Below are 56,503 nucleotides of genomic sequence, written 5' to 3' on the forward strand. Positions count from 1 at the left end.
TCGGCTCCAATCTGGACAGTGCCCGCTACCGGCTCACCCTGGCCCGCCTGCTGGACGTGCCGCTGGGCGCGGTGAACGGCCACGTGATCGGCGAGCACGGGGACGCCGCCGTGGTGTGCGCCTCCGCCACCACGGTCTACGGCAAAGTCATCCCCGTCCCCCTCCAACAGGTCCGCGATGAACTGGCCGCCCGCCCCCGCCGGATCAACGCCGGGATAGGCCGCACACGCTCCGGTCCGGCCGGGGCGGTCGTCACCACACTGCGCCTGGTGCTCGGCGTGGACGACGGACTGGTGGAGCTGGCCGTGCCCTACCAGGACGGCTGGCTGGGCGTTCCGTTGAGCTTCATCGCCGGGCGCCCGATCCCGTGCCTGCCTGCCCTGGACGACACCGAGGCCCGCCAGTTCGACGCTGCCCGTACCAAACTCCGCGCCGCCTACCAGGTGTTGCGCGGCGAACTACCCCACCCGCTCCCGACAGTGAGGACCCTGTGACCATGTACGCCACCCGACTGCACGCCGCCCACGCGACCGTGACAGTCACCTCCGCCACGCGCGCCGTGACCGACTGGTGCAGCCGCTACGTCCGGCCGTGGTGGGACGCCGTCGAGATCCCGGCCGAGCAGATCTGCGCCGGGCCGCTGATCTGCGCCGACGTGGACCCGGACCAGTACGCGGAGGTGGCCGCGAGCGTGACCGACGCCCCGAACTCCAGCGTCATGTACGCGCGGGCACACACACTGGTGGCCCGTGACGAGGCCGAGAACGTCATCACCGCTGTGTCCCCGGACGAGGCCCTGGCCTACCGCTCCGAGCCCCCCGCCGGCCGTCTGACGATCTACGGATGTGACACCGAGCGCGTGGCCACCGCCACCGCCCGCCTGGCGCGCGAAGCCATGCGCGGCGTGCTGCTGCGAGCCGGGTGGACGGTTCTGCACGCCTCCGCCGCCGCCCAGAACGAGCGGGTGGTCCTCACGTTTGGCTCCAAGGGCGCCGGGAAGACCACCACCGCCGTGTCCCTGGCCGCCTGCCACGGATGGGAGCTGCTGGCCAACGACCGGGTATTCGTCCGCTCGGACCACACCGGCGGCGTGCGGGTGCTGCCGTGGCCTTCGGCCGCCGCCCTCGGGCTGGGGCTGCTCGACGGGCTCGGCTGGTACGACGTGGCCAGGGAGCGACTGGAGGCCGGGGAAACGTTGCACCCCACCCAGGACCAGCAGGTCACGGACGCGCTCCTGGCCGGGAGCCGCACGCCGCTGTGGGACGGTAACCGGGAGCTGAAGGTACAGGTCTTCCCCGACCAGTTCCCCGCCTGGTTCGGACTGCGCATGGCGACCGGCGGCCGGGCCGTCGCGCTGCTGTTCCCCCGTATGGAGCCGGACGCTTCTCCTGCCCTGGCAGAGGGTGGCCGGGGCCTGAGTGCACACGACTTCATGAGCGGGAAGACCGAGGACCGGTACCCCGACGTGTTCGGGCTGGCCCGCGTCGATGGCGGTGGTACGGCCGAGGCCCGCCGGGCGGTCACCGAGCGACTGGCCGCGCTCCCGCACCATTCGGTGGTGTTGGGCCACGACGTGACCGCGAACGCCGACTTCCTGGCCAAGCTCGCCGAGGGCGCTTGACCGGGAGAGGACAACCCCGGCGGTTCCTGCCCTGGCCGGGGATCCCACGAGCCCCGGGCGAAGGTCTCACGCCCCGGCCAGCGCGCCCAGGGGTAGCGGGGCTGCATCTGATGTGCGGCTGCCGCCGCGCGGGCGCGACAGGCCCCCACCCGCCGGGTGGTCCGGAGTGCACCGGATGGCCCCGCCGGGGCGGAAATCCCGGGGGTCCCGGGGAGGTGATGCTTTATTGACACCGGGGCGCGATCCCCCATCGCCCCCCGGTCAGGCACAATCGGGCGTTATGACGAGTCAGCACACCCCCACCCCGCCCCCCGGGGAGCCGACGTACGCCGATCGGGCCTATCGGTCGATGGCCGGGCTGGTGTCCGGGGTGGCGCTGATCGTGGTTGCCGGGTGGCTCGGCGGGGACGCCATCGTGCGCGGGGACGGGCACACGCCCTGGATCGGGATCGCCGCGCTGCTGATCGCGCTGCCGCTGATCGTGGGGTTCACGCTGCGGCCCGCCGTCTTCGCCAATCCGCGGCAGATCCGGGTGCGGAACCCGTTCCGGACGATCGAGGTGCCGTGGGAGGGCGTGGACGCGATCCGCTCCTCGTACTCCACCGAGATGCTGGCCGGCGGCAGGAAGTTCCAGATCTGGGCGATCCCGGTGTCGCTGCGGGCCCGCAAGCGGGCCGCCCGGCAGACCGCGCGGGCCAAGGCGCGCGGCGCGGAGGACCCGTTCGGCGGCTCGTCCCGGCGGATCCCCGGCACCCGCACCTCGGCGGCGACGGCCGCCGCGACCGCCGCCGTTGACGCCCCCGTCCACTCGTGGTCGGACCAGGCCGTATCCGAGCTGCGCGAGCTGAGCGAGGCCCGCGAGCACCCGGCGGCCGCCGCCGACCAGCCGCAGCCGGACGTCCGCTGGTCGTACGAGATCATCGCGCCGGCCGTCGCCGGCGTGGTCGCCCTGGTCGTCCTGCTGGCCGTCGGCGGCTGACGGGCCCCGCGGGCGTCCCACCGGCCGGCGTCCCGGTGGCCATGACAACGTAAGCCCTGGTCGTAGCGTGCCGTACCGGCGCATACCGGACTCCCGCCGCCGCGCCCCCCGCTGTGCGCGCTCCCACGCCCCCCACCTGCGCGCCTCACCCACTCCACGCGCCCCACCCGCCTCTCCTCGGTACCTGCGGCACACATTCACCGTCACCCCTAGCGACCAATGATTAACAAGGGGCAACTTCGCGGTGAAGGATCCCGTGAGCATCCTGTGAGGCAACCCTCAATTATCTGGCGCCACATACATTGCCCGTGCCGCACGATCTACCGCGCGTGCGGCCTTCCTCGACGTGATCGACAAAGAGGGCTTCAGGGGTGGGGTTGCGGCAGATGGCAGGAGAGATCGGTGGGGCGAGTGTTCTGGGGACGCGCTGTCAGATCGACATCGACGCGGACGGGTGGCACTCGTGGCGGCTGACCGCGAACAACGGCCGGGTGATCGCGCTCGGGGCGAACACGTATCCCGACGACGCCGCCTGCAGGGCGGCATTCGAGGCGTTGTGCGAGAACGCGGAGGGACTGGCGGGTGGAGTACAGCACGCGGCGGAGTCGAATGGCTGGATCTGGCGGTTAAGAGACAGTGACGGTGGTGTGCAAGCTGTGTCCGCCCGGGCCTACGAACGGCACTCGACCTGCCAGGCCGCGTACGACCGGTTCCGGCTGACACTGCTGGGGCTGGGCGCGGCGGAGTGCGTCCCCTGGGACGACGCGAACTGAGCCGCGGGCCCCGGAACGGGCCGGAACCGCCGGCCGAACTGAGCGAAACAGCGCGAAAACCGGGCAGGTCCCGGCCGGACACCGGGCAGGTCCCGGCGGCAGGCCGAGCAGCAGCCGACACCGGACGGCCACGTTCCCCTCCCGCGGTGACCCCGCGGCGGAACGTGGCCGTCCGCTTTTCGGAGATGGCGGCTCCGTTTTCCGGTACGCCACCCAAGGTTCCCCGCCGTCGCCGAAGTTGCCCCTACGGGTGCTGTTGTTCACATCGGCTTGCGGATGCGGCCATCGCGGGCCATGAGCGTCAATCCGTGACGATGCGAACACTGGCGAGAACCGGCGAGCCCGACAAGGGCGACGGGCCCCCAGCCGACAGCCCGCGGCGGCTGCATGCCGACTCCGGGCTGCCCGACCGGCTCTTCCGCGGCGTGGCGCGGGCCGGCGGCGGCGTGGTGCTCGCCATCATGCTGCTGGTCGGCGGGTTCCTGCTCTACCGGGCCGGAAAAGCGCTGCACAAGTCGGGCTGGAGCTTCATCACCACGGCCGAATGGGACCCGGACGCCGGGCACTTCGGCATCGCGGCGGTCATGATCGGCACGCTGCTGATCGCGATGGTCGCCATCCTGATCGCGATACCGATGGCGATCGGCACCGCCCTCTACATCTCGGAGTACGCGCCGGCCCGGCTGCGCCGCACCCTGGTCAGCGTCGTGGACCTGATGGCCGCCGTGCCGTCGGTGGTCTACGGCCTGTGGGGGCTGTTCTTCTTCCAGGGGAAGGTGATCGGCCTGGCCCGCTGGCTGTCCACCTACTTCGACTGGATCCCGCTGTTCAAGGTGAACGGCGCCGATCCGCACGACCCGCTGGCCACCGCGACCGTCTACACCGCGTCCTCGTTCATCGCCGGGATCGTGGTGTCCCTGATGGTCACCCCGATCATCTGCTCGATCATCCGCGAGGTGTTCTCGCAGGCCCCGGTGGGGGAGCGGGAGGGCGCGTACGCGCTGGGCGCCACCCGCTGGGGCATGATCCGCACGGTCGTGCTGCCCTACGGCAAGGGCGGCATGATCGGCGGCACCATGCTGGGCCTGGGACGGGCCCTCGGCGAGACCATCGCCGTCTACATGATCATCTCCCCGGTGTTCGCCATCCAGCCGCACATCCTGCAGGCCGGCAGCAGCTCGGTCTCCTCGCTGATCGCGCTGCGGTACGGCGAGGCCAGCCCGCTGGGCACGTCCGCGCTGATGGCCGCGGGCCTGGCCCTCTTCCTGGTGACGCTGGTGGTCAACTTCGCCGCTTCGTCCATCGTCGCCCGCAGCCGTTCCGGTGCCACCGCCGAATAGCCGAGCAGCCGAGCAGCCGAGCAATCGGCGGAGCAAGGAGAGCACTTCCGCATGACCACGGACGCGAACGCCTTCGGCGCGATACCGGGCCCGGGCCCCAGCAGGGGCCCCGGTGAACCCGCGGCCCCCGACCCGGCCCCCTCGGCCACCGCCCTGCCGGCCACCGTCACGCCCGTCAAGGACGCCGCCGCCGGGTCGGAACGGCGCCGGTCCACCTCGACGATCCGGCAGACCGACGTGCTCGGCCTGCTCGGCGCGGCGGTCGCCTCGCTCTCCCTGACCTGGCTGCTCTTCGCCAGGCTCTCGCCGTTCAGCGGCGGACTCGGCTTCGTCGTCTGCTGGTACGTGCTCTTCCTCGCGCTGTACGCGCTGCTGGCCTCCTTCGACGAGGACGGTCCCGCGGTGCGCGACAAGATCGCCTCCACGGTGGTGCAGAGCATCGCGGCGCTGCTGCTGGTCGCGCTGGTCTTCGTCGTGGTCTACACGCTGTGGTCAGGCCGCAAGGCGCTGCCGCACCTCAACTTCTTCACCCAGGACATGTCGACCACCGGGCCGCTCCAACCGCTGTCCGACGGCGGCATCAGGCACGCGGTGGTCGGCACGCTGATCGAGATCGCCATCGCCCTGGTCCTCACCGTCCCGATCGGCCTGCTCTGCGCGGTGTTCCTCAACGAGGTGCCCGGACGCTACGCGCGTTTCGTCCGTACCGTCGTCGAGGCGATGACCGCGCTGCCGTCGATCGTCGCGGGCCTGTTCATCTACGCCACCATCATCCTCTCGGCGGGCATCCCCAAGTCGGGCTTCGCGGCGGCGCTGGCCATCTCGGTGATGATGCTGCCGATCATCATCCGCGCCTCGGACGTGGTGATCCGGCTCGTGCCCGGCACTTTGCGCGAGGCGTCGTACGCCCTGGGGTCGTCGCGCTGGCGGACCGTGTGGCATGTGGTGCTGCCCACCGCGCGGTCCGGTCTGACCACCGCGGTCATCCTCGGCACCGCCCGCGGCATCGGCGAGACCTCCCCGGTGCTGCTGACGGCCGGTTACGCCATCGGCACCAACTACGACCCCTCGAAGAACCCGATGGTCTCGCTGCCGCTGGCCACCTTCGAGCTCGTCAAATCCCCCCAACCCGCCATGATCTCCCGCGGCTTCGGTGCCGCCTCGGTACTCCTGGTGCTGGTACTGGTGCTCTTCGCGGTCGCCCGCATCATCGGCGGACGCGACGCGGGCCAGCTGAGCAGGCGCGGCACCCACCGCAGGGTCGTCGCCTCCCGCCGGGACGCACGCCGGTTCACCGAACGGGCCGCGGCGCGCGACGGCTACCCGCCACCCGCTGCCGCCTTTCGCACCACATCAATCCAACCTGCTCAGGGAGTTGACGGAACGTGAAGAGGATAAGGGCGGCAGCAGCGGCCATGGCCGCACTGCTGATCTCGCTGCTGTTCCTCGGTCAGGCACCGCCGGCCAAGGCCGACTCGTACGCGAGGATCAGCGGCGCCGGCTCGACCTGGAGCCAGAACGCCATCACCCAGTGGCAGGCGAGCGTCAAGAAGTACGGCATGACCGTCGACTACGCGGGCACCGGCTCGTCCGACGGCCGGACCCAGTTCGCCAACCACACCGTCGACTTCGCGGTGTCCGAAATCCCCTACGGCACCACGGACTTCGGGGTGCGCGAACCTCCGCCCAGCCGCGGCTACGCCTATATGCCGATCGCCGCCGGCGGCACGTCCTTCATGTACAACCTGAAGATCGGCGGCCACCGGGTCACCAACCTGCGCCTGAGCGGCAGCACTCTCGCCAAGATCTTCACGGGCAAGATCACCAACTGGTCGGACAAGCAGATCGGTGCCGACAACCCCGGCCTCACCCTCCCGGCCCGCAAGATCATCCCGGTCGTGCGCTCCGACGGTTCCGGCACCACCGCCCAGTTCACGCTGTGGATGTCCAAGCAGCAGAGCGGCCTGTGGAACGACTACTGCAAGCGGGTCGGCAAGCCCGTCCCGTGCGGGCTGACGTCGAGCTACCCGACGGTCCCCGGATCGGGCTTCATCGCCCAGAGCGGATCGCTCGGCGTGTCCGCCTACACACGGCAGAACTACGCCGAGGGCGCCATCACCTACGTCGAGTACTCGTACGCCGTCACCACCGGCTTCCCGGTCGCCAAGGTGCTCAACGCCGACGGCTACTACACCGAGCCCACCGCGTCCAACGTCGCCGTGGCACTGACGCAGGCGCAGATCAACCAGAACAAGAACTCGGTCCAGTACCTGACGCAGATCCTCGACAACGTCTACAAGTACCGGGACGCCCGGACCTACCCGCTCTCCAGCTACAGCTACATGATCCTGCCGACCAAGCTGGAGTCACCGCTGACCACCGACAAGGGCAGAACACTCGGTGCGTTCGGGTACTACTTCCTGTGCCAAGGGCAGGCCCAGGCCCAGCCGCTGGGCTTCTCGCCGCTGCCGAAGAACCTGGTGGAAGCCGGCTTCGACCAGCTGAAACGCATCCCAGGAGTGCAGGCCCAGAACATCAACCTGGCCGGCTGCCACAACCCCACGTTCTCCACCAACGGCAGCAGCACCACCAACACCCTGGCGAAGAACGCGCCGTACCCCCAGGCATGTGACAAGCAGGGTCCGACGCAGTGCGCCAGCGGCACCGGTGGCGCGATCCATCAGCCCACCCCGGTCAAGCCGCAGGCAAACGGCTCGTCCGGCGGCGGCAGCTCCAGCAGCGGTGGCAACGCCACCGGCACAGGGGGAAGTTCCAACGGAGCCGGCAGCACCGGCGGCACGGGTGGCAACGGAACCGGCGGCACGGGTGGCAACGGCACGGGAGGCACGACCGGCGCCACCACGGGTGGCACAACAAGCGGAACCACCGCCGGCACGACCGGCGCCACGACCACCGGCGGTACGTCCACAACCGGCGGCGCCGGCCAGACCGTCGACCCCGACACGGGACTGCCCGCGGGTGACGTGGGCGGCACCGGCGCCAACCAGGACATCGTCGCCTCCACCGTCGGGGTCGGCAACGAGACCTTCTGGGGCATGCGGACCTGGCTGATGGGCCTCTCCGCCCTGGCGCTGCTCCTGGTCGTCCTCGCCCCACCCACCATCGCCAGGCGGCTGACCAGGAACGGGAGGCGTGATGGCCGCGCGTAGCAACCCCGGACCCGCCCGGAGGCGCGTCCTGATGGTCCGCCTCGGCGGACTCCTCACGGCGGTGACCGCCGCCGTCGGCCTGGTCCTGCTGCCGCCGTCGGCGGGCGGCGGCCAGGCCCACGCGGCCGACGCCGGCTCGGCGGTCACCAAGTCCGGCACCAAGGGGACGTACGACGACTTCTCCCACCTGAAGGTGACGGTCGAGCAGACCAAGAACCTGCGTACCCAGGGGCTGAAGGTGACCTGGACGGGCGGGGCGCAGTCCGCGGTCGCGAGTGGTGCCTTTCTCGGCAACTACCTCCAGATCATGCAGTGCTGGGGCAATGCGGCAAACGGGCCGACCCCTGAGCAGTGCGAATTCGGAAACCCGTCGCCGAACTCGGGCGTGCAGAACGCAAGCCGGGACGTGGTCTCGTCGGATCCCGGGGAGCCGACAACCCACGAGATTCCCTTCACCACCGTGAAGGGTGACAGTTCGACGGACGTCAACCAGTTCTTCACCCCGTTCGCGACCAACGAGCAGGACCTGGCCACAACCGACGACAAGGGCGACGGCGAGACCATCTTCCAGGCTGAGGCTGCGAACGATTCAGGGATCCTGGGATGTGGCTCGGTGACGAAGACAGGTCAGGCGCTCGAGCCGTGCTGGCTCGTCGTCGTGCCCCGCGGTCTCCACGAGCCTGACGGTTCGGACCCGGGAACCCTCGGCCTCAATTCCTCTCCTCTGTCTGCCGGAAACTGGAATCAGCGCATCGTCTTCCGCCTCGACTTCGATCCGACCGAGTCCGTCTGTCCGATCGGCCAGGACGAGCAGCCCACCATCGGCTCCGCGCTGGTGGGCGAGGCGATGTATGCCTGGACGCCGACGCTGTGTACCACCGGCCAAAAGATCAACTTTGGTTACCTTCCGCAGTCAGAAGACGTCTCCCGTGGTGAAATTACCGGTCCGAATACGGGTACGGCCGGGATCGCCTTCGTCGAGAATCCGATCCAGCCGCAGCCGGATGTGGCACCAGTCGTCCATGCACCGATGGCGGTCTCCGGGCTCGTCATCGGCTACAACGTCCAAGTGGAAGGATCATCACGACAAATACCGCAAATACGTCTGAACGCACGTCTTGTCGCGAAAATGCTGACCGAGTCTTACAAATGCGAAATTCCGCATGTGCCCAACACGGTTAACTACGGCAACCTCTCGGCGAAAAATGCGGAAAGCCTGCAGCGTGACCCCGAGTTCAAGAAGCTGAATCCGGACGTTCCGTATTACCTGGGCGGTTCCTGTGGGGACGAATTTGGTCTTGTTGTCCCGCAGGATGGGAGCGATTCGGCCTCACAGTTGTGGCAATGGCTGCGCTCCGACCCCGACGCGAAGAACTTTCTTGCGGGAAAGCCCGACCCCTGGGGTGCGGTGATAAATCGCTATTTCCTGGATCTGGACCCGGCCCACACCACTCCTCCTGCTTTCCCGAAGCCCGATCCGACGGTCTGGACGCCCGATCCGCAGGCGCCCGACCTGCAGATCACTGCCCCGGCTATCAATCCCCTCGGCAACACCCTGAGCGACAACGCCAGGACAGTTCGTAAGGCGAACAACGGGGGGGTAGTCAGTGTCGACGCCACCTTGAGCCCACCGGCGTTCGTGAAGGCTTCGCCCCAGAGGACGGGCCAGCATTTCATCATGGGGCTGACCGACGCCGCGAGCGCCGCGCGTTACCGACTCGGCACCGCCGAACTCCTCAATGCAGACGGACAGTTCGTCGCCCCGACGGTGGACGCGCTGACCAAGGCGGTGAACGGGATGAAGCCCAGCAAGGTCCCGGGCGTCCTGGACGCGAACCCGGCCCTCAAGACCCCGGGTGCTTACCCCCTGACCACCGTCAGCTACGCCGCCGCCTCCACCACCCTGAGCGCCACGCAGCGCAAGACCTACGCCACGCTGATCCGTTACGCGGCAGGCGCCGGCCAGAAGCAGGGCATCGGCTTCGGCCTGCTGCCGCCCGGATACGCACCGCTGACACCCAGTCAGCGTGTCCAGGCGCTCGACGCCGCGTCGGCGCTGATCGCCGGGCAGGTGCCCACCACGCCGCCCGACGACTCCGCCGGTGGCGGTTCGAACTCCGGTGGCACCGGTTCTGCCGGCGGAGGCCCAGGCGCCGGCGGGACCGGCGGGACCGGCATCGACGGCAGTGGCGGCGCCAGCGGCGGCGGCAGCGGTACGGCGACCGGGGGTTCCAGCACCGGCGGCTCGCCGTCCGCGTCCCCGTCGTCGTCGGCCGCCGCGGCCGGCGGCACGAGCAAGGGCTCCAGCGGGGGCCCCGGTGCCGCACCCCCCGTCAGCAACGTCGCCCAGACCGGCGGCAAGACGCCGGGCGCGATCCTCGGCGCCGTCCGCTGGGTGCTGCTGATCGTGCTGATCGCCGGCATCTTCGGTTCGCTCGCCGGCCCGCTGCTGATGCGCGTGGGCACCATCCGGGGCACCGGGCGCGCTCTGATCCCCTTCCGAGGAAATAAGCCTGCCTGACCGGGACTTGGACGCCCCTTGGAAGGAAATTAAAGGCGAATTCGGAATACCTGGTGTTCACTTTTCCGGGGCGGTCAATTTGGTTGCCACTTCTTGACCGGTTCGACAGGATACTCGTGGCTCGGTTGATGGACCGGGCCTCGACAGGGGAAACGAATTCTCCTTGTTTATCACGCGTCTGGAAATTCCATCCGCGTCAATTCGGAGGAAATACAGTGAACGTGAAATTCGCCAAGCGGGCGGCGATCGTTGTCGGTGCCGCGACCCTCGGTGTCGCTGTCGTGACCGGTGCTGCTCAGGCCGACCCGGCCACGACGGTCCACCGCACCCTCGTCGGTGTGGGTTCTGACACCACGCAGGACGTGGTGAACGGTCTGGCCAACGGCACGGGCACCGGCCAGATCCTCGACGCCACCCCGCCGTCCGGCTCGGACGGCAAGCTGATCGCGTCCTACGACGCCACGCCGCAGCCGTCCACCATCACGACCCGCGCCACCGGCACCACCTGCACGGGCATCAACCGTCCTGACGGTTCCGGCGCCGGTGTCAACGCGCTGCGTGCGGACATCGCTGCCGCCTCGCACTGCCTGGACTTCGCTCGCTCCTCCTCCGCCCCGAACGCCACCGGCCAGTTCACCTTCATCCCGTTCGCGATCGACGCGGTGACCGGTGCGGTGAAGACCGGCAGCACGCTGCCCGCCAACCTCACCTTCTCGGCGACGGCGAACACCAACGCCCTCAAGGCCGGCTTCGACCTGAACCGCGTCTACAACTGCCTGGACACCAGCGGCAACCCGCTGCCGGCCGGCACCTTCCCGACTATCAACGGCATCACCGTGCACCCGCTGGTGCCGCAGGCCGGCTCCGGCACCCGCAAGTTCTGGGCGTCGACGCTGGGCTTCAGCGCCACCTCCCTGCCGTCCTGCGTGAGCGATGTCGCCAAGAACGGCGCCGCGGTCCAGGAGCACAACGGCAACGCGTTGCAGCGCACGGTCGCGGCGGACGGTTCCGAGGACGTCATGCCGTTCTCGATCGCGCAGCACATCGCGCAGGGCCGCTCCCTCCCGGGCGTGACCGACCGTCGCAACGGCGCCGTGCTGGAGACCGTCAACAGCGTCCAGCCCCTCTCGAGCGGGAACCTGAACGCCTCGTTCCCGATTCACCGTGAGGTCTTCAACGTCATCCAGACCAGCCGTCTGACCGAGACCAAGATCAAGACCGCCTTCGTCGGCAGCACCTCGAAGGTGTGCACCTCGAAGTACGACGCCACCACCACGTACATCAACGAGTACGGCTTCGGCACGGACACCGCCAACTGCGGTAGCACCACGCTGTTCGCCGGTCGCGACCTCGTCTGACCTGATCACCCGGCCGGGCGCCCCCGGGGGCGCCCGGCCGCACCCCGCACCACGACGCAGCGGCATCACTCGCAACGACTCCTCAGGGGGAGCAGATGAACAGACGGAGAATGCACGGCGTGCTCGTCAGCGCGCTCGGGCTGGCCATGGGTGCCGGCGCGGTGCTCGCCGGCACCGGCACCGCAAGTGCCGCCACCGCGACGACGGCGGCGACCTCGGGGAAGGTCACCCTCACCGCTCGCGGTACCAGCATCGACGACGCCTCGCCGTTCACACGGGTGTCCGTCAGCAAGGCCTGCCCGACGGACTACCGGGACGCCCTCAACGTGTCCCTCGTCATGTCGGACGGCGAGGAGTCCACCCTGGTGGGCAACCTGACCAGCGGCGCGCCCTACTCCCACGCCCCGGTCACCGCACAGGTACCGGCCGCCGAGGGCGACGGCGTCATCGTCCGGTCGATCGCCACCGCCTTCGACGTCATCGGGTTCCCGGTCGTGGACGGCACCTACCCGGTGCACGTGACCTGTGCGAACGCCGACCCGGACGCCTTCCCCGAGCACCCCGCGTCCACCGGCTTCATCACGGTGACCGGTGACACCTGGAAGGTCTCCAGCCAGGCCACGCCGATCGCGACGAGTCTCAAGCTCACCGCGAGCCCGGCCAAGCACGTCCAGGTCGGCCAGCCCTTCACCCTCACGGCGAAGGTGCCCGCGGGCGTGCCCGGCGTCGTGCAGTTCGCCGCGGACAGCGGCGTGACCGTGGTGGGCGACCCGGTTCCGGTCGTGAACGGCGTCGCGAGCATCCAGCCGCCGTCCAACACCGCGCCGAACGTCCGGACCTACAGCGCCACCTTCGTCCCGGCCGACCAGCTCGCCTACGCGCAGGCGTACAGCACGCTCACCTACACGTTCGTCAACGCACCGTCGATCACGGTGACCGACGCGAACGGCACCGTCCTGGGAGCCACCCCGCAGTTGGCCCCCGGACAGCAGATCACGGTCTCCGCGAAGGGCTTCCAGCCCGGCAGCGGCGAGTCGGTGGGCGTCTCCGTCACGAAGGCCCTCTTCGGGGCCTTCCCCGTCGACCTCGCGCCGGCCACCTCCGACGCGGCCGGCTCGGTGACCGGCTACACGCTGACCATCCCGGCCTGCCTCTCCCACGGGAGCCACAAGCTCGTCCTCACCGGCGACCAGAGCAACGTGAAGATCACCTTCGCGTTCACCACGAACTAGCCGTGCGGGCTCGGCGGTCAACCCGCTGACCAGCACGGACAGCCAGTGCCCTGCCACCCCCCAGGTGGCAGGGCCGCACGCGTACCACGCACCACCCGTACGACCGACCGTATCCCCGAGGGGACGAGGAGACATGAAACGAAGAATGCACGCCGCACTGCTGAGCGTGCTGGCACTGATCCTGGGCGGCGGGGCCCTGGTCCTCACCACCGCCGGGACCGCGTCGGCGGATCTGACCGGGACGGTGACCCTGACGCCGGCCGGCGGAACCGTCGATGACGCTCCGGTGTTCACGCAGGTATCGGTCGACCAGGCATGCCCGGTGAACTACCAGACCGCCCTGGACATCAACATCTTCCTGCCGTCCGGGGACTGGTCGAACCTGTCGACCAACGTGACCAGCGGTGCTCCGTTCGACACCGCTCCGATCACCGCGGAGCCCCCCACCACGGAGGACTTCAGCAACGGCACCTACGTCCGGTCGATCGCCACCGCGTTCGACCTTCTTGGACAGACCGTTTCCGACGGCACATATCCGATTCAGGTCGTGTGCAGGCCCAGCGACCCGGTCGCGTTCCCCGATACGCCGGCGTTCACCGCCTTCATCGACATCACCGGCTCCAACTGGGCGGTGAAGCAGGTCGCGCCGCCCACGGTGACCTCCTTGGCGCTCACCGAGGACCCGGCCGGACGCCAGTCCGTGAGTCATGAGGCCACGCTGACCGCCACCGTCACTCCCAGCTCGGCCGTCGGCACGGTGACCTTCGCGGCCAAGGGCGTGCCGGTACCCGACGGAACCAACGTCCCGGTGGCCAACGGCGTGGCGACGGCGAAACTTCCCGCCGTGGCCAGTGCCGACATGTATCCGCTCACCGCGACGTTCACACCGACCGACAATCTCGCGTTCACCTCCAGTCAGGACGCGCAGACCTACTTCGTCGTCGACGAGCCGCTTCTCACCGTGCTCGATGAGGACCAGAACACCCTGGATGACACCCCGACCCTCCAAAAGGGGCAGAAGATCCTGGTCACCGCCGCAGGATTCCTGCCCGGCACGAGCGCTGGGAACGGCGAGGTCGTCAGCCTGAAGATCGATGACGCGACCGCTGCCCCTGACGTGACCTCCAACGCCGGGGGCGGAATCGCCAACTACGCCGTGACCCTGCCCGCCGACATCGCCGACGGCAGCCACTCCCTGGTACTGACCGGCGCGACCAGCGGCATCAAGCAGACCTTCGCCTTCAAGACCGGCGCGGGCGGCACGCCGACAGACGATCCGACGGACACGCCCACCGACGATCCGACGGACACGCCGACCGACAGCCCCACCGACACCCCCACGGACACGCCGACCGACTCGCCCACCGACAGCAGCGGCGGTGTGTCCGGCGGCGACTCGTCCGGCGGTGGTTCGTCCGACGGTGGTCTGACCGGGGGTGACTCCGGCGGTACGTCGGGCGGTTCGTCCGGCAGCACGTCCGGCGGTTCCAACGGGCCGCTCGCGGCCACCGGTGCCACCGGCGTCATCCCGCTGAGCGTGCTCGCCTTCCTGCTCGTCTCCGGTGGCGGCTACGCCGCCTACCGGGTGCGCAGGGACGGCAAGTTGCTCAGCTTCGGTCCCGACCCGCGCGACTGACCCCGCGCGTTCCGCCGGGCGGCGGGCGGTCCGCCGACCGCCGCCCGGCGACTCCCAGCACCCCGCAGTGATCCGCAGCACCCCGCACCACCTCCCAGCTCGCGAACGCATCCGAAGGAGCCCCAGCCGTGGCCGTACTGTCACCGTCCCGCGAGGCCGCCGGGCCGCCGCCGGAGCCGGCCGAGCCGAAGGGGAAGCCGGCCGAGCACAGGCCCGCCGCGTGGTTCGTCGTCCCGGGCGCGGCGCTGACCCTGCTGGCCGCGCTGCTGCTCGGGTTCGTCGTCAACATCACCGTGCTCGGCCACGTCGAGCACGCCCGCGCCCAGCAGACGGGCTACGACAAGCTGCGCTCCGAACTCGCCCTGGGCACCGCCCCGGTGGGCCGGCTGAACGACAAGGGCAAGCAGGTGGCGATGGGCGCGCCGGTGGCCGTCCTGCACATCAAGACGATCGGTCTGAAGGAGGTCGTCTTCCAGGGCACCACCTCCGGGGTGCTCAGGTCGGGGCCCGGCCACCGCAGGGACACGCCGCTGCCCGGGCAGCCGGGGACCAGCATCATCATGGGCCGGCAGTGGGGGTACGGCAGTCCGTTCCACCACATCGACGAGCTGAAGGCCGGCGACAGCATCACCGTCACCACCGGCCAGGGCGAGCAGCAGTACAAGGTGACGGGGCTGCGCCGCGCGGGCGACCCGACGCCGGGTGTGCCCGGCGCGGGACAGGGCCGGCTGACCCTGATGACCGCGACCGGCGGGCTCTACACGCCGCACGGGCTGCTGCGGGTCGACGCGGAGCTCGTCAGCACCGTCCAGCCGGGTCCGGCGGCCGGCGGCGGACTCACCTCGGCCGAGCAGCCGCTGGCCGGCGACCCGGCCGCGTGGCTGCCGATCATGCTGTGGACGCAGGGGCTGCTGCTCGCCGCCGTCGCCATCACCTGGACCTTCCGCCGCTGGGGGCGCTGGCAGACCTGGATCTGCGCGGTCCCGGTGCTCGCCGCGATCGTGGTCGCCCTGTCGGGCGAGGCCACCCGGCTGCTGCCCAACCTGCTCTGAACCGCGCGTCCTTGAACCGCCCGGCATCCCACGCGTATGACCCGCCCGACTCGCCCGCCCCGCCCGACCGAACCGCCCGATCACCTAAGGAATACGATGTCAGCGACTGATGAGACCGTCGTACTGCCGCCCGTCCCCGGCGACCGGCCGGGCACCGGCACCTCCCGCTCGGCCACCCTGGACGCCCGTGACGTGTCGGCCTGGTTCGGTGACCACAAGGTGCTCGACCGGGTGTCGCTCACCATGCCCGCGCAGCACGTCACCGCGCTGATCGGCCCCTCCGGCTGCGGCAAGTCCACCTTCCTGCGGATCCTGAACCGGATGCACGAGCTGATCGGCAGCGCCGCGCTGGCCGGCCAGGTGCTGCTGGACGGCGAGGACATCTACGACCGGGGGCGGCGGATCACCCACGCCCGGCGGGAGATCGGGATGGTCTTCCAGAAGCCGAACCCATTCCCGGCGATGTCGATCTACGACAACGTACTGGCCGGGCTGAAGATGAACGGCGTCAAGGCCGGCCGCGGCGAGCGGGACGACCTGGTCGAGGAGTGCCTGACCAAGGCCGGTCTGTGGAAGGAGGTACGCGACCGGCTCCGGCAGCCCGGTGGCGCGCTCTCCGGCGGGCAGCAGCAACGCCTGTGCATAGCCCGGTCGTTGGCGGTCCGGCCGCGGGTGCTGCTGATGGACGAGCCGTGCTCGGCGCTCGACCCGACCTCGACCCGGCGCATCGAGCAGACCATCGGCGAGCTGTCGGACGACGTGACCATCGTCATCGTCACCCACAACATGCAGCAGGCCGCCCGCGTCTCGGACTCCTGCGCGTTCTTCCTCGCCGAACAGGGCACGCCCGGCGTCATCGTGGAGCACGGCCCCACCGACGACATGTTCAACCGCCCCCAGGACCAGCGTACTTCGGACTACGTCAACGGCCGCTTCGGCTGAGGGGACGCTCTCCATGCGCGCGACGCGCCCGGTACGACCGCCGGTACGGGCTCCACGGCCGGCGCCTCTCCGTCCGCCGGTTCTCGGCCTGGTGGCCGCGACCGCGCTGCTGGCCGCCGCCTTGACCTCGTGCGCCCAGCCCGCGGCGCACACCGCGCGGCCCGCCGCGGACCGCGCGCCCGCCGCCGTACGGCAGCCGCCGGCGCCCGCGTCGGCCGCGTGGGACTCGGGGGAGGCCAACCGGCCGCGCCCGTACGCGGATCAGACCGCCACCGCGGCCCCGTCCTTCCCGCCCCCGACGGCGGTGAGGCGACCGGCGCGGGCTCCGCGCAAGCCGACTTCCGCCGCGTCGGGGCCGACCAGCGCGCCGCCACCGAAGACGACGCTGCCCAGGGCGACGGCGCCGCCCGCCGTGAAGGCGCCCCGGCCCGCCCCGACTCCCGCCCGAAGCAGCAAGTCCGCGACGGCGAAGCGGAGCGCCGCCCGCCCGCAATACCCGCCGGGGACAACGGTGTTGCGGATCGGCGACTGGTCACGTCCCGTCGTGCGCGGCGACCAGGCCACCATCGACACCTGCAAGGCCGCCGTCCTGTTCGCCGGGCCCGACCCGGCGCTCGCCGACGGCTACGACATGAGCACCTCGGTCATCGTCGGCCACGACTTCTGCGGCTACGACAAGCTCGCCCCGCTGCCGATCGGCACCCAGGTCACCCTGGACACGCCGAAGGGCACGCTGTCCTTCCACGTCTACGCCACCTACATCAACCCGGGCCAGGGCGGCCCGGACAACGGCCTGTACTGGGGCGACCTCACCCTGCAGACCTGCGTGGGCGCCGACACCGGCTTCAGCTACCTGACCCGCGACCGGACGTGAACGGGCGCGTCGACCCGCGCCCCGCGCGGCCCCTCCCGTGCGGCTCTCCCCGTGCGGCGCTACAGGCCCGCCGCCGCGGCCAGGTCCGCCTTCAGGGCGGCCAGCGCGTCGGTGGCCAGCGCGCGGGCCGCCGGCAGGGCGGCGGCGGTCGCGGTCGGGATGACGACCTCCAGGTAGCACTTGAGCTTGGGCTCGGTGCCGCTGGGGCGGACGACGACCCGGGCCGCGTCGATGCCGCGGTCGGGGTCCGCGGCCAGCCGGTAGCGCAGGCCGTCGGTCGGCGGCAGGCCCGCCGAACCCGCCGACAGGTCCTCCGCGCTGATCACCGCGAGCCCGGCCAGCCCGGCCGGCGGGCGCTCGCGCAGCCGGGCCATCGCCCGCGTGATCAGCGACAGGTCGGCCACCCGGACGGACAGCTGGTCGGTGGCGTGCAGGCCGTGGGTGAGGGCGAGTTCGTCCAGCAGGTCCGACAACGTGCGGGACTCCAGGCGCAGTCCGGCGGCGAGTTCGGCGACCAGCAGCGCCGCGGTGATGCCGTCCTTGTCGCGTACGCCGTCCGGGTCGGCGCAGTAGCCGAGCGCCTCCTCGTACCCGTAGCGCAGGCCCGGCACCCGGGAGATCCACTTGAAGCCGGTCAGGGTGTCCTCGTAGCCGAGCCCCGCGCGAGCCGCGATCTTCGACAGCAGCGAGGACGACACGATGCTCGCCGCGAACGTGTCCTGCTCGGGCTCCGCCGCCCCCGTCCGCACCAGGTGCGCGGCCAGCAGCGCGCCCAACTCGTCGCCGCGCAGCATCCGCCAGCCGGCCGGCGCCGCCGGATCGGGTACGGCCACCGCGCAGCGGTCCGCGTCGGGGTCGTTGGCGATCACCACGTCGGGCGCGGCGGACTGCGCCGCCTTGAAGGCCAGGTCCATCGCCCCCGGCTCCTCCGGGTTGGGGAAGGCCAGGGTCGGGAAGTCCGGGTCGGGCTCGGCCTGTTCGGCCACCGGCACCGGCGCGGGGAAGCCGGCCAGGGCGAAGGCCGCGTCCAGGGTGCGCTGGCCCACGCCGTGCATCGCGGTGTACACCACCGACACCTCGCGCGGGCCGCCGGGCGTCAACACCCCTGCGGCGCGCCGCAGATACGCCTCGACCAGCTCGTCGCCGAGCACCTGCCAGCCGGCCTCGGGCCGCGGCACACCGGCCAACGGGCCGACCTCGGCGATGCGTTGCGCGATCAGCGCGTCGTCGGGCGGCACGATCTGCGAGCCGTCGCCGAGGTAGACCTTGTAGCCGTTGTCGCGCGGCGGGTTGTGGCTGGCGGTCACCATCACACCCGCGACCGCGCCGAGATGGCGGATCGCGTACGCCAGTACCGGAGTCGGCAGCGGGCCCGGCAGCAGCGCCGCGCGCAGCCCGGCGCCGGTCATCACCGCCGCGGTGTCCCGGGCGAACTCGTCGGACTGGTGCCGGGCGTCGTAGCCGATCACCACCAGGCCGCCGCCGCGCTCGTCCAGATACGCCGCGAGGCCGGCCGCCGCGCGGATCACCACGGACCGGTTCATCCGCATCGGCCCGGCGCCCATCTCGCCGCGAAGGCCCGCGGTGCCGAACTCCAGCACGCCGGAGAAGCGGTCGGCGAGGCCGGCGAGCGCCGCCTCGTCGCCCTGCTCGGCGGCGCCGGCCAGCGCCTCCAGCTCCGCGCGGGTCCGCGCGTCCGGATCCTCGGCGGCCCAGGTCCGCGCCCGCGCCAGAAGTTCGCCGCTCATGCCCCGCTCCTCACCCGTCAAGCACCGTTCAGTCCGTCCCGCGGCCCTTTCGGCCGGTTCCTTCCGCGACCGGCCCCCGGCCGGTACTACAGCCGGCCCAGCACCTGGCCGAGCAGCGAACCCATCCGGGTCGCCGACTCGCGGCCCGCCTCGAGGACCTCCTCGTGGTTCAGCGGGGCCCCCGTCATGCCCGCGGCCAGGTTGGTGACCAGCGAGATCCCCAGCACCTCCGCGCCGGCCTCGCGGGCCGCGATCGCCTCAAGCGCGGTGGACATGCCGACCAGGTCGCCCCCTATGGCGCGGACCATGCCGATCTCCGCGGGGGTCTCGTAGTGCGGGCCGGGCAGCTGGATGTAGACGCCCTCCTCCAAGGAGGGGTCGATCTCCCGGCACAAGGTGCGCAGCCGCGGCGAGTACAGGTCGGTGAGGTCGACGAAGTTCGGGCCGACGATCGGGGAGGTCGCCGTCAGGTTGATGTGGTCGCTGATCAGCACGGGCTGGCCCGGCCGGAAACCCGGGCGCAGGCCGCCGCAGCCGTTGGTGAGGACGACGGACTTGCAGCCCGCCGCGACCGCGGTGCGCACGCCGTGCACGACGCTCGCGACGCCGTGGCCCTCGTACAGGTGGGTGCGGCCCAGGAAGACGAGGGCGCGGACGCCGCCGATCCGCACCGAACGCAGCCGGCCCGAGTGGCCGGCCACCACGGGGGCGGGGAAACCGGGCAGGTCGGTGATCGGCAGGTCGTGGTCCGCCGAGCCGAGGGCGTCGGCGGCGGGTACCCAGCCCGAGCCCATGACGAGGGCGACGTCGTGGGTGTCGGCGCCGGTCAGCTCGCGCAGCCGGGCGGCTGCGGCGTCGGCCGCGGCGTAGGGGTCGGGGTTTCCGGAAGCGTTCACGCAGATGAGGGTATCCCGTCACGCCCTACGCGCGTAGAAGCCCCCGGCTTCCAGCCCGGAATCCCCCAACGCCCCCGGCTCGCGACCCTCGCCGCGCAGTTCCCCGCGCCCCCTTTTTCGGGCTGCTGCCCGTGCCCAGGCCGCGGGCCCGTGGTGGCTGGTCGCGCAGTTCCCCGCGCCCCTGTTTTGGTTGCTGCCCGTGGCCAGGCTGAGGTGCGCCCCGTCAGGGGCGCGGGGAACTGCGCCACCAGCCCCCACCGGGGCTGTAGATCGGGGACGGCCGCAACCGGGGCGGCGGGGCCGCGTTCACCACGCTGGGGGTTCACCTGCCCCGAGGTGAGCCGGGGCCCGGCTGGCCGGGGGTTAGCAGGGGCGTTTGCGGAGGCTCATCACGTAGTCGTGCGGCGCGCCCGCCGACTCCGCCGCGTCGGCGATCTCGCCGAGGTAGCGCGCGGACGGCAGTCCGCCCTCGTAGTCGTTCAGGACGTAGAGCCACGCCGCCGTGTCCCCGTCCAGCGTGTGGACCCGCACCGTGATCCGCCGGTAGATCCCCAGTGGAACGCCCTCCCACCGGTCCATCGACTCCTCGTCGACCGGCGCCAGATCGTAGAGCCCTACGAACACCTGGCTGTCCGGGTCCTCCACGAGAGTGGCGAGCGCCCCCTCCCAGCCCATCTGCTCGCCGCCGAAGGTGAACCGCCAGCCGTCCAGCCAGCCGGTGCCGCGCAGCGGGGAGTGCGGGGCGCGGCGGGTCATCAGCCGCGCGTCGAGGTTGCTTGCGTAGGCGGCGTAGAGCGACATGGTCACGAGGGTACGGGAGCGGCCCCGGCCCGGCGCCCAAAGCCCTCACCGGGTGCCCCGGCGGCGAGCCGGACCGCAGCCGGCCGCCGGGTTGGACCGCAGCCGGGCGCCGGGCCCGACCGCAGTCGGGCGGTGGCCCGGGACCAGCCCAGCGGCAGCGCCGGAGCAGCCGTGCCCCGCTGCCCCCTCCCCGTGGCGCCGTTCTCTTGGCGCGTGCGGGACAATGGGGTACGTGACAAGGATCGTGATCATCGGTGGCGGACCCGGCGGCTATGAGGCCGCGCTCGTAGCGGCACAGCTCGGCGCGGAGGTGACCGTCGTCGACACCGACGGCCTGGGCGGGGCGTCGGTGCTCACCGACTGCGTACCGTCCAAGACCCTGATCGCCACCGCCGAGGTGATGACGAGCTTCGACTCGTCGTACGACGAGCTGGGCATCATCGTCGCCGACGACACGCCCCCGCTGGAGCGCTCCGCCCGCGTGGTGGGCGTGGACCTGGGCAAGGTCAACCGCCGGGTGAAGCGCCTCGCGCTGGCCCAGTCGCACGACATCGCCGCCTCGGTGACCCGGGCCGGCGCCCGGGTGATGCGCGGCCGCGGCCGTCTGGACGGCTGCCCGACCGCCGACGGCAGCCGCTGCGTGGTGGTCGAGGCCGACGACGGCAGCACCGAGCGGCTGACCGCCGAGGCCGTGCTGATCGCGACCGGCGCGCGCCCGCGCGAGCTGGAGGACGCGCTGCCCGACGGCGAGCGGATCCTGAACTGGACCCAGGTCTACAACCTCGACGAGCTGCCGGAAGAGCTGATCGTGGTCGGCTCGGGCGTGACCGGCGCCGAGTTCGCCGGCGCCTACCAGGCGCTCGGCTCGGCCGTGACGCTGGTCTCGTCCCGCGACCGGGTGCTGCCCGGCGAGGACCCGGACGCCGCCGCCGTCCTGGAGGACGTCTTCCGCCGCCGCGGCATGAACGTGATGTCCCGCTCCCGCGCCCAGTCCGTCAAGCGGATCGGCGACCGCGTCGAGGTCGCGCTCGCCGACGGCCGGGTGATCAGCGGCACGCACTGCCTGATGGCGGTCGGCGCGATCCCCAACACCGGCGACATGGGCCTGGAGGAGGGCGGCGTCAAGCTCACCGACTCCGGCCACATCTGGACCGACAAGGTCTCCCGCACCAGCGCGCCCGGCGTGTACGCGGCCGGCGACGTCACCGGCGTCTTCGCGCTCGCCTCGGTCGCGGCCATGCAGGGCCGGATCGCGATGTACCACTTCCTCGGCGACGCGGTCGCCCCGCTGAACCTCAAGACCGTCTCGTCCAACGTCTTCACCGACCCCGAGATCGCCACCGTCGGCTACACCCAGGCCGACGTGGACGGCGGCCGGATCGACGCCCGGGTGGTGAAGCTGCCGCTGCTGCGCAACCCGCGGGCCAAGATGCAGGGCATCAGGGACGGCTTCGTGAAGCTGATGTGCCGGCCGGGCACCGGGATCGTGGTCGGCGGTGTGGTGGTGGCGCCGCGGGCCAGTGAACTGATCCACCCGATCTCGATCGCGGTGGACAACAACCTGACCGTCGAGCAGATCGCCAACGCCTTCACCGTCTACCCGTCGCTGTCCGGCTCGGTCGCCGAAGTGGCCAGGCAGCTGCACAACCGGAAGGGCGCCAGCCGGGACTGAGCCAGGCGTACCGGTTCCGTAACAGGCAGGTCGCGGACCCTGCGACGGAACGGTGCCGCCCCTATACGGTGTCGATACGGACGCTACGGGGGTGGCACATGGGCACGGAGACGCCCGAACAGCTCAAGCAGCGCGCGAACGACCTGCGGGACTGCGCGCGCACCGCACGAACGGTGGCCGGCTCGCTCGGCCCGTTCCTCGACCAGGCGGTCACGCAGGCGTCACCGGCCATCTGGACCGGCCCGTACGCCACGTCGACCACCGGCATGCTGACCGGCCACAAGTCCACGCTGCACCAGATGGCCTCCGACCTGACCCGGGACGCGGCGCGCTGGGAGACCGAGGCGCACCACCTGGACGACCAGGCCGGCAAGGCGAAGAAGTCCCAGACGGGCGGCGGCTGATGGGCTTCGACGGCTTCGACACGGCCAAGATCCGTTCGCTGGCCGGCGACTTGGACACGCTCAGCCAGAACGCGCCCGCGCTGCACCGCCAGTTGGCCGGTGTGCTGACCCGCGCGCAGGGCCTGCTCGACGGCAAGTCGGCCACCACCAGCCCGCTGCTCCAGCCGCTGGTCGGCGACATCCTCGGCGGCTTCCCGTTCGGCACCTTCCGCTCGCTGCCCGGCAGTCTGAACCACCAGCTCGGCGACGCACAGTCGTCGATGAAGCGGCGCTGCGACCAGCTCGACGGGGTGCAGAAGCTCACCCAGGAGGGCTACCAGGTCGACCCGGCGCTGTACTTCGGCGACGAGAAGCCGCCGGACGAGAAGAAGATCACCGATCTGCTCGGCGCGCTGGCCGCCCTGGACGGCAAGGACTTCGGCAGCAACGGCAACCGCGACGATCTGCGCAAGATCCGCGACCAGTTCGCCGACCTCACCCCGGCCGAACTCGACGCGCTGCTGTCCCGGGTGCCGGCCGCCGACCTCAAGCACCTCAGCGACCTCGACGCCGACGACAACGACGGCAGCGGCTGGAAGTGGTGGGACCACAACGGCCTGCCGGACGGGGAGTTCCGGGACTTCACCAGCTCGCTGGTGAAGAAGGCCGGGCCCTCGCACTGGGCCACCCTGGAGGCCGCCTTCCCCGGCGTGCAGCCGGGCTTCGACACCACCGACGCGTGGATCGACGGCGTCAACCCGCAGTCGGGGCAGGGCGCGCAGGGCATGCACTACGGGATGCCGACCGACCCGCTGTTCAAGACGCCGGGCCAGATCGACGTGGACGGCATCGCGCAGGGGCGGTTCGGCGACTGCTGGTACATCTCCTCGCTGACCGCGACCGCGCACGCGAACCCGAAGTTCATCCAGGACGGCATCAAGCAGAATCCCAACGGCACGGTGGACGTGCGGATCTGGGACAAGGACGGCAACCTGCACTGGGTCACCGTCACCCCCGACCTGCCGATGGACTCCGGCGGCAACCTGCTCAGCGCGCACGGCGGCGGCGAGGTGTGGCCGGCGTACTACGAGAAGGCGTTCGCGCTGATGTACGGCGGCGACGACGGCGGCGCCCCGGACGGCCACGAGAACGACCCGCGCTACGACCGCAAGGAGTCCGGCGACTACGGGGCCGTGGAGTGGGACTTCACCGACAAGGCGCCGCCGTATGTGACCGGCCACGACTCCAAGTCGATCGACAACGACTTCGACAGCGTCAAGAAGTCCTTCCAGGACCACCACCCGGTGATCGTGGCCACCCCGTCCGACGACGACCTGAAGAAGGCCGGCCTGGACCCGGCGTGGGACCAGCACTACGTGACCCGGCACGTGTTCTACGTCAAGGGCTTCGACGCGGACGGCAAGATGATCCTGGGCAACCCGTGGGGCCCGGGCGGCGACATCCACATCACGGCGGACCAGTACAAGAAGTACTTCAACAGCCCGCAGGAGCTCCAGGTGGGCGGATGAGCGGGCGAGCGGACGGGCGCGTGAACAGGCGGCTGAACAGGCAGGTGAGCGGGCGGATGAGGACGACAGGCGCGGTGCGGGCGGCGTACGGGGCCGGCGCGCTCGGCCTGCTGCTGCTGACCGCCGGCTGCGGCAGCGACGGCAAGTCCGCGGACCCGGCGCCGACTTCCAGCGCCGTCACCACCGAGGCCACCACGGCCGCCCCGCCCACCACGCCCGCGCCCACCACCGCCCCGCCCGCGGACCGGGGCCCGACCGCATCGGCGACACCGGGAGAGACCATGCCCCACTGGCCCACCACCTACGACGGCACGCTGCCGCTGCGCTGGCACGTGCCGGACAGCGACACGCACGGCAACAGCGTCGTGGTCAGCGACATCCAGGACGACCCGCCGCGCTGCACGATCAGCGTGACCGTGAACGGCGCCTCGGGCCCCTGGTACAAGAACGTGTCGAAGGGCGCCACGCTGGAGTTCGCCGGCCGCCGCTGGCAGATCACCCGCATCGACGCCGGGAAGATGGACGTCGACACCGGCTCGTCCGACTTCTCGCCGGGCCGGGTGGACCTCAAGGAGTTGGGGGCCGCCTAGCGCGGGCGGTCATATGCGGGCGCGAGGCCGTGCACGGGGCAGCTGGCACGAACGTTCCTTCGGCGTATAGCACTTGACGGTCGGATCCGTTCATGATTTCTGCTAACTGGTGCAAAACGCTGCAATCGGGCGGTCGTTGCCGTTACTGTCGGTTTCGTGTTCGCTGCAGAACGTCGCCAATTGATCCTCGAAATGGTGCGGGCCAACGGAGCGGTCTCTCTCCGTGAACTCGCCCGCGTCGTCCAGACCTCCGAAGTGACCGTACGCAGAGACGTACGCGCCCTGGAGGCAGAAGGACTGCTGGACCGCAGGCACGGCGGTGCCGTCCTGCCGGGCGGCTTCACCCGCGAGTCCGGTTTTCCGCAGAAGTCCCATCTGGCCACCGCCGAGAAGACCGCGATCGCCGACCTCGCCGCCTCCATGGTGGACGAGGGCGAGGCGATCGTCGTCGGGGCCGGCACCACCACCCAGGAGCTGGCCAGGCGGCTGGCCCGGGTGCCCGGCCTGACCGTGGTCACCAACTCGCTGCTCGTCGCGCAGGCGCTCGCGCACGCCAACCGGGTCGAGGTCGTGATGACCGGCGGCACCCTGCGCGGCTCCAACTACGGCCTGGTGGGCAGCGGTGCCGAGCAGTCCCTCCAGGGGCTGCGGGTCTCCCGCGCCTTCCTGTCGGGCGCCGGGCTGACCGCCGAGCGCGGCCTGTCCACGTCCAACATGCTCTCCGCGAGCGTGGACCGGGCGCTGGTGCACTCGGCCGGCGAGGTGGTGGTGCTCGCCGACCACACCAAGCTCGGCATCGACACGATGTTCCAGACCGTGCCCACCGATCTGATCACCCATCTGGTCACCGACGAACCGCCGGCCGGCGACGACCGGGCCGGCACCGAGCTCCAGGCGCTGGCCGACCGCGGGGTGCGGATCGCGGTGGCGCCGTCCATCGGCGCGGACGCCGCGGTCGCCGGGCGTCCGCGGCACGATCCGGCCCTGCCGGGGCCCCGGCGGCCGCAACCCCTGCGGTCGGCCTCGCAACTGGCCGCGGAGCAGGCCCCGACCCCGCGGCTGGCGGACGTCCGGCGCCGCTGAACGCTCAGGCGCCGAGCCCTTCTTTCAGGCGCTGAGCCCTTTCAGGCGCCGAGCGGACTCAGGCGCTGAGCGGACTCACTCAGGCGAAACGGTCCGCCTCGGCGGCCCCGCGCGCGTTCGCCACGTTCGCCGCCGCCATCTCGTCCACCTGGTCGAGGAACGACTTGCGGAAGCCGGCGGGGGAGCCGTCCTCGGTGTGGCGGACCCGCATGCCGTCCACCGTGACGGCCATCAGCCGGTCGTACAGGCCGCGGTCGTCGGTGTTCTTCTCGGCGATCGACACGATCGCGTAGTTCAGCTTCAGCAGGTCGGCGATCTCCACGTCACCGCGGATCGCGCCGGCCTGCTGGGCGCGCCACAGCAGTGAGCCGCCCGCCGTGCGCAGCAGCGACTTGCAGGCCGGCATCCGCGCGTCGGGACCCTCCATGATCGCCGCGGCCAGGCCGCGGTACGCGGTGGAGTGCACGGCGACCGAGCGCAGCCAGCGGGCCAGCGCCTCGGCCGGGTCCCCGCAGTGCAGCAGCTCGCGGGCGCGCTCGGTGATCGCCTCGATCTCCTGCTCGAAGACCGCGTTCATCAGCGCGTACCGGTCGGGGAAGTGGCGGTACAGCGTGCCGATGCCGACCCCGGCGTGCTTGGCGATGTCCTCCAGGGCCACATCGGTGCCGTGCACGATGAAGGCCTGCCTCGCCTCCTGGAGCAACCGGTCGTAGTTGCGCTGAGCGTCCGCCCGCATGCCGTTCACGCCTCCTGAGGTTCTGTCGCCGAAAGCCATTGTAGATCCGGAGGAAGCCTCCGTATAGTATTCGGAGGCGCCCTCCGAATAGCTAGTCTCTCCGCTGGAGGCTTACTCAGCATGTCCTCGCAAGCTGTACGCGACCTTTCCACCACCACCACCACGGGTCGGCCGTCCCCCACCCGCCGACACCCATTCTTCGCCCTTGCCGCCATTGTCGGAACCCAGCTGATGCTGCTGCTCGACGTCACCGTCGTCAACGTGGCGCTGCCCGGTATCGGCAAGCACCTCGGTTTCTCGCCGACCGGCCTGTCCTGGGTGCTCAACGTCTACACCCTCGCCTTCGGCGGCCTGCTGCTGCTCGGCAGCCGGATCGGCGACCTGATCGGCCGCCGCTCCGCGCTGATGTGGGGCGTCGGCGCCTTCACCCTGGCCTCCGTCGCGGGCGGCTTCGCCAACGACTCCACCACGCTGCTGATCGCCCGCGGGCTGCAGGGCGCCGCCGCGGCGCTGGCCGCGCCGAGCACCCTCGCGCTGATAGCGACCTCGTTCAGCGAGGGCAGCGAGCGCAACCGGGCGCTGAGCGTCTTCTCCGCGGTGGCCGGCGCCGGTTCCGCGGTCGGCCTGGTCGTCGGCGGCATGCTCACCGACTTCGGCTCCTGGCGCTGGGTGTTCTTCGTCAACATCCCGGTGGGAGCGGCCATCCTGCTGCTCGCCCCGCGGTACATCCCGGAGACCGAGAAGCACCGCGGCGGCCGGTTCGACATCGCCGGCGCGCTGACCGGCACCATCGGCATGGCCTCGCTGGTCTACGGGTTCATCCGGGTCGCCGAGAGCCACTGGGGCGACTCCCGCGCGCTGACCAGCTTCGCCATCGCCGTACTGCTGCTCGCCTCGTTCCTGGTCAACGAGACCAGGGTGGAGCGCCCGCTGGTGGTGCTGCGGCTGTTCGCCGACCGCAACCGGGCGCTGGCCTACTGCATCATGCTGCTGATCATGGCCGGCATGTTCGGCGTGTTCTACTTCACCACCCAGTACCTCCAGACCTACCTGCACTACAGCCCGTTGCGCACCGGCTTCGCCTTCCTGCCGATGGCAGGACCGCTGTTCGTGGCCGCCCGGATAGCGCCGCGCGCGCTGGCCAGGTTCGGCGCCAGGCGGGTGGCCCCGGTGGGCCTGCTGATCAACCTCATAGGCACGATCTGGATCGCCCAGCTCTCGGCGTCCGACGGCTACACCGCCGGCCTGCTCGGCCCGCTCATCCTGGCCGGTACCGGCATCGGCCTGACGGTGATGCCGCTCAACACGTTCATCCTGTCCGGCGTCGAGCCGAAGGACGCGGGCTCCGCGTCCGGGCTGTTGCAGACCATGCAGCAGGTCGGCGGCAGCCTCGGCCTGTCCGTGCTGGTCACCGTCTTCGGCACGGTGTCGCGGCACGCGCACCACGACGCGTTCATCAAGGGCGCCACCGCCGCCTACACCGCGGCGGCGATATGCGGTGCGCTGTCGCTCGCGCTGGCCCTGGCCCTCAAGACGCGCAAGGCGCCCGTCATCGGCTGAGGAGCCGAAGGCGCCCGGCAGTGCAAGGGCCATCGGTTCGAGCGCTGCCGGGCCGGACGGCGGCGCGGCGCCCGGCGGCGCTACGGCGGCGGCCGGCCGGACATGGTGTCCGGCCGGCCGCCGTCATGATCCCGCGCGGAGCGCGTCAGTCCTTGATCTCGCAGATCACCGCGCCGGAGGTGACCGAGGAGCCGACCTCGGCCTTCAGGCCGACGATCGTGCCCGAGCGGTGGGCGTTCAGCGGCTGCTCCATCTTCATCGCCTCAAGGACGACGATCAGATCGCCCTCGGCGACCTGCTGGCCCTCCTCGACCGAGACCTTCACGATCGTGCCCTGCATCGGCGAGGACAGCGAGTCGCCGGAGGCGGCCTTGGTGGACTTGACCGCGGTGCGCCGCTTCGGCTTCGCGCCGCCCGCGGCAGCGGTACGGGCCAGCGTCATGCCGAGCGAGGCCGGCAGCGACACCTCAAGGCGCTTGCCGCCGACCTCGACCACCACGGTCTCCCGGCCGGGCGCCTCGTCCTCGTCGGTCACCGCGCCGGCGAACGCCGGGATGCTGTTCACGAACTCGGTCTCGATCCACCGGGTGTGGACGGTGAACGGGCCCTTCTTGGGCGCGAACGCCGGGTCGACCACCACCGCGCGGTGGAACGGGATGGCGGTGGCCATGCCCTGCACGTCGAACTCGGCCAGTGCGCGTGCCGCGCGCTGGAGGGCCTGCTCGCGGGTGGCGCCGGTGACGATCAGCTTGGCCAGCAGCGAGTCCCACGCCGGGCCGATCACCGCGCCGGACTCCACCCCGGAGTCCAGCCGCACGCCGGGACCCGAGGGCGGCGCGAAGGTGGTGACGGTGCCGGGCGCCGGCAGGAAGCCGCGGCCCGGGTCCTCGCCGTTGATCCGGAACTCGAAGGAGTGGCCTCGCAGTTCGGGGTCGCCGTAGCCGAGCTCCTCGCCGTCGGCGATCCGGAACATCTCCCGTACCAGGTCGATGCCCGAGACCTCCTCGGTCACCGGGTGCTCCACCTGGAGCCGGGTGTTGACCTCGAGGAAGGAGATCGTGCCGTCCTGGCCGACCAGGAACTCGCAGGTGCCCGCGCCGACATAGCCGGCCTCGCTCAGGATCGCCTTGGAGGCGGTGTAGAGCTGCTTGGTCTGCTCCTCCGTCAGATACGGCGCGGGAGCCTCCTCGACCAGCTTCTGGTGCCGGCGCTGGAGCGAGCAGTCGCGGGTGGAGACCACCACGACGTTGCCGTGGGTGTCGGCCAGGCACTGCGTCTCGACGTGCCGCGGCCGGTCGAGGTAGCGCTCCACGAAGCACTCGCCGCGGCCGAAGGCGGCGACCGCCTCGCGTACCGCGGAGTCGTAGAGCTCGGGCACCTCTTCCAGGGTGCGGGCGACCTTCAGGCCGCGCCCGCCACCGCCGAAGGCGGCCTTGATGGCGATCGGCAGCCCGTGCTGCTCGGCGAAGGCCACCACCTCGTCGGAGCCCGAGACGGGGTCGGGGGTGCCGGCCACCAGCGGGGCGCCGGCGCGCTGTGCGATGTGCCGGGCGGCGACCTTGTCGCCGAGGTCCCTGATGGCCTGCGGCGGCGGGCCGATCCAGATCAGGCCGGCGTCGAGCACGGCTTGGGCGAACTCCGCGTTCTCCGACAGGAAGCCGTAACCGGGGTGGACGGAGTCCGCCCCCGACTCGGCCGCCGCCGACAGCACCTTGCCGAAGTCCAGATAGCTGGTGGCCGGTGTGTCGCCGCCCAGTGCGTACGCCTCGTCGGCCGCGCGGACGTGCAGCGCGTCCCGGTCCGGGTCGGCGTAGATTGCCACGCTGGCGATCCCGGCATCCCGGCAGGCGCGGGCGACGCGTACTGCGATTTCACCGCGGTTGGCGATGAGCACCTTGCGCACGATGGCTCCCTCCTTGAAACAAGCCAAGAGTTTAGGTAATGGCCACACTTGATGCCGAGGCACCCCTGCACGTGAGCTTGCCCACACGGAGGGTGATCCAGGGGGCTGAGAAAACCCTGAACGCCTGCTGGTCCACGGTACGGCCCCGTTCACGCCGGTGTCCCGCTCTACCCCGTGTGGGGTGGATCTCGCTCGAAGTCCGGTCAGAGACCTGACGTTCTTTTGTGGAAACCCCACGAATAGAGCAGGGAAAGTTTGCCACCGCACCTCCCCGGAGGGGTGACCCGGCGCGGAGGTCTGCCGGAAGCTGCCGCAACCCTTGCCCAGGACCGTACCCGTGAGTAGCCTGCGACCGGCAGGCGATGGGCCGGAGGTGACCGGCGGTAAGGGGACGACGTGCGCAGAGGAATAGCCGTGAGTACGGCGGTCGTGCTCGTTCTCGAAGCCCTGGTGATCGCCTTCGTGAACTGGATACTCGGCCTGGCCGTACGGCACCAGAACATGTCGCTCGGCGGCCTCGGCACCGACACGATGGCCGCCGGATCGTGGGTGGCCGGCGGGGTCTTCGCCCTCTTCCTGCTCGGCTGCGCGTTCCTGGTGGCCAGGATCGCCCGGCAGGACCGGATGGCCGGCCGGTTCGGCCGGATCGTCCTCATCGTGTGCGCGGTGGTGCACGGCGTGGTGGGCGCGGCCGTGGTCGGACTCGTCGGCTGGTACGCGTTCGTGGTGATGATGCTGATACTGGCACTGCTGGTGGGCACGTTGCTGCTCTACGCGCCGGAGGACGAGCCGGCGGCGGACGACGGTACGGCCGGTTCGGCCGTGGAGGGCCCGGCGCCGGACGGTGGTCCGGCGGTGGCGTAGCTTCCCCGGGCCCGTGACTCTCCTCAGGCCCGTAGCTCTTCTCGGGCCCGTAGCTCTTCTCAGGCCCGGCGGCCGGCGGCCGTTCAGGCCCAGAGGTCGGTGATGCGGACGCCCAGTTCGGCCAGTTGGCGGCGCAGCAGGGGCAGCGAGAGGCCGATGACGTTGCCGGGGTCGCCGTCCACGCCGTCGATGAACGGGGCCGAGCGCCCGTCGATGCTGAACGCGCCCGCGAGGGACAGCGGTTCGCCGGTGGCCACGTAGGCGGCGATCTCCTCGTCGTCCGGCGTGCCGAACCGCACGGTGGTCGAGGCGGTCTCCGAGACCTGCCGGCCGGTGGCGGTGTCGATCAGGCAGTGCCCGGTGCGCAGCACGCCGGTGCGCCCGCGCATCGCCTTCCAACGGGCCGCGGCCTCCGCCTGGTCGGCGGGCTTGCCCAGCGCCTCGCCGTCGAGTTCGAGCACCGAGTCGCAGCCGATCACCAGCTCGCCGCCCTCAAGCTGTCCGCCGCCGGCCACGGTGCCGGCCTTGGCCTCGGCGAGCACCCTGGCCAGTTCGGCGGGCGTGGGCGCGCTGATGGCGTCCTCGTCCACCCCGCTGACGAGCACGCGCGGGGCGAAGCCGGCCTGTTGGAGCAGGCCGAGCCGGGCGGGGGAGGCGGAGGCGAGCACGAGCACGCGGGAACTGGTCACCGGGACATCGTAGGGACCCGGGGGCGGGGGTGGGAGCGGGGTTCGGGGCCGGGGGTGGGCCGGGCCCTGGGCCGACCGGGCGCCGGGCCGGGGTTGGGCTGGCCCGGAGCCGGGGCCGGCGGTGTGCCGGGCGTGCCCGAAGCCGGCTCGGGCTGACCGGAAGCCGGCGCCGGCCGTGTGCCGGGCGTGCCCGAAGCCGGGCTCGGGCTTACCGGAAGCCGGCGCCGGCGCGGTCGGGGCGTGCGGGGGTCAGCCCTTCCAGCAGGCGATGGCCATGCCGATCGCCGCGGCCAGGGCGATGACCAGCATCGCCCGGCGCAGCATCGCCTGCGCCTGCCGCATCTCCTCGGGGGGCTCGTCCCGTCGATCGCCGTCCGACCACAACATGCGCCCAAGGGTGGCGCCAAGCGGAACCGCGCGCCTGAGTACGCGTACTCAGATGATCAGGCGGGCGGGAGTGAACCGGGCCGGCCCGTGTCGGGGCCGGCCCGGCCGGAGCAGGCGGCGGTCAGGCGGGCCAGCCGGACGTACGCCAGGCGCCGGCGCCCGGGCGCGGGAGGGACGCGGGTACGTTGCGGGCCGGGTCGGACCAGGCGCCCGGTCCTGGCGGGCCGTCAGGGCCCGACTCGGCCGCGGCGGCCCGAGCCTGGACCAGCGCCACGACGGCGGCCAGCTCCTCCGGCGTCGGACTGCCCCGCTCCACCTTGATCACCACGGCCCGGCTCCTCTCGTCCTCTGCTCGTCGGGTGTCCTACAGCGGGATGTTGCCGTGCTTCTTCGGCGGCAGGGTCTCCCGCTTGTTGCGCAACGTGCGCAGTGCCTTGACCAGTGCTGCCCGGGTCTGGGCGGGGGTGATCACCGCGTCCATGTAGCCGCGTTCGGCGGCCACGTACGGGTTCAGCAGGGTGTCCTCGTAGTCGGTGATCAGCTCCGCGCGCATCTCCTCGGCCCGCTCCGGGGTCTCCGCCTCGGCCAGCGTCCGGCGGTGCAGGATGTTGACGGCGCCCTGCGCCCCCATGACGGCGATCTGGGCCGTGGGCCAGGCGAGGTTGAGGTCCGCGCCCAGGTGCTTGGAGCCCATCACGTCGTACGCGCCGCCGTAAGCCTTACGGGTGACGATCGTGATCAGCGGAACTGTGGCCTCGGCGTACGCGTAGATCAATTTGGCACCACGGCGAATGATCCCGTCCCATTCCTGGCTGGTGCCGGGCAGAAATCCGGGAACGTCGACGAAGGTGACCACGGGGATGTTGAAGCTGTCGCAGGTCCGAACGAAGCGCGCCGCCTTCTCCGAGGCGTTGATGTCCAGGCAGCCGGCGAACTGCAGCGGCTGGTTGGCCACCACACCCACCGGCCTGCCCTCGATACGCCCGAACCCGGTGATGATGTTCGGCGCGAACAGCGCCTGCGTCTCCAGGAACTCGGCGTCGTCCAGGACGTGCTCGATGACCTTGTGCATGTCGTAGGGCTGGTTCGCCGAGTCCGGGATCAGGGTGTCCAGTTCCAGGTCCTCGTCGGTGATCGCCAGATCCGCGACGGCGGGGAAGGCGGGCGCCTCCTCCAGGTTGTTGGCCGGCAGGTAGGACAGCAGCGCCTTGACGTACTCGAAGGCGTCCTTCTCGTCACCCGCCAGGTGATGGGCGTTGCCCGAGGTGGAGTTGTGGGTGCGCGCGCCGCCCAGCTCCTCCATGCCGACGTCCTCGCCGGTCACCGTCTTGATGACGTCGGGGCCTGTGATGAACATGTGCGAGGTCTGGTCGACCATCACCACGAAGTCGGTGATCGCGGGGGAGTAGACCGCGCCGCCGGCGCACGGGCCCATGATCAGGCTGATCTGCGGGACCACCCCGGAGGCGTGCACGTTGCGGCGGAAGATCTCGCCGTACAGGCCGAGCGAGGCCACGCCCTCCTGGATCCGGGCGCCGCCGGAGTCGTTGATGCCGATGACCGGGCAGCCGGTCTTCAGCGCGAAGTCCATCACCTTGACGATCTTCTCGCCGTAGACCTCGCCGAGGGCGCCGCCGAAGACGGTGAAGTCCTGCGAGAACACCGCCACCGGGCGGCCCTCGACGGTGCCGTAGCCGGTCACCACCCCGTCGCCGTAGGGGCGGTTGGCCTCCAGGCCGAAGTTGGTCGACCGGTGCCGGGCGAACTCGTCCAGCTCGGTGAACGAGCCCTCGTCAAGCAGCAGTTCGACCCGCTCACGGGCGGTCAGCTTGCCCTTGGCGTGCTGCTTCTCCACCGCGCGCTGGGACCCGGCGTGCGTCGCCTCCTCGATCCGGTGGCGTAGATCCGCGATCTTCCCCGCGGTCGTGTGGATGTCGTACTCCGGCTCCGGCTCGGCCATGGGGGCGGCTCTCCTGCTCTGGACGATCCTTGTTGACTGACGAGTAACGCTGTTTGCGTAGCGTAACGGCCACGCTGGGGGACCGGCAGTGCGGCGTTGGACACACTGCCCGGCACATTCCGGATACGCCCGGGGCGCACCCCCGGACGGGCCCCCGGACGTGCTTCCTGACGGGCCGCCGGAAGAGCCCCCGGAAGGGCCGGCTTCGGCGCGGGCGGCGGGCCGCTCGTAGGGTGGAGGCCATGACGCCAAGCCGCTGGTCCGACCTGGACCGACCGCCGCTCAACGCCGCCGCGCTGCGCAAGGCCATGATCGCCCCGGCCGCCGCGCCGGACGCGCTGTGGACCTCGCTCGACGTCGTACAGAACACCGGCTCCACCAACACCGACCTGGCCGCCCGCGCCGAGGCCGGCGCCGCCGAGGGCGCCGTGCTGGTCGCCGAGGAGCAGAGCGCGGGCCGCGGCAGGCTGGACCGGCGCTGGTCGGCACCGGCCCGCTCCGGGCTGTTCTTCTCGGTGCTGCTGCGGCCGGGTGAACCGTCCCGGGCGGGCACCGCCGGCTCCACCCCCGCCGGCACCGCGTCCTCCGGCACCGCGCCCGCCGGCTCCACCCCCGACGACCCCGCCGCCGTCACCGAGCCCGCCGCGCCGTCCGGGCCCGTCCCCGTCGAGCGCTGGGGCTGGCTGCCGCTGCTCGCCGGGGTGGCCACCGCCACCGCGCTGTCCAGGGCGGCCGGCGTGGACACCGCACTCAAGTGGCCCAACGACCTGCTCCTCACCGTGGACGGCGAGGAGCGCAAGGCCGGCGGCATCCTCGCCGAGCGGGTCGGCGACAGCGCGGTGGTGATCGGCATCGGCCTGAACGTGTCGCTACGCGCCGACGAGCTGCCCGTCCCCACCGCCACCTCGCTGGCCCTGGCCGGCGCCCAGGGCACCGACCGCGACCCGCTGCTGCGGGCCGTGCTGCGTTCGCTCGCCGACTGGTACGCCGCCTGGCGGGCCGCCGACGGCGACCCGGCCGCCTCCCGGCTGCAGCAGACCTACGCGGCCGGCTGCGCCACGCTGGGCCGCCAGGTGCGCGCGGAACTGCCCGGCGGCAAGGACCTGGCCGGCACCGCGGTGGCCGTCGACGGGGCCGGCCGGCTGGTGATCGCTGGCCCCGACGGCGAGCAGCCGGTCGGCGCCGGCGACATCGTCCACCTGCGGCCGTCGAACTGACCGCGACGCGCATGAGCCCAGGCCGGAACGCGTCTGCGAGAGTGAGCCAGGGCACACCTGCCGTATCGTTGAGGGGCTGCGTCGTCTCGATGATCGGAAGGGCTGTGCGCAGGGACTCTTCAGGGGTTGGGCGGTATACGTGAACGACGCGAACCCACCGCCGAACGAGCCGTTCGCAGCGGATCCGGGCGACCCGGGTCCGGAGGGCGTCGATCCCGCGGATACCGGAGAGCACCCGCTCGCCCTCCGCCTCGAACAGCTCATCCTCGGCGCGCCCCGCCGCTACACGCCCTTCCAGGCGGCCCGTACGGCGGGCGTCTCGATGGACCTGGCGGCCCGGTTCTGGCGCGCCATGGGCTTCGCCGACATCGGCCAGGCCAGGGCGCTGACCGAGGCCGACGTGCTGGCGCTGCGCCGGCTGGCCGGCCTGGTCGAGGCGGGCCTGCTCAGCGAGTCGATGGCGATCCAGGTGGCCCGCTCCACCGGGCAGACCACCGCGCGGCTCGCCGACTGGCAGACCGACTCCTTCCTGGAGGGGCTCACCGAGCCGCCCGAGCCCGGGATGACCCGGGCGGAGGTGGCGTACCCGCTGGTCGAGCTGCTGCTGCCGGAGCTCGAGGAGTTCCTGATCTACGTCTGGCGACGGCAGGTGGCGGCGGCCACCAGCCGGGTCGTGCAGTCCGACGACGAGGAGGCCGTGGACCGTCGGCTGGCCGTCGGCTTCGCCGACCTGGTGGGCTTCACCCGGCTCACCCGGCGGCTGGAGGAGGAGGAACTCGGCGAGCTGGTCGAGGCGTTCGAGACCACCGCGGCCGACCAGGTCGCCGCGTACGGCGGCCGGCTGATCAAGACGCTCGGCGACGAGGTGCTGTTCGTCGCCGACGACCCCGGCACCGCCGCGGAGATCGGCATGCGGTTGATCGAGACGATGACCGGCGACGACACGATGCCGGCGCTGCGGGTCGGGATGGCCTTCGGCACGGTCACCACCCGGATGGGCGACGTCTTCGGTACGACGGTGAACCTGGCCTCCCGGCTGACCTCGATAGCGCCCCGGGACGCGGTGCTGGTGGACGGCGACTTCGCGCAGGCGCTCGGCGAGGCCGGCGAGGCGCCGCTGTCGGAGGCGGACGTGGACGCGGGCGACGCGGAGAAGTACCGGTTCGCGCTGCAGCCGATGTGGCGTCGGCCGGTCCGCGGGCTCGGCGTCGTCGAACCCTGGCTGCTGACCCGGCGGCAGCAGTGACAGGATGGCCCGGTTCGCGAGTTCACGGTCGTTAACCGGGAGGGTGGCAGATGGCTGAGCGGGAGCGGCGGTTCGGCGAGTGGGTGGCGGTGCGGCGGCACGGGGAGCGGGTCGCGGAACTCGTCCTCGACCGGCCGGCGGCCATGAACGCGGTCTCGACGGCCATGGCCGTCGCGCTCGCCGAGGCGTGCGCGGCGCTCGCCGCGGACGAGACGGTCAGCGTGACCGTGCTGACCTCCAGCGCGGAGCGGGCCTTCTGCGTGGGGGCTGACCTGAAGGAGCGCAACTCCTTCACGGACGCGGACCTGGCCGCGCAGCGGCCGTTCACCCGGGCGGCGTACCGGGGCGTGCTCGACCTTCCGATGCCCGCGGTCGCCGCGGTGCACGGTTACGCGCTCGGCGGGGGGTTCGAGCTCGCGCTCGCCTGCGACGTGATCGTCGCCGACGAGAGCGCGGTCGTCGGCCTGCCCGAGGTCTCCGTCGGCGTGATCCCCGGCGGCGGCGGCACCCAGACGCTCCCCCGCCGGGTGGGCGCCGCCCGGGCCGCCGAACTGGTCTTCTCCGCCCGCCGCGTCCCGGCCCCCGAGGCCCTGACCCTCGGCCTGATCGACCAGCTCACCCCCGCGGGTGAGGCCCGCGCTACCGCTCTGACGCTGGCTGGGCGTTTCGCCGCGAACTCCCCGATCTCCCTGCGCGCCGCGAAGCAGGCCCTCCGCGCCTCCCCGTCCTTGCCCCTCGGCCCGGCCCTGGACCTCGAAGACGCTTCCTGGCACCGCGCCGCGTTCTCCCCCGACAGGAGGGAGGGCGTCACGGCCTTCAACGAGAAGCGCGCTCCGCGCTGGTAGCCGCTTTTCCCCCCGGTGGGAGCTGGTTGAGACCCGCCCCGTTTGCCGCGGCCCGGCGGTGGCTGGCGGCGCAGTTCCCCGCGCCGCTGGGTGGGGGGTGGTTGCCCTTGCCCGTTTGCCGCGGCCCGGCGGTGGCTGGTCGCGCAGCTCCCCGCGCCCCTATCGGGGCCCGACCTCGCGCCCACGCGGCGGCAGCCGCAGAGCAGGTACAGCCCCGCGCCCCTGACGGGGCCCGCCGAGCCGCTTGCGGTCGAACCGCACCTGCGGCCCGGCGGTGGCTGGTGGCGCAGTTCCCCGCGCCCCTTCGGGGCCCGTTCGGGCGAGCGAATCGCCCTGGCGAGGAGCGCCTCGACACGGGCGCGGGGCTGTTCGTGATTTGCGACTCTGTCGCGTGGGCGCGAGGACGTGCCCCGTCAGGGGCGCGGGGAACTGCGCGACGAGCCACGGCGGACCGTAACTGTTTGCACCGGCCGCAGCCAGCCCCTACCCAGGGGCGCGGGGAACTGCGCCACCAGCCAGCGCGGGCCGCAACTGTTCGCACCGGCCGCAACCCCGGGATCCGTAAAAGACTAGAAGTAGTGGCCCTCCTCCAGATCGGCGATCAGGGTCGTTCCCCCCGGGCGCCAGCCCAACGTCTGGCGGGTCTGGGTGCTTGAGGCCGGGGCGTCGAGGCCGATGTAGGCGCCCAGCCAGCCGAAGTGGGTGAGGGCGGAATCGGCCGGGATGGAAGCCGTCGGGATGGCGAGGTGGTGGGCGATCACCTCGGACACCTCGCGGATCCGTACGCCCTCCTCCGCCACCGCGTGGACCGTCGTGCCCGGCTCCGCCTGCTCCAGCGCCAGGCGGAAGACGCGGGCCGCGTCGAGCTGGTGGACGGCCGGCCAGCGGTTGGCGCCGTCCTCGACGTAACCCGAGACGCCCTTCGCGCGGGCGATCGAGACCAGCTCCGCCATGAAGCCGTGATCGCCCTCCCCGTGCACCGTGGGCGGCAGCCGGACGATCGAGGACCGCACTCCGCGCGAGGCGAGATCGCGCGCCGCGTGCGCCGTGGCCATCCGGGTCTGCGGGCCGGCGGCCCCGCCGCCGAACGCCGGGTCGGGGGCCTGGCCGTCCTGCTCGGTCGCCACCCGCCCCGCGCCGAGCCCGAGCACCCCGGACGCCAGGACGAACGGCCGCCCGGAGCCGGCCAGCGCGTCGCCGAACGCCTCGACCGCGCGGGCGTCGGCCTCCGCGGCGCCCTGGAAGTTCCCGGAGAACGCCAGGTCGTGCTTGAACGCGAGGTGGATCACCCCGTCCGCCGCGTCCGCCGCGCCGCGCAGCCCCTCCAGATCGTCCAGGTCACCGCGCCGCACCTCCGCCCCCGCCTTGCTGAGCGCAGCGGCGGAGGCGTCGGAGCGCGCCAGCCCGACCACCTCGTGCCCCGCCCCGATGAGTTCGGGCACGACGGCGGAGCCGATCCAGCCGGAAGCTCCGGTGACGAATACGCGCATGAGTAAACCTCCAGGTCAGTGAGCGTCCCAGCCCGAAATCCGGGCCCGGACGGTTGATGTCAGTCGCTGTCATCAACCGTAGCACCCTCATGTCAGTCACTGCCATCACGTATGATCCGATGTATGAGCCGATGGGAGCCGAACGCGCGGGGGCGCCTTGAGCAGGCGGCCTTGGAGCTCTACCGCGAGCGCGGATTCGAACAGACCACCGTCGCGGAGATCGCCAAGCGGGCCGGCCTGACCGAGCGGACGTTCTTCCGCTACTTCGCCGACAAGCGCGAAGTGCTGTTCTCCGGCGGGGCCGACCTCCAGGCCCTCGTCGTGGACGCCGTCGCCGGCGCACCGCCGAGCGCCGTCCCGATCGACGCGATCGCCGTCGCCCTGGACGCCGTCGCCGCCCTCTTCCAGGACCGCCGCGAGCACTCGCGGCAGCGCCAGGCCGTCATCGTCGTCAACGCCGAACTGCGCGAGCGCGAGCTGATCAAGCTCGCCTCGCTCACCGCGGCGATGGCCGGCGCGCTGCGCGGGCGCGGCGTCGCCGAGCCGGCCGCGAGCCTGGCCGCCGAGGCCGGCGCCGCCGTCTTCCGGATCGCGTTCGAGCGCTGGCTCACGGACTCCGACCAGCACGACTTCACCGCGCTCATGCGGGAGTCGCTGGCCGAGCTGAAGGCCGTGACGGCGGGCGGTTGACCCGCCGCGGGCCCGGCGGCCCATCGGTCACTGAACGTCACCGGCCGAGTGTGGCCACAAGGGGCCGTTCGGCTCAGCCGAGGGTTGTTATGCGGCGAATATCCCTAACCTGGTGTGATGGGTGAAGGGACGGCCGACCTGCGGCTGCGAGCGGTCGTCGAGCTGGCGCAGGCGCTGGCCACGGCGCAGACACCGCTCGCCGCGGTACGGGCCGGGGCGCGCCGGGCGCGGATCGCGATGGGCGGCTCGTTCGCGGCGATCTCGGCCTGGAAACGGGACACCGGGCAGCTGCGGGTGCTGGTCAACGACGGCGACCTCGCGCCCGGCGAGGAGCCGGAACCGGCCGACGAGTCGTACTCCGTGCACGACTTCCCCGAGATCGCCGAGTTCCTGCACGGCAGCTGGGCCGCCGGCGGCGAGGCGCACGCCTGGGTGGAGACCGCCGACGGTACGGGGGCCTCACCCGGTGGCAGCAGCTGGGGCCGGGCGGCGGCGCTGCGGCGGCGCGGGCGCGGCAGCTGCGTGGTCGCGCCGATCGTGCTGCACGGGCGGGCCTGGGGCGAGCTCTATGTGGCCCGCAGGACGGAGGAGCCGGAGTTCGGGCGGTCGGACGCGGAGTTCGCCACCGTACTGGCCGCCGTGATCGCGGCCGGCCTGGCCCAGACCGAACGCCTCGCCGAGGTGCAGCGGCTGGCGTTCACCGACCCGCTGACCGGTCTCGGCAACCGCCGCGCGGTCGACGTCCGGCTGGACAAGGCGCTGGCCAGGCACCGGGCCGACGAGACGGTGGTCAGCCTGGTGGTCTGCGACCTCAACGGCCTGAAGAAGGTGAACGACCAGCTGGGGCACGCCGTCGGGGACCGGCTGCTGGAACGATTCGGCTCGCTGCTGTCACTGTGCGGCGCGATGCTGCCCGGGAGCCTGGCGGCGCGGCTCGGCGGCGACGAGTTCTGCGTCGTCGCGGTCGGGCAGAGCGCGGACGAGGTGGTCGCGGCGGCGGACGAGCTGTGCAGGAGGTCGGCGACGCTCGAAGTGGGGGAGGGGGTGGCCTGCGGGGTGGCGTCCACCGAGGACCCGATCGGCCCGGTCCGCTCGGCCCGCAGGCTGTTCCGGCTGGCCGACGCGGCCCAGTACCGCGCGAAGGCGCTCCGCGCGGACCACCCCGTGGTCGCCGGCCGCGAGGGCCCCGAGGACCCGGTCCTCCGCCTCGCCGACTCCCCACCCCCGCGCCCGGAGGCCGAACGCCGCCACCTGCGCGGCCACCGCCCGTAGCCCGACCGGCCGGGCCGCCCGCTACTGTCGGCCCCGTCGAACACGCGTCGAGGGGCAGGCGGTTGAAGTGGTGAGCAGGATGCGGATCGGTGCGCTGGTCGGAGTGATGGTGTTACTGGGCGGGTGCGGTGTGATCGGTGGGAGCGGCGGCCACAAAGGGGCGTCGGGCCCGGCGCCCAAACCGTTGGAGGTGATCGACCAGATGCGCCCGGATGTCACGGCCGCGGTGCGGGCGGCGATGCCGGGGCGGGAACTGCTTGAGCCTTCGTACGACCGGGAGAACTGCAAGGCTTCGCGTTGGGCGGACACCGCAAGTTCCGGCAAGATCATCGAGATCGAGATCGCGGGGGCTGATGGCGGCGCCTCGGACCGGCGCTCGGTGGCAGAGATCATCGCGGTGATGGCCAAGACGCTGGAGTCGCGCGGCTGGAAGCTCAACGCGGACCGCTATCCGCCGACCGAGACGACGAAGGAACTGACCAAACCCGACATCCATGGGGTCGTACACCTCGATGGCAGCCGCATCGACCTCGGAAAGGGCAGGAGCTTTCCAACGGTGAACGGCACCATGCTCAGCGACTGCCTGCCCAACCCGAACAAGTGAGCCGCGGACTCATGGCGAGGACGGTCTACGGCCGAATTTGCTGTCCGCGGCGTCCGCGTCCCGGCCCCGCTGACCGCCCTCCGCGTCCAGTTGGTCGGCGATCGTCGCCAACTTGCCTTTCCAGACCTTGAGTTCGCCTCGAACGCGCTCTGCCTGCGGCCCCGACCAGCTCTGGTCCCCGGCCTTGCGGTCCGCGGCGATCTCCGTCGTGGAGTCGAGTAGAGCTCTTGTGTCGGTGGACAGTTGGTGCAGGCGGGTCTTCTCGCCCCGCAGTTTGTCGCCTTGTGCGCCCATCTTCCCCCCGGTCGCTCGTTTGTCTGACTACCATACGTACTCATGGGAATGCTGACAGTCGATCCGGACATGCTCGATTCTCTGGCCGGGTCGTGCGAAGAGAAAGTGAAGAGCGGCATTCCGGATCTCCTGCGCAGGGCACAGGAGTTATCGGCGGCGGACAAGGTAGCCGTTCTCAAGCAATTACGGACATATCTCGTGGACACTGCACGAGATCTGCGGAACAAGGCGCACGGACTGCGCAACCCGCCCACGGATCCGTTCAGTTCGCTGTCCACATTCGGACTGCCCACCGGATTCGACGTCGGTTCCCCTGCCGTCGCCGGGCTGAAGACCGACTTCGCGCAGTTCATGGCCGCGCACAAGGCGGATTCCCCAGCCGCGAGGGCGCAGGCCGTCAAGGACTACTTCGCCACCCTGACTCCGTTGCAGCAGGCCGAGTTGGCCGAGTCGGACCCGAACCTCGTGGGCAATACGGACGGAGTACCCCCTACTGTCCGCTTCGCCGCGAACCGGATCGGGATCCAGCAGGAGTACGCCACCGAACTCGCCTATCTCAAGACGCTCGACCCGGCAGATACCACCTACCAGCGGACCAAGCAGCGGGTCGACACACTGCGGGGCTTCCTCGTCCCGCGCGAGCGGAAGTACCGTGACCCCGACACCAAGAAGATCATCACACGTGAGATCCCACGCCAGTTCCTGGTCTTCGATCCGGCCTTCGGATCGGTCGCCGACCCGAAGGCGACCCCCTTCCAGGACGGCCGGGTCGCCGAGGTCGTCGGCGACCTGGAGACGGCGAAGAACGTAGCCTTCCGGGTCCCGGGCATCAGGAACCGGCTGGACAACTTCGATGGATTCGGCAGCGGCGGCTACAACCTGGCGCAGACTCACGGCAGCGACGGTGCGGAGAGAACCGACACGGCCGTGGTGAGCTGGATGGGCTATGACACCCCGGAAATCGGCGACTCCGTCGACCCGGCCAAAGCCGTGACCGGCGGAAAGGAACTGGCGGACTTCACCGCCGGCATCTCCGTGGACCTCGCACCCGGTGCCAGCTTCGACGTCTTCGCGCACAGCTACGGCACGCTGGTCACCAGCAAGGCACTTCAGGACGGGATGCACCCCGACAACGTGACCTTCATGGGCAGCCCGGGGCTCGGCCCGAACATCAACTCCGTCGCCGACTTCCATCTGAACGGCACGCACTTCTATGCCATGCGCGCGCCGGGCGACCCAGTCTCGTACACGCAAGGGCTCGGCAACGATCCGGCAGACTTCCCCGACATCACGCGACTCGGCACCACGGGGTCCACCGGACACTCCCAGTATTGGAACACGGATACCGATTCGCTCACGAACATGCAGAAGATCCTCTTCGGCGACCCGACGAAAGTCACCCTCACCCACACCTCACTCGATGAAGAGATGACGGGTGCGGCCGAACTCCGCGATCTGGTGGGCTTCCTGGAGAAGCGCGTGCCGCCCGACGTCGTGGCGAAGATGGGCGCCGACCTCGACCCGATCCTTCAGAACGCCCTCGCCAAGCGGACCTCCTTCACCGACGAACTCGGCCCGCTCAACGCGGTGCTCAACAAATACAACATGCTGGACCGTGTCACTCCCAAGGCTCTCCAGGGCGAGTTGGTCAAGCTGTCCGCTCAGCTCGCGTACCGGACCGCCTACAAGAAAGCCATCAGCGAACATCTGTCGCCGGCGCTGTCGCGGCAGTTGGCGGAGGCGGCCATGTTCACCGCTTTCGCGACCGCCGAGGTGGTCACGCTGCCGGTGGTCAAGGCGTTGGAGCTCGATCGCCTCCAGAACAACGTCCGGCAGCTCTTCGATCACGAGAACAAGGACGTGGCCCGGGTCTCGATCGACGGCGTCAAAGCGTGGAACGACGTGAAGTCCGGCGATGTCATGGGGTTCGGGCACGATGCGAAGGACGCGGCGAAGACGGTGGGGGACGCGGGCAGGACCGCTGTCAAGAAGGGCGCCGGTATCGTCAAATCCGCGGGTGATTTCCTGGGATTGTGACCCGCCGTTCACGGGGGCCGGGGCCGTTCCCCGGGTGGGAGCCGTTGAGAGACATCTGGAGGAATCGGCGTGGATGCCGAGAGTGAACGCGTGCTGTTCCTGGCGAAGGTGACGGAGTTCCTCACCGCCGCGCTGCCGGGGGCGACCGTCATGGAGATGCCTTCCGCGGTCGGCGAGGACGCGGTGTCACTGGCCGGGTACGACGAGGCCGACGTCCGTCCGGCACTCGATGTGGTCGCGGCCCTCGACGGGGTGTTGCGCGCGGACGGCTGGGAGACCGTCCGGTCGTCGGACGGCGAGACGGAAGGGCTGAACGTGGCCAAGGAGGGGGTGGGCGGCGGGGTGTTCGGGGTGCGGCTGTCGGTCATCTCGTTCACCGGCATCCCTGGCTACGGCAACCCGGAGCCGGAGCCGGAGCCTGTACCCGATTCCGACGCCGCTCCGGACGGCGACGCCCGGCGCACGCTGTCCGCCGAGATCCGCGCGGCGATCACCTCGGCCATGCCGGGTGCGGTGCTCACCCGTGACGTCTTCGAGGCCGACGGCAGCGTCAGGATCGCCGGGTCGGACCCGGAATCGGGGCGGCCACCGGGTGACGAGGACTGGAACCAGGAACTGCTCGACAAGGCCGGCGACCACTTGGCCGCGCACGACTGGCAGGTGGCGCCCGACATGTGGAACGGCGCGAGCAGCGACCGTACGGCTTGGATCAGCAAGCCCGGTCTGGCGGACGGCCGTCTCGACGCCTCCGGCGGCCTCACGTTCACCGGCCGCGTGACGCCGTCCCGCTAGGTTCACGAGGCTCGGCGGGTCCCGGCGCAGGGGGATGGGGAGGGGAGTGACAGGCGGCGATTCAGTGCTTAGGGTGCGTGAATATGGATATGCACAACGTGGTCATCGGCGCCCACGGCGCCTCCGCCGAGGACGTCCTCGCCGTCGCCCGCGCCGGCGCGCGGGTGGAGTTGTCGGCGGAGGCCGTCGAAGGGGTCGCGGCGGCCCGCGAGGTGATCGACGCGCTCGCGGCAAAGCCCGAGCCGGTCTACGGCGTCTCCACCGGGTTCGGCGCCCTCGCCGTCCGGCACATCAGCCCCGAGCTGCGCGCGCAGCTGCAACGCTCCCTGGTCCGTTCGCACGCCGCCGGCATGGGCCCCGCCGTCGAGCGGGAAGTCGTCCGCGCCCTGATGTTCCTGCGGCTCAAGACGCTCGCCTCCGGGCGGACCGGTGTCCGTCCCGTCGTCGCCGAGACGATGGCCGCGCTGCTGAACGCCGGCATCACCCCCGTCGTCCACGAGTACGGCTCGCTCGGCTGCTCCGGCGACCTCGCCCCGCTCGCGCACTGCGCCCAGGTGCTGATGGGCGAGGGCGAGGCAGCCGGCCCCGACGGCACCGTCAGGCCGGTCGCCGAGCTGCTCGCGGAGCACGGCATCGAGCCCGTCGAACTGCGCGAGAAGGAGGGCCTGGCCCTCATCAACGGCACCGACGGCATGCTCGGCATGCTCGTGATGGCCTGCGCCGACCTCGCGAACCTCTTCACCTCCGCGGACATCACCGCCGCCCTGACCCTGGAGGCCCTGCTCGGCACCGGCAGCGTGCTGGCCCCCGAGCTGCACGCGATCCGCCCGCACCCCGGGCAGGCCGCCAGCGCCGACAACATGCTGCGGATGCTGGCCGGCTCCGGGCTGACCGGCCACCACCAGGACGACGCCCCGCGCGTGCAGGACGCGTACTCGATCCGCTGCGCGCCGCAGGTCGCGGGCGCCGGCCGGGACACCCTCAGCCACGCCCGGCTGGTCGCCGACCGCGAGCTGGCCGCCGCCGTCGACAACCCGGTGGTGCTGGTCAACGGTGACCGCGACGGCGGCCGGGTGGAGTCGAACGGCAACTTCCACGGCGCGCCCGTCGGCTACGTGCTGGACTTCCTGGCCATCGCCGCCGCCGACCTCGGCTCGATCGCCGAGCGCCGCACCGACCGGCTGCTGGACAAGAACCGCTCGCACGGCCTGCCGCCGTTCCTGGCCGACGACCCGGGTGTGGACTCCGGGCTGATGATCGCCCAGTACACCCAGGCCGCCCTGGTCAGCGAGCTCAAGCGGCTCGCGGTGCCGGCCTCGGTCGACTCGATCCCGTCCTCCGCGATGCAGGAGGACCACGTGTCGATGGGCTGGTCGGCGGCGCGCAAGCTGCGGACGGCCGTGGACAACCTGGCCCGGGTCATCGCCGTCGAGATGTACGCGGCCACCCGCGCGCTGGAGATCAGGGCGATCGGCGGCGGGCAGCCGGCCCCGGCGACGGCGGCGGTGCTGGCGGCCGTACGGGAATCGGGCGTACAGGGTGCGGGCCGGGACCGCTTCCTGGCGCCGGACCTGGAGGGCGCGTACCGCTTCGTGCGGTCGGGGGCGCTGGTGCGGGCGGCGCAGACGGTCACGGGGCCGCTGGCGTGATGGCGTAAGCGCGTGTACGGACCGGGCACCGGGCGGCCGGTTGGTACGGGGCCGCAGGCGTAAGGGCCGCACACCTGGCAGCCGGTCGTTACGCCGGGCGCCCGCGGGACCGACCGGTCGAGCGCCCGAAGGTCAGAGCGCCTGCTGCCGCGAGCGGCGTCCCGCGTTGACGACCAGGCCCGCCCCGGCGACCAGGAACGCGGCGCCGCCGATCATGTACGGCTTGGTGTCGACGCCGCCGGTGTCGGCGAGCCCGAGGTGCTGTGACGACGACGCCTGCGCGACGGTGGCGGCGCGGGCCGCGGTCGGCGCGTGCGTGTCGTGGGTGGTGCTGGCCGTCGCGGACGGCACGAAGTACAACGCGGCCAGCACGGCTGCTGCGGCGGCGGCGACATAGGGTCGGGGCGAGGTCAACGGAACTCCCTTGGTTCACCGGCCGGCAGGCGGGGTCCGGGCGGAGGGTGCGGTGACTTGACCGTGGCCTGATGGTAGTGACTTGGTGTGCCTCGTGGGAAGGCGCCGCTCATCCGCTTACTCTCCGTGGCATGAGCACTACTGAGATTCCCCGCGGTGACAGCGGCCCCGACTTCCTGCGGCTCCAGGTCGAGCTGGTCCTTGAGGTGTCCTCGTCCGACGCCCTGCGGGCCGCCGCGCTCGACCGGATCGCCGCCGACCCCGACCTGACCGAGCCCGAGCGGGTGCACGCGCGGGCGGCGGCCGGCGAGGACGAGTCGGAGGCGCTGGCGTACCTGGTGGACCCGGGCACGGCGGTCCAGGCGCTGCCCGGCATCGCCCTCGTCCAGGCGTCCTGGTCCTGCGCGCACACCGAGTACGACCCGGACGCCGAGTCCGACGACTGGTCGCTCGGCGACGACGAGGAGGACGAGGGAGAGGACGAGGGGGACGCGGGGGCCGAAACCGGCGACGAGGGCGGCGACGCCGGGTCCGCGGCCAGAGGCGGGCCGCCGATGGGGCTCTGAGCTGCGGGAACGTCACTCCCGCCGGCGGTCGCGGGCCGCCCGGGACCGTTCGCTCGGATGCGTGTCAAAGCCCACAATTCCGGCAGAAGGGATCCCCTGACGGCCTCGGCCTGTTTCCATGGAACGCGGACGAAGCTCGTGGTGCCCCCATGAGTGACCCCAGCCCCATTGGAGAGATGAGTGACGCCGCCCGACACCGAGAAGACCCCCGCCAAGCGTTCCCCCTTCACCCGCCGCCGCACCCTCACCGCGATCGGCGTGCTGATGGGCGGCACCCTCGCGCTCACCGCCTGCGGTGGCGGCGGCGGTCACGGTGACGACAAGGCGGCCTCCTCCACGGCGTCCCAGAAGCCGTCGAGCACCTCCTCCTCCGACTCCGCCGGCTCCTCCGACAGCCCGTCGCCCGAGACGAGCAAGGCGGCCCAGTCGAAGTCGGACGCCGACGCGGCCAAGCAGGCCTCCGACGCGAAGATCACCATCACGCCGAAGTCCGGCAGCACCGGCGCGAGCATCCACAACAACACCAAGGTGACGGTCGCGGGCGGCACCCTGACCTCGGTCACCATGACCGCCAAGGCCACCGGCAAGGCGGTCGCCGGCACCATATCCGCCGACCGCACGAGCTGGCGCCCGGACGCTGCCCTGGCCCGCGGCACGCAGTACGCCGTCACCGCGACCGCCACCGACAGCAAGGCCCGCTCGGCCACCGCGCAGTCGACGTTCGCGACCGTCTCCACGGCCGACAGCTTCATCGGCTACTTCACGCCGGAGGACGGCTCGACGGTCGGCGTCGGCATGCCGGTCTCGATCAACTTCGACAAGTCGATCGTCAACAAGGCGGCCGTGCAGCGCGCGATCACCGTGCAGTCCAGCAGCGGCCAGCAGGTCGTCGGCCACTGGTTCAGCTCCACCCGGCTCGACCTGCGCCCGCAGACCTACTGGAAGGCCGGCTCGCACGTCTCGCTGACCCTGAAGCTGGACGGCGTCCGCGGCGCCAGCGGCGTCTACGGCGTGCAGGACAAGACGGTGAACTTCGACGTCGGACGCTCGCAGGTCTCCACGGTGGACACCAAGACCCACGAGATGACCGTCACCCGCGACGGCAAGGTCATCAAGACCATCCCGATCTCGGCCGGCGGCCAGGACCACACCACGTACAACGGCCAGATGGTCATCGAGGAGAAGCTCCAGACCACCCGCATGAACGGGGCGACGGTCGGCTTCACTGACGACGACGGCAAGGGCGAGTACGACATCCCCGACGTCCCGCACGCGATGCGCCTGAGCAACTCCGGCACGTTCATCCACGGCAACTACTGGGGCGACAAGTCGATCTTCGGCAGCGTCAACACGAGCCACGGTTGCATCGGCCTGAGCGACACCAAGGGCGGCAAGGACGCCACGACGCCGGCGGCGTGGTTCTACGCGAACTCGATGCTCGGCGATGTGGTGACGGTCGTGAATTCCCCGGACAAGACGATCCAGCCCGACAACGGTCTGAACGGTTGGAACATGTCCTGGTCCCAGTGGGTGTCGGGCTCCGCCCTGTAGCCCGCGGCCGGGCTGACGAACCCGGGTCGCCCGCGCCCCTGGTGACGCCGGGGGCTCAGCGGGCGATCCATTGGGTGGGGTCGTCGAGGACCGCGCGGACCGCGGTGTAGGCGGCGCCGCGCAGGACGCCGTCGCGGCCCAGGCGGGACGTGACCAGGTCCTCGGGGCGCCACTGGCGGTCGGTGACGCGGGCGGCCAGCTCCTTGCGGACCCCGGGGAGCAGCCAGGGCGCCAGATCGGCGAGCGGGCCGCCGACCACCACCGCCTGCGGGTCGAGCAGGTTCACCGCCCCGCTCAGCGCGATACCGAGCGCCGCCCCCGCCTCCTCCAGCGCGCGCAGCGCCGCCTCGTCGCCCGCCTCCGCCGCCGTGCGCAGCGCGGGCCCCGCCGTCACCCCTGCCGCCCGCAGCAGCGCCTCCTCACCCGCGTACGTCTCCAGGCACCCGTGCGCGCCGCACGAGCACAGCGGCCCGTCCGGCCTTACCGGCACATGGCCCAGCTCGCCGGCGAACCCCCGCGCGCCCCGGAAGAGCCGGCCCTCCACGACCAGGGCGGCGCCGATGCCGATCTCCGCGGACACGTGCACGAAGTCCGCGAGCTTCCCGTGCCCGCTCTCGTGGCCGCCGAGCCACAGCTCGGCCAGCGCGCCGAGGTTCGCCTCGTTCTCCACGACCGTCTCGCGGCCGAGCGCCTCGGCGACGTTCACGTCCTCCCACCCGAGGTTCGGCGCCCGCAGCACGGTGCCCCGGTCGCGGCCGACCAGGCCCGGCACGGCCACCGTCGTCCCCACCGGGCGCAGATCCGCCGCGCGGGCCTCCTTGGCCACCAGCTCGGTCAGCTCCGCCAGCTCGGCCAGCACCTGCGGGGCCGGGCGGCCCCGGTTCGCCGCGGGGGACTCGGCGCGGCAGCGGACCGCTCCGCGGAGGTCCACCACGCAGGCGGCGAGGTGATCCACGCTGATCTCGGCGCCGATGCCCGCCGGTCCGGTCTCGCTCAGCGCGAGCGCGGTACCGGGGCGGCCCACCGTGCCGGGGCGCTGCGCGCCGCGCTCCTCGATCAGGCCGGCGGCGAGCAGCTCGTCCACGAGCGTGGAGACGGTCGCCCTGGTCAGCCCGACCTCGGCGGCGACAGCCGCCCGGGTCACCTTCTCGCCCGCGGCGAGGGCGCGCATGACCAGGGACATGTTGTGGCGGCGCAGGCCGGCTTGGGCGCCGGGGCGTTTGCTGGTCATCGGGCCTCCTCGGGGTCTTGGATTTTCCCACTTGGCGGCGCGGCCGGTCGTTAGCGGGTTGGGGTGAGCGGATCAGTCGACGATTTCGCTTTGGTTTCACCGGGTGGGCTTTCCGCCCGGTGGGCGGTGCTGGTCGTTTCCGGGTGCGGCCCGGTTGCCTGCCGGTGTTTCCCACCCGCACCACCCGTGCGAGTGCGTCCTTAGGTGCACGTTTTCTGGTGGGTGGGGGTCGGTGCCGGCCCGGGGCACCTCCTCGGGCTGATCACGGAACCGGGGTAGATCGTGAAGCCCCATGTTGTTCACAGCCCTGCGGGGGCACCCCGGACCGTCCCCTCCCAGGCCGGACGGCGGCTTGAGGCCGCTGGGGGGTGATCGGTGGGTGGCTGGGGTTCGTTGTCGGGTGCTGGTTACTGATGGAGCATCGGGGGCCCGGGTGGGTGGGGGCCGGGGTTTGTTTGCGGCTCACTGCTATTGAGGGAAGCATCGGGCCTCCGGCTGGGTTTGTGGCGCGGGTTTGTTGGCAGCTTGTGGCCGAACGAGAATCGGCCGTCGGCGCCGGATGAGATCGGGCAGGGGGTGGCGGGGGCGCAATGCTCCCTCGGTGACCTCCAGCCGACGACGATCGCGTACCCCCACCGATCACCCCCAGCGGCCTCAAGCCGCCGACGGACCCGGGAGGGGACGGGCCGGGGTGCCCCCGCAGGATTTCCGACAGACCGGCCCGCACCCGACGACGAAACCCGCGCGGAGGAAATCCGAGGAGGTGCCACGGACCGGCACCGACCCCACCCACCAGAAAACGTGCACCCAAGGACGAATCTGCACGGGTGGTGCGGGTGGGGAAAACGGCAGGCACGGCGCCCAGCCGGGGAAACGACCCGCACCACCCACCGGGGCGGAAACCCGGAGGCCCCGGCGCCGAGCCGGAAAAGACCCGCCACCTCCCCCACCCACCGAGCCGAAGGCCGCGAAGGCCCCGGCGCCGAGCCGGAAAGGACCCGCCACCCCCCACCCGCCCTGGCGAAGGCCCCGGCGCCGAGCCGGGAAGGAACCGCGCGGCCCCCACCGGGGCGCGACCTTCAACCGCCGGAAACCAACGAAAGCGCTGCCCCCAACCGCTCCAACACCCCCCCATCCCGCTCCAAAGCAGAATGCACGGGCCCCGCCGCCGCCCCCCACCGCCGCGCAATGGCGGTCGCACTCTCCCCGGGGGACAGAAGCGCCGCCGCCTGGGCCGCCGCGCCGAGCGCGACGAGCTCCTCGGCCTCGGGCACCTGCACCGGGCGGCCGGAGAGCCGGCGGACGGTCTGGAGCCAGGCCGCGCCCCGCGCCCCGCCGCCGATCAGAAGCAGCGGCTCGTCGGAAGAAGCGGGGGCGCCCGGGCCGTCCACCGCCAGCACCTCGTCGAGCGCGCCCAGAAGCGCGAACACCGCCCCGTCGTAAGCCCCCTGAAGCACCTGACCGGCGGTCGTCTCGTGCCGCAGCCCCGTCAGCAGGCCGGACGCGTACGGCAGGTTCGGCGTCCGTTCGCCGTCCAGGAACGGCAGCAGGGCCAGCGAGCCGCCGGGCTCGACGGCCTCGCGGTCGAGTCGCAGCAGCGCGGCGATCTTGTCGACCGCGAGCGTGCAGTTGAGCGTGCAGGCGAGCGGCAGCCAGTCGCCGTCGGCCGCGGCGAAGCCGGCCACCGTGCCGGAGGGGTCGGTCGGGCGCTGCCGGGCGACGGTGTAGACCGTGCCGGACGTGCCGAGGCTGAGCACCGCCTGCCCGGGGGTGAGGCCGAGGCCGAGTGCGGCGGCGGCGTTGTCGCCGGTGCCGCTGCCGACGAGCGCGCCGGTGCGCAGCGCGGGGACGCCGGCCCGTACCTGGCCGGCCGCTTCGCCGGGGCCGAGCACCGCGGGGAGCTGCGCGGGGTCGAGGCCGATCTCGTCAAGGAGCGCGGTGTCGTACCCGCCGGTCTCGGAGGACCACCAGCCGGTGCCGGACGCGTCGCCGCGGTCGGTGACGGCCGCGCCGGAGAGCCGTTCGGTGAGGAAGTCGTGCGGCAGCCGGACGGCCTTTGCGTCGTCGGCCGCCTTCGGCTCGTTCTCGCGCAGCCACTGCCACTTGGCGACGGTGAAGCTCGCGCCCGGCACCGAGCCGAACCGGCCGGCCCAGTGCTCGGCCCCGTAGCGCTCGACGAGCGCGGCGGCCTGCGGCGCGGACCGAACGTCGTTCCACAGCAGGGCGCGCCGCAGCGGGCGGCCGGCGGCGTCGAGGACGACGAGGCCGTGCTGCTGGCCGCCGACCGAGATCGCCGCGGCCCGGCCGGCGTACTCGCCGAGCTGTCCGAGCGCGGTCAGCAGCGCGTTCCACCACACCTCGGGGTCGGTCTCGCGGCCGGCGCCGGTGCTGACGGTGTGCGGCGCCTGGCCGCGGGCCAGCACCTTGCCGCTGGCGACGTCCACGGCCAGCACCTTCGTGGACTGCGTGGAGCTGTCCACGCCGAGGACGACCTGCCCCTGCGAACCTTGTGACCCCATGTGATTCCCGTCCCTTTGCCTAACCCTTGGCCGACGCCACTTCCCATCATCGGTCTCGCATACTAATTTGTTCAACAGTCTGACGAATAGGAGCAGCCCCGCATGACTTCCGAGACGAACCTCACCCCGGTCCCCGAGGACAAGTTCACCTTCGGCCTGTGGACGGTCGGCTGGCAGGGCCGCGACCCGTTCGGCGACGCCACCCGGGCGCCCCTGGACCCGGTCGAGTCCGTCACCCGGCTCGCCGAGCTCGGCGCGTACGGCGTCACCTTCCACGACGACGACCTGATCCCGTTCGGCTCGAACGACGCCGAGCGCGACGGGCACATCAAGCGGTTCAGGCAGGCGCTGGACGCCACCGGCCTGAAGGTGCCGATGGCCACCACCAACCTGTTCACCCACCCGGTGTTCAAGGACGGCGGCTTCACCTCCAACGACCGCGACGTGCGGCGCTACGCGCTGCGCAAGGTGATCCGCAACATCGACCTCGCCGTCGAGCTGGGCGCCGAGACCTACGTCGCCTGGGGCGGCCGGGAGGGCGCGGAGTCGGGCGGTGCCAAGGACATCCGGCTCGCGCTCGACCGGATGAAGGAGGCGTTCGACCTCCTCGGCGAGTACGTCACCCAGCAGGGCTACAACCTGCGGTTCGCGGTGGAGCCCAAGCCGAACGAGCCGCGCGGCGACATCCTGCTGCCCACCGTCGGGCACGCGCTCGCCTTCATCAACTCCCTGGAGCGGCCCGACATCGTCGGCGTCAACCCGGAGGTCGGCCACGAGCAGATGGCCGGGCTGAACTTCCCGCACGGCATCGCCCAGGCGATGTGGCACGGCAAGCTCTTCCACCTCGACCTCAACGGCCAGACCGGCATCAAGTACGACCAGGACCTGCGCTTCGGCGCCGGCGACCTGCGCTCGGCCTTCTGGCTGGTGGACCTGCTGGAGCGGGGCGGTTACGAGGGCCCGCGGCACTTCGACTTCAAGCCGCCGCGGACCGAGGACTACGACGGCGTGTGGGCGTCGGCGGCCGGCTGCATGCGCAACTACCTGATCCTCAAGGAGCGCGCCGCCGCCTTCCGCGCCGACCCGGCCGTCCAGGACGCACTGCGCGCCTCCCGCCTGGACGAGCTGGCGCAGCCGACGCTCGCCGAGGGCGAGGGCCTGGCCGGACTGCTCGCCGACCGCAGCGCCTACGAGGACTTCGACGTGGAGGCCGCCGCCGCCCGCGGCATGGCCTTCGAGCACCTGGACCAGCTCGCCATGGACCACCTGCTCGCCGCCCGCTGAACCGCCTCCGCGGGACCCCGTTCCGGCCGTGATCGCGGTCCGGAACGGGGTACGGAGACCGGTATGACGAACCCCCCGGCTCCGCCGCCGCTGACCCTGACCGCCACCGTCCTGGGCGCCCCCGACGCCCAGGAGCTGGCGGCCTTCTACGTCCGCCTGCTCGGCTGGGACCTGGTGGCCGACGAGCCCGGCTGGTGCAAGGTCAACCCGCCCGCCGGCGGCCCCGGCCTGTCCTTCCAGACCGAGCCCGACCACACCCCGCCCGTCTGGCCCGCCGCCCCCGGCACCCAGCAGATGCAGCTCCACCTGGACATCGAGACCACCGACCTCCCCGCCGCCGTGGCCCACGCGACCGCGGCGGGCGCCACCCCCGCCACGTTCCAGCCCCAACCCGACGTCCACGTGATGCTCGACCCGGCCGGCCACCCCTTCTGCCTGTGGATCCGCACCTGACCGCGGTGTGGGGATCAGGTGGTGAGGCGGGGGCCGAGGATGGGGAGGAGGCGGTCTTTGAGGAGGCGGTGGGCCGGGTCGGAGGAGCGCCAGAGGAGTTTGTGGCGGGTGCCGTCGGTCATCAGGACGGTGAGGCCGGAGGTGGTGAGGCCGCGGTGGAGGCGGGCCGTGGCGATGCGGTCGAACGGGATGATCTTGTTGGTGCGGTGGGCGGCCAGGACGGCGGCCGGGTCGTAGGCCACGCTGTGGCCGGACTTGCGGGCCGAGGTGCCCGAGACGTAGGAGTTCGCGACCGTGTCGAGCAGGCCGCTGCGGGTGCGCAGCAGGCAGTTCGGCATCACCCACAGGTTGCCGTGGATCCAGTCGAGCCACCCCGTGGTGCAGGTGCGGGCCACCAGCTGGCCGTGCTGGAGCCGCATCCGGGAGGCCCGGCCCACCGCGCGTTCCAGCAGTGCGCCCCACTCGCCGGGGGTGCGGACCCGGCGGCGTTCCCACACGCTGTCGGTCTCCGACATGAAGCCGACGTGGACGCGCCCGTTCGCCTCAAGCTCCAGCATCAGCGTGACGCCCCAGCCGGGCCCCGACACCTCGACGGCGACGCTGTCCTTGTCGGACGGCTCCCGTTCCTCCGGGTCGTCGGGGTCGGCGGACTCCTGGTGGCCGCGCAGGACGGGGGAAGCGGACAGCCCGTCGGCCACCCACTGCTTGCGGTGCTCGTCCAGTTGCGCCGCGGCCGCTTCCAGGTCCATTGGTGATCCCACTACGCCGATCATGACGGATGGCGGCGGTCGGCGCGTCACCCCGTCGGGGAACGGTTCCCTTCTCCTTCCACCACATCAGGAGACGGGCCGCGGGTGGTATCGGTTGAGTCGGATGGCCCCGTGTTGAATTTACCCCTCGGCGTGGTGGGTCGTGCGGTCGTTGCCCGAGCCCGGGGGTGGTGACGGGAGCGCGGGGGCGCCGCGGGCGGGCGAGTGCGCCGGTCAGGGCCGGCGGCGGACGGCTCCGGGGACCGCTCCAGGGACGGCTCCGGGGACGGCTCAAGCGGCGGCGGGCCGGGGATGACCGCCAGCGCGAGGGCCAGCAGGGCGCTGCCCACGATCGCGTCCAGCCAGTAGTGGTTGGCGGTGCCGACCACCACCGCCAGCACGACCAGCGGGTACAGCAGCCACAGCCGGCGCCATCTGCTGCGGGAGGACGCCATCAGGCCGACCGCGATCGCCAGCGCCCATCCGACGTGCAGCGACGGCATCGCGGCGAACTGGTTCGCCATCGAGTGGCCGTCCGGCTTGTCCTGGTAGACCGCCGGGCCGTACACCCGGGCGGTGTCGATCATGCCGCTGCCGGCCAGCATCCGCGGCGGCGCCAGCGGGTAGAAGAGGTGGCCGAGCAGCGCCAGCATGGTCTGGATGACGATCGCCCGCCGGATCCACAGGTAGTGCGCGCGGTGCCGCAGGAACATCCAGCCGAGGAACAGCAGCATCGCGGGGAAGTGCACGGTGGCGTAGAGGTAGTTGGCGGTGTGGATCACCGGTTCCCAGTGCACCATGAGCCGTTGCAGCGAGCGCTCGCTCGGCAGGTGCGCCCAGCGCTCGAACGACCAGACCTGGTGGCCGTGGTGGAAGGCCGGGCCGGTGTGGCCGTTGGCGACCTTGCGGCCGTACTTGTAGATCGCGTAGACCGCGACGAGCAGCGCGAGTTCGGGTACCGGCCGCGGCAGCCGGTCGGGCAGCGGGAGCCTCGGCACGCCGGCCCGCGGGCGGGGCCGCCACCGTACGCCCGCCGCCGAATGCGTGAACTCGCCCGGCGCCATGACCGTCCACCTCTCAGCCGGCGCGCGTACGCGCCTCCTCACGGACCGTATGGACCGCCTGCCCCTTCTCCATGCCGCCACCCCGTCGCTTCCCGGCCACCTTCCCGACATCTTGTGGCGGAGCCCGCCGCGTTGCATTGGCCGGGCGATCCGGGCAAGCCGGTAGGGGAGGGGAGCGCGGAACGCCCACCGCTCGGGGGTCCCGCGCACCCCCGGCCGGCGCGGCCGGGCGTCTGA

General features: G+C 71.7%; 50 protein-coding genes (1 of these 50 cut by a window edge). 34 read left to right on the forward strand and 16 right to left on the reverse strand.

Annotated features, from left to right (window positions below; all coding sequences use genetic code 11):
* The 14 genes from ACQPW6_RS25485 to ACQPW6_RS25550 all read left to right on the forward strand — a co-directional run.
* On the forward strand, nucleotides 1–494 hold the 3' portion of the coding sequence (locus tag ACQPW6_RS25485) for a lactate/malate family dehydrogenase (RefSeq protein ID WP_433891998.1). It extends 442 nt beyond the left edge of the window; only the last 494 of its 936 coding nucleotides appear in the window; its start codon lies off the left edge, out of view; it ends in the stop codon at nucleotides 492–494.
* A gap of 2 nt (nucleotides 495–496) precedes the next feature.
* On the forward strand, nucleotides 497–1,621 hold the full coding sequence (locus tag ACQPW6_RS25490) for a hypothetical protein (protein ID WP_433891999.1): 1,125 nt from the start codon (nucleotides 497–499) through the stop codon (nucleotides 1,619–1,621).
* 280 nt (nucleotides 1,622–1,901) lie between these two features.
* The gene (locus ACQPW6_RS25495) at nucleotides 1,902–2,600 is read left to right on the forward strand and encodes a PH domain-containing protein (protein ID WP_433892000.1); all 699 of its coding nucleotides are present in this window, start codon (nucleotides 1,902–1,904) and stop codon (nucleotides 2,598–2,600) included.
* 386 nt (nucleotides 2,601–2,986) lie between these two features.
* Entirely contained in the window at nucleotides 2,987–3,373 is a 387-nt protein-coding gene (locus ACQPW6_RS25500; protein WP_433892001.1) for a DUF1508 domain-containing protein, read from the forward strand.
* A 314-nt stretch (nucleotides 3,374–3,687) separates the two neighbouring features.
* On the forward strand, nucleotides 3,688–4,713 hold the full coding sequence (gene pstC / locus ACQPW6_RS25505) for a phosphate ABC transporter permease subunit PstC (RefSeq protein WP_433894655.1): 1,026 nt from the start codon (nucleotides 3,688–3,690) through the stop codon (nucleotides 4,711–4,713).
* A gap of 51 nt (nucleotides 4,714–4,764) precedes the next feature.
* The gene (pstA, locus tag ACQPW6_RS25510; RefSeq protein ID WP_433892002.1) at nucleotides 4,765–6,102 is read left to right on the forward strand and encodes a phosphate ABC transporter permease PstA; all 1,338 of its coding nucleotides are present in this window, start codon (nucleotides 4,765–4,767) and stop codon (nucleotides 6,100–6,102) included.
* Nucleotides 6,099–7,883 carry a phosphate ABC transporter substrate-binding protein PstS gene (locus tag ACQPW6_RS25515; RefSeq protein ID WP_433892003.1) on the forward strand — a complete coding sequence of 595 codons (1,785 nt, stop codon included), beginning with the start codon at nucleotides 6,099–6,101 and terminating at the stop codon, nucleotides 7,881–7,883. The genes pstA and ACQPW6_RS25515 overlap by 4 nt, the downstream gene beginning before the upstream one ends.
* A gap of 31 nt (nucleotides 7,884–7,914) precedes the next feature.
* Complete coding sequence (locus ACQPW6_RS25520; RefSeq protein ID WP_433892004.1) at nucleotides 7,915–10,404, forward strand: hypothetical protein; 2,490 nt, start codon at nucleotides 7,915–7,917, stop codon at nucleotides 10,402–10,404.
* Between the two features lie 215 nt (nucleotides 10,405–10,619).
* The gene (locus ACQPW6_RS25525; RefSeq protein WP_433892005.1) at nucleotides 10,620–11,762 is read left to right on the forward strand and encodes a hypothetical protein; all 1,143 of its coding nucleotides are present in this window, start codon (nucleotides 10,620–10,622) and stop codon (nucleotides 11,760–11,762) included.
* A 95-nt stretch (nucleotides 11,763–11,857) separates the two neighbouring features.
* Nucleotides 11,858–12,994: a hypothetical protein gene (locus ACQPW6_RS25530; protein ID WP_433892006.1), complete on the forward strand. Its 1,137-nt coding sequence runs from the start codon at nucleotides 11,858–11,860 to the stop codon at nucleotides 12,992–12,994.
* A gap of 133 nt (nucleotides 12,995–13,127) precedes the next feature.
* The gene (locus ACQPW6_RS25535; RefSeq protein ID WP_433892007.1) at nucleotides 13,128–14,630 is read left to right on the forward strand and encodes a hypothetical protein; all 1,503 of its coding nucleotides are present in this window, start codon (nucleotides 13,128–13,130) and stop codon (nucleotides 14,628–14,630) included.
* Nucleotides 14,631–14,758: 128 nt separating this feature from the next.
* Nucleotides 14,759–15,682: a sortase gene (locus tag ACQPW6_RS25540; protein ID WP_433892008.1), complete on the forward strand. Its 924-nt coding sequence runs from the start codon at nucleotides 14,759–14,761 to the stop codon at nucleotides 15,680–15,682.
* Nucleotides 15,683–15,778: 96 nt separating this feature from the next.
* Nucleotides 15,779–16,624, forward strand: a complete 846-nt coding sequence (pstB, locus tag ACQPW6_RS25545) for a phosphate ABC transporter ATP-binding protein PstB (protein ID WP_433892009.1) — start codon at nucleotides 15,779–15,781, stop codon at nucleotides 16,622–16,624.
* 91 nt (nucleotides 16,625–16,715) lie between these two features.
* On the forward strand, nucleotides 16,716–17,498 hold the full coding sequence (locus tag ACQPW6_RS25550; RefSeq protein WP_433892010.1) for a hypothetical protein: 783 nt from the start codon (nucleotides 16,716–16,718) through the stop codon (nucleotides 17,496–17,498).
* 59 nt (nucleotides 17,499–17,557) lie between these two features.
* Here the strand turns inward: ACQPW6_RS25550 and ACQPW6_RS25555 are convergent, their stop codons facing one another.
* From ACQPW6_RS25555 to ACQPW6_RS25565, 3 genes are all read right to left on the reverse strand, one after another.
* On the reverse strand, nucleotides 17,558–19,246 hold the full coding sequence (locus ACQPW6_RS25555; protein WP_433892011.1) for a phospho-sugar mutase: 1,689 nt from the start codon (nucleotides 19,244–19,246) through the stop codon (nucleotides 17,558–17,560).
* 86 nt (nucleotides 19,247–19,332) lie between these two features.
* Nucleotides 19,333–20,142 carry a purine-nucleoside phosphorylase gene (locus tag ACQPW6_RS25560; RefSeq protein WP_433892012.1) on the reverse strand — a complete coding sequence of 270 codons (810 nt, stop codon included), beginning with the start codon at nucleotides 20,140–20,142 and terminating at the stop codon, nucleotides 19,333–19,335.
* A 363-nt stretch (nucleotides 20,143–20,505) separates the two neighbouring features.
* Nucleotides 20,506–20,943, reverse strand: a complete 438-nt coding sequence (locus tag ACQPW6_RS25565; RefSeq protein ID WP_433892013.1) for a gamma-glutamylcyclotransferase — start codon at nucleotides 20,941–20,943, stop codon at nucleotides 20,506–20,508.
* Nucleotides 20,944–21,166: 223 nt separating this feature from the next.
* Here ACQPW6_RS25565 and ACQPW6_RS25570 point away from each other — a divergent pair, with 223 nt between their 5' ends.
* The 5 genes from ACQPW6_RS25570 (at nucleotide 21,167) to ACQPW6_RS25590 (ending at nucleotide 26,200) form a co-directional block, all read left to right on the forward strand.
* A complete protein-coding gene (locus ACQPW6_RS25570; RefSeq protein ID WP_433892014.1) occupies nucleotides 21,167–22,615 on the forward strand; it encodes an NAD(P)H-quinone dehydrogenase in 1,449 nt (482 codons plus the stop codon).
* 98 nt (nucleotides 22,616–22,713) lie between these two features.
* The gene (locus ACQPW6_RS25575; RefSeq protein WP_433892015.1) at nucleotides 22,714–23,019 is read left to right on the forward strand and encodes a hypothetical protein; all 306 of its coding nucleotides are present in this window, start codon (nucleotides 22,714–22,716) and stop codon (nucleotides 23,017–23,019) included.
* On the forward strand, nucleotides 23,019–24,527 hold the full coding sequence (locus ACQPW6_RS25580) for a C2 family cysteine protease (protein ID WP_433892016.1): 1,509 nt from the start codon (nucleotides 23,019–23,021) through the stop codon (nucleotides 24,525–24,527). Before ACQPW6_RS25575 ends, ACQPW6_RS25580 begins: the two co-directional genes overlap by 1 nt.
* Before the next feature lie 56 nt (nucleotides 24,528–24,583).
* On the forward strand, nucleotides 24,584–25,117 hold the full coding sequence (locus ACQPW6_RS25585; protein WP_433892017.1) for a hypothetical protein: 534 nt from the start codon (nucleotides 24,584–24,586) through the stop codon (nucleotides 25,115–25,117).
* Between the two features lie 156 nt (nucleotides 25,118–25,273).
* Nucleotides 25,274–26,200 (forward strand): DeoR/GlpR family DNA-binding transcription regulator, encoded by a 927-nt coding sequence (locus ACQPW6_RS25590; protein ID WP_433892018.1) that lies wholly within the window; start codon nucleotides 25,274–25,276, stop codon nucleotides 26,198–26,200.
* A gap of 79 nt (nucleotides 26,201–26,279) precedes the next feature.
* Here ACQPW6_RS25590 and ACQPW6_RS25595 read toward each other — a convergent pair whose 3' ends face one another.
* A complete protein-coding gene (locus ACQPW6_RS25595) occupies nucleotides 26,280–26,936 on the reverse strand; it encodes a TetR/AcrR family transcriptional regulator (RefSeq protein ID WP_433892019.1) in 657 nt (218 codons plus the stop codon).
* Between the two features lie 120 nt (nucleotides 26,937–27,056).
* On the opposite strand from ACQPW6_RS25595, the gene ACQPW6_RS25600 reads away from it, so the two are divergent.
* Nucleotides 27,057–28,496, forward strand: coding sequence for an MFS transporter (locus tag ACQPW6_RS25600; protein WP_433892020.1), 1,440 nt, complete (start codon nucleotides 27,057–27,059; stop codon nucleotides 28,494–28,496).
* A gap of 145 nt (nucleotides 28,497–28,641) precedes the next feature.
* Here ACQPW6_RS25600 and ACQPW6_RS25605 read toward each other — a convergent pair whose 3' ends face one another.
* A complete protein-coding gene (locus ACQPW6_RS25605; RefSeq protein WP_433892021.1) occupies nucleotides 28,642–30,399 on the reverse strand; it encodes an acetyl/propionyl/methylcrotonyl-CoA carboxylase subunit alpha in 1,758 nt (585 codons plus the stop codon).
* A gap of 414 nt (nucleotides 30,400–30,813) precedes the next feature.
* Here ACQPW6_RS25605 and ACQPW6_RS25610 point away from each other — a divergent pair, with 414 nt between their 5' ends.
* Nucleotides 30,814–31,263: a hypothetical protein gene (locus ACQPW6_RS25610; RefSeq protein ID WP_433892022.1), complete on the forward strand. Its 450-nt coding sequence runs from the start codon at nucleotides 30,814–30,816 to the stop codon at nucleotides 31,261–31,263.
* A gap of 83 nt (nucleotides 31,264–31,346) precedes the next feature.
* Here ACQPW6_RS25610 and ACQPW6_RS25615 read toward each other — a convergent pair whose 3' ends face one another.
* The 4 genes from ACQPW6_RS25615 to ACQPW6_RS25630 all read right to left on the reverse strand — a co-directional run bounded on the left by ACQPW6_RS25615 (nucleotide 31,347) and on the right by ACQPW6_RS25630 (nucleotide 34,299).
* Nucleotides 31,347–31,952: a Maf family protein gene (locus tag ACQPW6_RS25615; RefSeq protein WP_433892023.1), complete on the reverse strand. Its 606-nt coding sequence runs from the start codon at nucleotides 31,950–31,952 to the stop codon at nucleotides 31,347–31,349.
* Between the two features lie 249 nt (nucleotides 31,953–32,201).
* Nucleotides 32,202–32,339: a morphogenic membrane protein MmpB gene (gene mmpB / locus ACQPW6_RS25620; protein WP_433892024.1), complete on the reverse strand. Its 138-nt coding sequence runs from the start codon at nucleotides 32,337–32,339 to the stop codon at nucleotides 32,202–32,204.
* A 121-nt stretch (nucleotides 32,340–32,460) separates the two neighbouring features.
* Nucleotides 32,461–32,667 carry an acyl-CoA carboxylase epsilon subunit gene (locus ACQPW6_RS25625; protein WP_433892025.1) on the reverse strand — a complete coding sequence of 69 codons (207 nt, stop codon included), beginning with the start codon at nucleotides 32,665–32,667 and terminating at the stop codon, nucleotides 32,461–32,463.
* Nucleotides 32,668–32,703: 36 nt separating this feature from the next.
* Nucleotides 32,704–34,299: an acyl-CoA carboxylase subunit beta gene (locus tag ACQPW6_RS25630; protein ID WP_433892026.1), complete on the reverse strand. Its 1,596-nt coding sequence runs from the start codon at nucleotides 34,297–34,299 to the stop codon at nucleotides 32,704–32,706.
* A 242-nt stretch (nucleotides 34,300–34,541) separates the two neighbouring features.
* Here ACQPW6_RS25630 and ACQPW6_RS25635 point away from each other — a divergent pair, with 242 nt between their 5' ends.
* The 3 genes from ACQPW6_RS25635 (at nucleotide 34,542) to ACQPW6_RS25645 (ending at nucleotide 37,607) form a co-directional block, all read left to right on the forward strand.
* Complete coding sequence (locus ACQPW6_RS25635) at nucleotides 34,542–35,516, forward strand: biotin--[acetyl-CoA-carboxylase] ligase (RefSeq protein ID WP_433892027.1); 975 nt, start codon at nucleotides 34,542–34,544, stop codon at nucleotides 35,514–35,516.
* 139 nt (nucleotides 35,517–35,655) lie between these two features.
* On the forward strand, nucleotides 35,656–36,762 hold the full coding sequence (locus ACQPW6_RS25640) for an adenylate/guanylate cyclase domain-containing protein (protein WP_433892028.1): 1,107 nt from the start codon (nucleotides 35,656–35,658) through the stop codon (nucleotides 36,760–36,762).
* 50 nt (nucleotides 36,763–36,812) lie between these two features.
* Complete coding sequence (locus ACQPW6_RS25645) at nucleotides 36,813–37,607, forward strand: enoyl-CoA hydratase/isomerase family protein (RefSeq protein ID WP_433892029.1); 795 nt, start codon at nucleotides 36,813–36,815, stop codon at nucleotides 37,605–37,607.
* Nucleotides 37,608–38,176: 569 nt separating this feature from the next.
* On the opposite strand, the gene ACQPW6_RS25650 is transcribed toward ACQPW6_RS25645, so the two are convergent.
* Nucleotides 38,177–39,097 (reverse strand): SDR family oxidoreductase, encoded by a 921-nt coding sequence (locus tag ACQPW6_RS25650; protein WP_433892030.1) that lies wholly within the window; start codon nucleotides 39,095–39,097, stop codon nucleotides 38,177–38,179.
* 123 nt (nucleotides 39,098–39,220) lie between these two features.
* Between ACQPW6_RS25650 and ACQPW6_RS25655 the strand changes: the two genes are divergently transcribed.
* The 3 genes from ACQPW6_RS25655 (at nucleotide 39,221) to ACQPW6_RS25665 (ending at nucleotide 41,663) form a co-directional block, all read left to right on the forward strand.
* Nucleotides 39,221–39,787 (forward strand): TetR family transcriptional regulator, encoded by a 567-nt coding sequence (locus ACQPW6_RS25655; protein WP_433892031.1) that lies wholly within the window; start codon nucleotides 39,221–39,223, stop codon nucleotides 39,785–39,787.
* Between the two features lie 117 nt (nucleotides 39,788–39,904).
* Nucleotides 39,905–41,059, forward strand: a complete 1,155-nt coding sequence (locus ACQPW6_RS25660; RefSeq protein ID WP_433892032.1) for a diguanylate cyclase domain-containing protein — start codon at nucleotides 39,905–39,907, stop codon at nucleotides 41,057–41,059.
* A gap of 79 nt (nucleotides 41,060–41,138) precedes the next feature.
* A complete protein-coding gene (locus ACQPW6_RS25665) occupies nucleotides 41,139–41,663 on the forward strand; it encodes a hypothetical protein (protein ID WP_433892033.1) in 525 nt (174 codons plus the stop codon).
* A 9-nt stretch (nucleotides 41,664–41,672) separates the two neighbouring features.
* On the opposite strand, the gene ACQPW6_RS25670 is transcribed toward ACQPW6_RS25665, so the two are convergent.
* Nucleotides 41,673–41,957, reverse strand: a complete 285-nt coding sequence (locus ACQPW6_RS25670) for a hypothetical protein (RefSeq protein ID WP_433892034.1) — start codon at nucleotides 41,955–41,957, stop codon at nucleotides 41,673–41,675.
* A 42-nt stretch (nucleotides 41,958–41,999) separates the two neighbouring features.
* Here ACQPW6_RS25670 and ACQPW6_RS25675 point away from each other — a divergent pair, with 42 nt between their 5' ends.
* From ACQPW6_RS25675 to hutH, 3 genes are all read left to right on the forward strand, one after another.
* Nucleotides 42,000–43,994, forward strand: a complete 1,995-nt coding sequence (locus ACQPW6_RS25675; RefSeq protein WP_433892035.1) for an alpha/beta hydrolase — start codon at nucleotides 42,000–42,002, stop codon at nucleotides 43,992–43,994.
* Between the two features lie 69 nt (nucleotides 43,995–44,063).
* Nucleotides 44,064–44,786, forward strand: a complete 723-nt coding sequence (locus ACQPW6_RS25680) for a hypothetical protein (RefSeq protein ID WP_433892036.1) — start codon at nucleotides 44,064–44,066, stop codon at nucleotides 44,784–44,786.
* A gap of 83 nt (nucleotides 44,787–44,869) precedes the next feature.
* Nucleotides 44,870–46,435: a histidine ammonia-lyase gene (hutH, locus tag ACQPW6_RS25685; protein WP_433892037.1), complete on the forward strand. Its 1,566-nt coding sequence runs from the start codon at nucleotides 44,870–44,872 to the stop codon at nucleotides 46,433–46,435.
* Nucleotides 46,436–46,567: 132 nt separating this feature from the next.
* Here the strand turns inward: hutH and ACQPW6_RS25690 are convergent, their stop codons facing one another.
* The gene (locus ACQPW6_RS25690) at nucleotides 46,568–46,849 is read right to left on the reverse strand and encodes a hypothetical protein (protein ID WP_433892038.1); all 282 of its coding nucleotides are present in this window, start codon (nucleotides 46,847–46,849) and stop codon (nucleotides 46,568–46,570) included.
* Between the two features lie 131 nt (nucleotides 46,850–46,980).
* Between ACQPW6_RS25690 and ACQPW6_RS25695 the strand changes: the two genes are divergently transcribed.
* Entirely contained in the window at nucleotides 46,981–47,415 is a 435-nt protein-coding gene (locus ACQPW6_RS25695) for a hypothetical protein (protein WP_433892039.1), read from the forward strand.
* A 264-nt stretch (nucleotides 47,416–47,679) separates the two neighbouring features.
* The gene (locus ACQPW6_RS25700; protein WP_433894656.1) at nucleotides 47,680–48,966 is read left to right on the forward strand and encodes a L,D-transpeptidase; all 1,287 of its coding nucleotides are present in this window, start codon (nucleotides 47,680–47,682) and stop codon (nucleotides 48,964–48,966) included.
* 55 nt (nucleotides 48,967–49,021) lie between these two features.
* Here ACQPW6_RS25700 and ACQPW6_RS25705 read toward each other — a convergent pair whose 3' ends face one another.
* Nucleotides 49,022–50,197: an ROK family protein gene (locus ACQPW6_RS25705; RefSeq protein WP_433892040.1), complete on the reverse strand. Its 1,176-nt coding sequence runs from the start codon at nucleotides 50,195–50,197 to the stop codon at nucleotides 49,022–49,024.
* Between the two features lie 1,079 nt (nucleotides 50,198–51,276).
* Nucleotides 51,277–52,716 carry a xylulokinase gene (gene xylB / locus ACQPW6_RS25710; protein WP_433892041.1) on the reverse strand — a complete coding sequence of 480 codons (1,440 nt, stop codon included), beginning with the start codon at nucleotides 52,714–52,716 and terminating at the stop codon, nucleotides 51,277–51,279.
* 102 nt (nucleotides 52,717–52,818) lie between these two features.
* Here xylB and xylA point away from each other — a divergent pair, with 102 nt between their 5' ends.
* The gene (xylA, locus tag ACQPW6_RS25715; RefSeq protein ID WP_433892042.1) at nucleotides 52,819–54,000 is read left to right on the forward strand and encodes a xylose isomerase; all 1,182 of its coding nucleotides are present in this window, start codon (nucleotides 52,819–52,821) and stop codon (nucleotides 53,998–54,000) included.
* A 63-nt stretch (nucleotides 54,001–54,063) separates the two neighbouring features.
* A complete protein-coding gene (locus ACQPW6_RS25720; protein ID WP_433892043.1) occupies nucleotides 54,064–54,453 on the forward strand; it encodes a VOC family protein in 390 nt (129 codons plus the stop codon).
* Nucleotides 54,454–54,467: 14 nt separating this feature from the next.
* On the opposite strand, the gene ACQPW6_RS25725 is transcribed toward ACQPW6_RS25720, so the two are convergent.
* Both ACQPW6_RS25725 and ACQPW6_RS25730 read right to left on the reverse strand, forming a co-directional pair.
* A complete protein-coding gene (locus ACQPW6_RS25725) occupies nucleotides 54,468–55,202 on the reverse strand; it encodes a hypothetical protein (protein ID WP_433892044.1) in 735 nt (244 codons plus the stop codon).
* A 47-nt stretch (nucleotides 55,203–55,249) separates the two neighbouring features.
* Nucleotides 55,250–56,266: a phosphatase PAP2 family protein gene (locus ACQPW6_RS25730; RefSeq protein ID WP_433892045.1), complete on the reverse strand. Its 1,017-nt coding sequence runs from the start codon at nucleotides 56,264–56,266 to the stop codon at nucleotides 55,250–55,252.
* Nucleotides 56,267–56,503 lie beyond the last annotated feature (237 nt).

Origin of the sequence: Streptomyces sp. CA-111067 (genome assembly GCF_050956065.1) — a bacterium.
In the GTDB taxonomy this organism is placed as follows: Bacteria; Actinomycetota; Actinomycetes; order Streptomycetales; family Streptomycetaceae; genus Actinacidiphila.

What these genes read in the sequence shown, in the direction of transcription:
- ACQPW6_RS25725 (WP_433892044.1), bottom strand. Translation starts at nt 55,202, where the DNA reads ATGGACCTGGAAGCGGCCGCGGCGCAACTGGACGAGCACCGCAAGCAG.
- pstB (WP_433892009.1), top strand. Translation starts at nt 15,779, where the DNA reads ATGTCAGCGACTGATGAGACCGTCGTACTGCCGCCCGTCCCCGGCGAC.
- ACQPW6_RS25720 (WP_433892043.1), top strand. Translation starts at nt 54,064, where the DNA reads ATGACGAACCCCCCGGCTCCGCCGCCGCTGACCCTGACCGCCACCGTC.
- mmpB (WP_433892024.1), bottom strand. Translation starts at nt 32,339, where the DNA reads ATGTTGTGGTCGGACGGCGATCGACGGGACGAGCCCCCCGAGGAGATG.
- hutH (WP_433892037.1), top strand. Translation starts at nt 44,870, where the DNA reads ATGGATATGCACAACGTGGTCATCGGCGCCCACGGCGCCTCCGCCGAG.
- ACQPW6_RS25635 (WP_433892027.1), top strand. Translation starts at nt 34,542, where the DNA reads ATGACGCCAAGCCGCTGGTCCGACCTGGACCGACCGCCGCTCAACGCC.
- ACQPW6_RS25555 (WP_433892011.1), bottom strand. Translation starts at nt 19,246, where the DNA reads ATGAGCGGCGAACTTCTGGCGCGGGCGCGGACCTGGGCCGCCGAGGAT.
- ACQPW6_RS25495 (WP_433892000.1), top strand. Translation starts at nt 1,902, where the DNA reads ATGACGAGTCAGCACACCCCCACCCCGCCCCCCGGGGAGCCGACGTAC.
- pstC (WP_433894655.1), top strand. Translation starts at nt 3,688, where the DNA reads ATGCGAACACTGGCGAGAACCGGCGAGCCCGACAAGGGCGACGGGCCC.
- ACQPW6_RS25530 (WP_433892006.1), top strand. Translation starts at nt 11,858, where the DNA reads ATGAACAGACGGAGAATGCACGGCGTGCTCGTCAGCGCGCTCGGGCTG.
- ACQPW6_RS25575 (WP_433892015.1), top strand. Translation starts at nt 22,714, where the DNA reads ATGGGCACGGAGACGCCCGAACAGCTCAAGCAGCGCGCGAACGACCTG.
- xylA (WP_433892042.1), top strand. Translation starts at nt 52,819, where the DNA reads ATGACTTCCGAGACGAACCTCACCCCGGTCCCCGAGGACAAGTTCACC.
- ACQPW6_RS25730 (WP_433892045.1), bottom strand. Translation starts at nt 56,266, where the DNA reads ATGGCGCCGGGCGAGTTCACGCATTCGGCGGCGGGCGTACGGTGGCGG.
- ACQPW6_RS25630 (WP_433892026.1), bottom strand. Translation starts at nt 34,299, where the DNA reads ATGGCCGAGCCGGAGCCGGAGTACGACATCCACACGACCGCGGGGAAG.
- ACQPW6_RS25665 (WP_433892033.1), top strand. Translation starts at nt 41,139, where the DNA reads ATGCGGATCGGTGCGCTGGTCGGAGTGATGGTGTTACTGGGCGGGTGC.
- ACQPW6_RS25645 (WP_433892029.1), top strand. Translation starts at nt 36,813, where the DNA reads ATGGCTGAGCGGGAGCGGCGGTTCGGCGAGTGGGTGGCGGTGCGGCGG.
- ACQPW6_RS25705 (WP_433892040.1), bottom strand. Translation starts at nt 50,197, where the DNA reads ATGACCAGCAAACGCCCCGGCGCCCAAGCCGGCCTGCGCCGCCACAAC.
- ACQPW6_RS25655 (WP_433892031.1), top strand. Translation starts at nt 39,221, where the DNA reads ATGAGCCGATGGGAGCCGAACGCGCGGGGGCGCCTTGAGCAGGCGGCC.
- ACQPW6_RS25520 (WP_433892004.1), top strand. Translation starts at nt 7,915, where the DNA reads ATGGTCCGCCTCGGCGGACTCCTCACGGCGGTGACCGCCGCCGTCGGC.
- ACQPW6_RS25535 (WP_433892007.1), top strand. Translation starts at nt 13,128, where the DNA reads ATGAAACGAAGAATGCACGCCGCACTGCTGAGCGTGCTGGCACTGATC.
- ACQPW6_RS25595 (WP_433892019.1), bottom strand. Translation starts at nt 26,936, where the DNA reads ATGCGGGCGGACGCTCAGCGCAACTACGACCGGTTGCTCCAGGAGGCG.
- ACQPW6_RS25670 (WP_433892034.1), bottom strand. Translation starts at nt 41,957, where the DNA reads ATGGGCGCACAAGGCGACAAACTGCGGGGCGAGAAGACCCGCCTGCAC.
- xylB (WP_433892041.1), bottom strand. Translation starts at nt 52,716, where the DNA reads ATGGGGTCACAAGGTTCGCAGGGGCAGGTCGTCCTCGGCGTGGACAGC.
- ACQPW6_RS25580 (WP_433892016.1), top strand. Translation starts at nt 23,019, where the DNA reads ATGGGCTTCGACGGCTTCGACACGGCCAAGATCCGTTCGCTGGCCGGC.
- ACQPW6_RS25490 (WP_433891999.1), top strand. Translation starts at nt 497, where the DNA reads ATGTACGCCACCCGACTGCACGCCGCCCACGCGACCGTGACAGTCACC.
- ACQPW6_RS25585 (WP_433892017.1), top strand. Translation starts at nt 24,584, where the DNA reads ATGAGGACGACAGGCGCGGTGCGGGCGGCGTACGGGGCCGGCGCGCTC.
- ACQPW6_RS25675 (WP_433892035.1), top strand. Translation starts at nt 42,000, where the DNA reads ATGGGAATGCTGACAGTCGATCCGGACATGCTCGATTCTCTGGCCGGG.
- ACQPW6_RS25500 (WP_433892001.1), top strand. Translation starts at nt 2,987, where the DNA reads ATGGCAGGAGAGATCGGTGGGGCGAGTGTTCTGGGGACGCGCTGTCAG.
- ACQPW6_RS25695 (WP_433892039.1), top strand. Translation starts at nt 46,981, where the DNA reads ATGAGCACTACTGAGATTCCCCGCGGTGACAGCGGCCCCGACTTCCTG.
- pstA (WP_433892002.1), top strand. Translation starts at nt 4,765, where the DNA reads ATGACCACGGACGCGAACGCCTTCGGCGCGATACCGGGCCCGGGCCCC.
- ACQPW6_RS25660 (WP_433892032.1), top strand. Translation starts at nt 39,905, where the DNA reads ATGGGTGAAGGGACGGCCGACCTGCGGCTGCGAGCGGTCGTCGAGCTG.
- ACQPW6_RS25565 (WP_433892013.1), bottom strand. Translation starts at nt 20,943, where the DNA reads ATGTCGCTCTACGCCGCCTACGCAAGCAACCTCGACGCGCGGCTGATG.
- ACQPW6_RS25700 (WP_433894656.1), top strand. Translation starts at nt 47,680, where the DNA reads ATGGGCGGCACCCTCGCGCTCACCGCCTGCGGTGGCGGCGGCGGTCAC.
- ACQPW6_RS25650 (WP_433892030.1), bottom strand. Translation starts at nt 39,097, where the DNA reads ATGCGCGTATTCGTCACCGGAGCTTCCGGCTGGATCGGCTCCGCCGTC.
- ACQPW6_RS25570 (WP_433892014.1), top strand. Translation starts at nt 21,167, where the DNA reads ATGGGGTACGTGACAAGGATCGTGATCATCGGTGGCGGACCCGGCGGC.
- ACQPW6_RS25600 (WP_433892020.1), top strand. Translation starts at nt 27,057, where the DNA reads ATGTCCTCGCAAGCTGTACGCGACCTTTCCACCACCACCACCACGGGT.